54 protein-coding genes and 3 pseudogenes (1 of these 57 running past the window's edge) are annotated in these 50,611 nt (G+C 40.9%); 25 read left to right on the top strand and 32 right to left on the bottom strand.

From position 1 onward, the window contains the following. From F7734_RS04740 to tnpC, 3 genes are all read right to left on the bottom strand, one after another. Window positions 1-264: isopentenyl transferase family protein (locus F7734_RS04740; RefSeq protein WP_279239662.1), on the bottom strand; the 264-nt coding region annotated here is incomplete at its 3' end. A gap of 223 nt (window positions 265-487) precedes the next feature. Further along, window positions 488-1,375: a macrolide 2'-phosphotransferase gene (locus F7734_RS04735; RefSeq protein ID WP_207714015.1), complete on the bottom strand. Its 888-nt coding sequence runs from the start codon at window positions 1,373-1,375 to the stop codon at window positions 488-490. A gap of 378 nt (window positions 1,376-1,753) precedes the next feature. Continuing rightward, complete coding sequence (gene tnpC / locus F7734_RS04730; protein ID WP_155743601.1) at window positions 1,754-2,140, bottom strand: Tn3 family transposase post-transcriptional regulator TnpC; 387 nt, start codon at window positions 2,138-2,140, stop codon at window positions 1,754-1,756. On the opposite strand from tnpC, the gene F7734_RS04725 reads away from it, so the two are divergent. Then, window positions 2,139-2,408 carry a hypothetical protein gene (locus tag F7734_RS04725; RefSeq protein WP_155743600.1) on the top strand — a complete coding sequence of 90 codons (270 nt, stop codon included), beginning with the start codon at window positions 2,139-2,141 and terminating at the stop codon, window positions 2,406-2,408. The two genes, tnpC and F7734_RS04725, sit on opposite strands and share 2 nt — an antisense overlap. Window positions 2,409-2,449: 41 nt before the next feature. On the opposite strand, the gene F7734_RS04720 is transcribed toward F7734_RS04725, so the two are convergent. The 3 genes from F7734_RS04720 to F7734_RS04710 all read right to left on the bottom strand — a co-directional run bounded on the left by F7734_RS04720 (window position 2,450) and on the right by F7734_RS04710 (window position 6,742). Next, window positions 2,450-3,151, bottom strand: coding sequence for a DUF1963 domain-containing protein (locus F7734_RS04720; protein WP_155743599.1), 702 nt, complete (start codon window positions 3,149-3,151; stop codon window positions 2,450-2,452). Between the two features lie 116 nt (window positions 3,152-3,267). After that, on the bottom strand, window positions 3,268-6,255 hold the full coding sequence (locus F7734_RS04715; protein WP_155743598.1) for a DUF5906 domain-containing protein: 2,988 nt from the start codon (window positions 6,253-6,255) through the stop codon (window positions 3,268-3,270). A gap of 232 nt (window positions 6,256-6,487) precedes the next feature. Further along, window positions 6,488-6,742: a hypothetical protein gene (locus F7734_RS04710; RefSeq protein WP_155743597.1), complete on the bottom strand. Its 255-nt coding sequence runs from the start codon at window positions 6,740-6,742 to the stop codon at window positions 6,488-6,490. A gap of 187 nt (window positions 6,743-6,929) precedes the next feature. Here F7734_RS04710 and F7734_RS04705 point away from each other — a divergent pair, with 187 nt between their 5' ends. Then, window positions 6,930-7,334, top strand: a complete 405-nt coding sequence (locus tag F7734_RS04705; RefSeq protein ID WP_155743596.1) for a hypothetical protein — start codon at window positions 6,930-6,932, stop codon at window positions 7,332-7,334. A 131-nt stretch (window positions 7,335-7,465) separates the two neighbouring features. Here F7734_RS04705 and F7734_RS04700 read toward each other — a convergent pair whose 3' ends face one another. Next, a complete protein-coding gene (locus tag F7734_RS04700) occupies window positions 7,466-7,636 on the bottom strand; it encodes a hypothetical protein (RefSeq protein WP_155743595.1) in 171 nt (56 codons plus the stop codon). Between the two features lie 477 nt (window positions 7,637-8,113). Here F7734_RS04700 and F7734_RS04695 point away from each other — a divergent pair, with 477 nt between their 5' ends. Next, window positions 8,114-8,911, top strand: a complete 798-nt coding sequence (locus F7734_RS04695; protein ID WP_155743594.1) for a hypothetical protein — start codon at window positions 8,114-8,116, stop codon at window positions 8,909-8,911. 119 nt (window positions 8,912-9,030) lie between these two features. Then, window positions 9,031-9,924: a hypothetical protein gene (locus F7734_RS04690; protein ID WP_155743593.1), complete on the top strand. Its 894-nt coding sequence runs from the start codon at window positions 9,031-9,033 to the stop codon at window positions 9,922-9,924. A 43-nt stretch (window positions 9,925-9,967) separates the two neighbouring features. Here F7734_RS04690 and F7734_RS04685 read toward each other — a convergent pair whose 3' ends face one another. Next, the gene (locus F7734_RS04685; RefSeq protein WP_155743592.1) at window positions 9,968-10,615 is read right to left on the bottom strand and encodes a hypothetical protein; all 648 of its coding nucleotides are present in this window, start codon (window positions 10,613-10,615) and stop codon (window positions 9,968-9,970) included. 100 nt (window positions 10,616-10,715) lie between these two features. Here F7734_RS04685 and F7734_RS04680 point away from each other — a divergent pair, with 100 nt between their 5' ends. The 5 genes and pseudogenes from F7734_RS04680 to F7734_RS04660 all read left to right on the top strand — a co-directional run bounded on the left by F7734_RS04680 (window position 10,716) and on the right by F7734_RS04660 (window position 14,372). Beyond that, complete coding sequence (locus tag F7734_RS04680; protein WP_155743591.1) at window positions 10,716-11,756, top strand: hypothetical protein; 1,041 nt, start codon at window positions 10,716-10,718, stop codon at window positions 11,754-11,756. A 579-nt stretch (window positions 11,757-12,335) separates the two neighbouring features. Beyond that, window positions 12,336-12,569 carry a hypothetical protein gene (locus F7734_RS04675; RefSeq protein WP_207714014.1) on the top strand — a complete coding sequence of 78 codons (234 nt, stop codon included), beginning with the start codon at window positions 12,336-12,338 and terminating at the stop codon, window positions 12,567-12,569. A gap of 219 nt (window positions 12,570-12,788) precedes the next feature. Continuing rightward, window positions 12,789-13,025, top strand: a pseudogene (locus tag F7734_RS65075) (cold shock domain-containing protein); the annotation flags it as partial. 26 nt (window positions 13,026-13,051) lie between these two features. Then, the gene (locus F7734_RS04665) at window positions 13,052-13,423 is read left to right on the top strand and encodes a cupin domain-containing protein (RefSeq protein WP_155743590.1); all 372 of its coding nucleotides are present in this window, start codon (window positions 13,052-13,054) and stop codon (window positions 13,421-13,423) included. A gap of 403 nt (window positions 13,424-13,826) precedes the next feature. After that, the gene (locus F7734_RS04660) at window positions 13,827-14,372 is read left to right on the top strand and encodes a hypothetical protein (RefSeq protein WP_155743589.1); all 546 of its coding nucleotides are present in this window, start codon (window positions 13,827-13,829) and stop codon (window positions 14,370-14,372) included. Window positions 14,373-14,604: 232 nt separating this feature from the next. Here the strand turns inward: F7734_RS04660 and F7734_RS04655 are convergent, their stop codons facing one another. Then, a complete protein-coding gene (locus tag F7734_RS04655; RefSeq protein ID WP_155743588.1) occupies window positions 14,605-15,060 on the bottom strand; it encodes a hypothetical protein in 456 nt (151 codons plus the stop codon). A gap of 585 nt (window positions 15,061-15,645) precedes the next feature. Between F7734_RS04655 and F7734_RS04645 the strand changes: the two are divergent. Further along, window positions 15,646-20,080 (top strand): annotated as a pseudogene (locus tag F7734_RS04645) (NACHT domain-containing protein). Between the two features lie 1,026 nt (window positions 20,081-21,106). Here F7734_RS04645 and F7734_RS65070 read toward each other — a convergent pair. Then, entirely contained in the window at window positions 21,107-21,235 is a 129-nt protein-coding gene (locus F7734_RS65070; protein ID WP_279239660.1) for a hypothetical protein, read from the bottom strand. A gap of 202 nt (window positions 21,236-21,437) precedes the next feature. On the opposite strand from F7734_RS65070, the gene F7734_RS04635 reads away from it, so the two are divergent. Further along, the gene (locus tag F7734_RS04635; protein WP_207714013.1) at window positions 21,438-21,734 is read left to right on the top strand and encodes a hypothetical protein; all 297 of its coding nucleotides are present in this window, start codon (window positions 21,438-21,440) and stop codon (window positions 21,732-21,734) included. A gap of 150 nt (window positions 21,735-21,884) precedes the next feature. Here the strand turns inward: F7734_RS04635 and F7734_RS04630 are convergent, their stop codons facing one another. The 5 genes from F7734_RS04630 to F7734_RS04610 all read right to left on the bottom strand — a co-directional run bounded on the left by F7734_RS04630 (window position 21,885) and on the right by F7734_RS04610 (window position 24,719). Further along, complete coding sequence (locus F7734_RS04630; RefSeq protein WP_243146686.1) at window positions 21,885-22,466, bottom strand: FHA domain-containing protein; 582 nt, start codon at window positions 22,464-22,466, stop codon at window positions 21,885-21,887. A gap of 25 nt (window positions 22,467-22,491) precedes the next feature. Continuing rightward, entirely contained in the window at window positions 22,492-23,040 is a 549-nt protein-coding gene (locus F7734_RS04625) for a CHAT domain-containing protein (protein WP_155743585.1), read from the bottom strand. A 175-nt stretch (window positions 23,041-23,215) separates the two neighbouring features. Then, window positions 23,216-23,893, bottom strand: coding sequence for a class I SAM-dependent methyltransferase (locus tag F7734_RS04620; RefSeq protein ID WP_155743584.1), 678 nt, complete (start codon window positions 23,891-23,893; stop codon window positions 23,216-23,218). 178 nt (window positions 23,894-24,071) lie between these two features. After that, the gene (locus F7734_RS61710) at window positions 24,072-24,269 is read right to left on the bottom strand and encodes a hypothetical protein (protein ID WP_207714012.1); all 198 of its coding nucleotides are present in this window, start codon (window positions 24,267-24,269) and stop codon (window positions 24,072-24,074) included. A gap of 207 nt (window positions 24,270-24,476) precedes the next feature. Then, window positions 24,477-24,719, bottom strand: coding sequence for an ASCH domain-containing protein (locus F7734_RS04610; RefSeq protein ID WP_347566128.1), 243 nt, complete (start codon window positions 24,717-24,719; stop codon window positions 24,477-24,479). Between F7734_RS04610 and F7734_RS04605 the strand changes: the two genes are divergently transcribed. From F7734_RS04605 to F7734_RS04595, 3 genes are all read left to right on the top strand, one after another. Next, window positions 24,704-24,865 (top strand): hypothetical protein, encoded by a 162-nt coding sequence (locus F7734_RS04605; protein WP_155743583.1) that lies wholly within the window; start codon window positions 24,704-24,706, stop codon window positions 24,863-24,865. The two genes, F7734_RS04610 and F7734_RS04605, sit on opposite strands and share 16 nt — an antisense overlap. 33 nt (window positions 24,866-24,898) lie before the next feature. Further along, a complete protein-coding gene (gene bla, locus F7734_RS04600; protein WP_243146685.1) occupies window positions 24,899-25,711 on the top strand; it encodes a class A beta-lactamase, subclass A2 in 813 nt (270 codons plus the stop codon). Between the two features lie 195 nt (window positions 25,712-25,906). After that, window positions 25,907-26,338, top strand: coding sequence for an Hsp20/alpha crystallin family protein (locus tag F7734_RS04595; RefSeq protein WP_155743582.1), 432 nt, complete (start codon window positions 25,907-25,909; stop codon window positions 26,336-26,338). A 177-nt stretch (window positions 26,339-26,515) separates the two neighbouring features. Here the strand turns inward: F7734_RS04595 and F7734_RS04590 are convergent, their stop codons facing one another. Next, window positions 26,516-26,878: an aspartyl protease gene (locus F7734_RS04590; RefSeq protein ID WP_155743581.1), complete on the bottom strand. Its 363-nt coding sequence runs from the start codon at window positions 26,876-26,878 to the stop codon at window positions 26,516-26,518. Continuing rightward, window positions 26,875-27,192 (bottom strand): hypothetical protein, encoded by a 318-nt coding sequence (locus tag F7734_RS04585; protein ID WP_155743613.1) that lies wholly within the window; start codon window positions 27,190-27,192, stop codon window positions 26,875-26,877. The genes F7734_RS04590 and F7734_RS04585 overlap by 4 nt, the downstream gene beginning before the upstream one ends. A 235-nt stretch (window positions 27,193-27,427) precedes the next feature. Between F7734_RS04585 and F7734_RS04580 the strand changes: the two genes are divergently transcribed. Further along, window positions 27,428-27,847, top strand: a complete 420-nt coding sequence (locus F7734_RS04580) for a CoA-binding protein (RefSeq protein WP_155743580.1) — start codon at window positions 27,428-27,430, stop codon at window positions 27,845-27,847. A 92-nt stretch (window positions 27,848-27,939) separates the two neighbouring features. Here the strand turns inward: F7734_RS04580 and F7734_RS63090 are convergent, their stop codons facing one another. From F7734_RS63090 to F7734_RS04570, 3 genes are all read right to left on the bottom strand, one after another. Further along, the gene (locus F7734_RS63090) at window positions 27,940-28,380 is read right to left on the bottom strand and encodes a hypothetical protein (RefSeq protein WP_347566127.1); all 441 of its coding nucleotides are present in this window, start codon (window positions 28,378-28,380) and stop codon (window positions 27,940-27,942) included. A gap of 74 nt (window positions 28,381-28,454) precedes the next feature. After that, window positions 28,455-31,136: a helicase-related protein gene (locus F7734_RS04575; protein ID WP_243146684.1), complete on the bottom strand. Its 2,682-nt coding sequence runs from the start codon at window positions 31,134-31,136 to the stop codon at window positions 28,455-28,457. A gap of 36 nt (window positions 31,137-31,172) precedes the next feature. Beyond that, window positions 31,173-31,640 (bottom strand): hypothetical protein, encoded by a 468-nt coding sequence (locus F7734_RS04570; RefSeq protein ID WP_155743579.1) that lies wholly within the window; start codon window positions 31,638-31,640, stop codon window positions 31,173-31,175. 164 nt (window positions 31,641-31,804) lie between these two features. Between F7734_RS04570 and F7734_RS04565 the strand changes: the two genes are divergently transcribed. From F7734_RS04565 to F7734_RS63075, 5 genes are all read left to right on the top strand, one after another. Beyond that, window positions 31,805-32,437 (top strand): hypothetical protein, encoded by a 633-nt coding sequence (locus F7734_RS04565; RefSeq protein ID WP_155743578.1) that lies wholly within the window; start codon window positions 31,805-31,807, stop codon window positions 32,435-32,437. 93 nt (window positions 32,438-32,530) lie between these two features. Then, window positions 32,531-33,589 (top strand): ATP-binding protein, encoded by a 1,059-nt coding sequence (locus tag F7734_RS04560; protein ID WP_155743577.1) that lies wholly within the window; start codon window positions 32,531-32,533, stop codon window positions 33,587-33,589. Window positions 33,590-33,591: 2 nt separating this feature from the next. Beyond that, window positions 33,592-33,834 carry a hypothetical protein gene (locus F7734_RS63085; protein WP_243146683.1) on the top strand — a complete coding sequence of 81 codons (243 nt, stop codon included), beginning with the start codon at window positions 33,592-33,594 and terminating at the stop codon, window positions 33,832-33,834. Between the two features lie 43 nt (window positions 33,835-33,877). Then, window positions 33,878-34,108, top strand: coding sequence for a hypothetical protein (locus F7734_RS63080; RefSeq protein ID WP_243146682.1), 231 nt, complete (start codon window positions 33,878-33,880; stop codon window positions 34,106-34,108). Window positions 34,109-34,239: 131 nt separating this feature from the next. Then, a complete protein-coding gene (locus F7734_RS63075) occupies window positions 34,240-34,482 on the top strand; it encodes a hypothetical protein (RefSeq protein WP_243146681.1) in 243 nt (80 codons plus the stop codon). A gap of 434 nt (window positions 34,483-34,916) precedes the next feature. On the opposite strand, the pseudogene F7734_RS04550 reads toward F7734_RS63075, so the two are convergent. The 8 genes and pseudogenes from F7734_RS04550 to F7734_RS04515 all read right to left on the bottom strand — a co-directional run bounded on the left by F7734_RS04550 (window position 34,917) and on the right by F7734_RS04515 (window position 42,916). Further along, window positions 34,917-35,770: pseudogene (locus F7734_RS04550) on the bottom strand (IS1634 family transposase). Between the two features lie 719 nt (window positions 35,771-36,489). Further along, window positions 36,490-37,887: a cytochrome P450 gene (locus F7734_RS04545; RefSeq protein WP_243146689.1), complete on the bottom strand. Its 1,398-nt coding sequence runs from the start codon at window positions 37,885-37,887 to the stop codon at window positions 36,490-36,492. Window positions 37,888-37,980: 93 nt separating this feature from the next. Then, window positions 37,981-39,090, bottom strand: coding sequence for a terpene synthase family protein (locus F7734_RS04540; RefSeq protein ID WP_155743575.1), 1,110 nt, complete (start codon window positions 39,088-39,090; stop codon window positions 37,981-37,983). A 354-nt stretch (window positions 39,091-39,444) separates the two neighbouring features. Continuing rightward, window positions 39,445-40,983, bottom strand: coding sequence for a prenyltransferase/squalene oxidase repeat-containing protein (locus F7734_RS04535; RefSeq protein WP_155743574.1), 1,539 nt, complete (start codon window positions 40,981-40,983; stop codon window positions 39,445-39,447). After that, window positions 40,967-41,236: a hypothetical protein gene (locus F7734_RS04530; protein ID WP_155743573.1), complete on the bottom strand. Its 270-nt coding sequence runs from the start codon at window positions 41,234-41,236 to the stop codon at window positions 40,967-40,969. Before F7734_RS04530 ends, F7734_RS04535 begins: the two co-directional genes overlap by 17 nt. A gap of 764 nt (window positions 41,237-42,000) precedes the next feature. Next, window positions 42,001-42,390: a type II toxin-antitoxin system VapC family toxin gene (locus F7734_RS04525; RefSeq protein ID WP_155743572.1), complete on the bottom strand. Its 390-nt coding sequence runs from the start codon at window positions 42,388-42,390 to the stop codon at window positions 42,001-42,003. Next, the gene (locus F7734_RS04520) at window positions 42,390-42,674 is read right to left on the bottom strand and encodes a hypothetical protein (RefSeq protein WP_155743571.1); all 285 of its coding nucleotides are present in this window, start codon (window positions 42,672-42,674) and stop codon (window positions 42,390-42,392) included. Before F7734_RS04520 ends, F7734_RS04525 begins: the two co-directional genes overlap by 1 nt. A gap of 65 nt (window positions 42,675-42,739) precedes the next feature. Next, a complete protein-coding gene (locus F7734_RS04515) occupies window positions 42,740-42,916 on the bottom strand; it encodes a hypothetical protein (RefSeq protein WP_155743570.1) in 177 nt (58 codons plus the stop codon). A gap of 233 nt (window positions 42,917-43,149) precedes the next feature. Between F7734_RS04515 and F7734_RS63070 the strand changes: the two genes are divergently transcribed. From F7734_RS63070 to F7734_RS04495, 4 genes are read left to right on the top strand one after another with little or no spacing between them, the layout of a single operon-like run. Then, a complete protein-coding gene (locus tag F7734_RS63070) occupies window positions 43,150-43,791 on the top strand; it encodes a TnsA endonuclease N-terminal domain-containing protein (RefSeq protein ID WP_155743569.1) in 642 nt (213 codons plus the stop codon). 11 nt (window positions 43,792-43,802) lie between these two features. Then, window positions 43,803-46,055: a Mu transposase C-terminal domain-containing protein gene (locus F7734_RS04505; RefSeq protein WP_155743568.1), complete on the top strand. Its 2,253-nt coding sequence runs from the start codon at window positions 43,803-43,805 to the stop codon at window positions 46,053-46,055. Between the two features lies 1 nt (window position 46,056). Beyond that, window positions 46,057-47,079: a TniB family NTP-binding protein gene (locus F7734_RS04500; protein ID WP_155743567.1), complete on the top strand. Its 1,023-nt coding sequence runs from the start codon at window positions 46,057-46,059 to the stop codon at window positions 47,077-47,079. 1 nt (window position 47,080) lies between these two features. Next, window positions 47,081-47,665, top strand: a complete 585-nt coding sequence (locus tag F7734_RS04495; RefSeq protein WP_166481727.1) for a TniQ family protein — start codon at window positions 47,081-47,083, stop codon at window positions 47,663-47,665. Window positions 47,666-47,858: 193 nt separating this feature from the next. Here the strand turns inward: F7734_RS04495 and F7734_RS04490 are convergent, their stop codons facing one another. Both F7734_RS04490 and F7734_RS04485 read right to left on the bottom strand, forming a co-directional pair. Further along, window positions 47,859-48,071, bottom strand: a complete 213-nt coding sequence (locus F7734_RS04490; RefSeq protein WP_243146679.1) for a hypothetical protein — start codon at window positions 48,069-48,071, stop codon at window positions 47,859-47,861. 78 nt (window positions 48,072-48,149) lie between these two features. Continuing rightward, the gene (locus tag F7734_RS04485) at window positions 48,150-48,611 is read right to left on the bottom strand and encodes a zinc ribbon domain-containing protein (protein ID WP_155743565.1); all 462 of its coding nucleotides are present in this window, start codon (window positions 48,609-48,611) and stop codon (window positions 48,150-48,152) included. Between the two features lie 76 nt (window positions 48,612-48,687). Between F7734_RS04485 and F7734_RS04480 the strand changes: the two genes are divergently transcribed. Then, on the top strand, window positions 48,688-49,590 hold the full coding sequence (locus F7734_RS04480) for a tyrosine-type recombinase/integrase (RefSeq protein ID WP_166481726.1): 903 nt from the start codon (window positions 48,688-48,690) through the stop codon (window positions 49,588-49,590). Window positions 49,591-49,791: 201 nt separating this feature from the next. On the opposite strand, the gene F7734_RS04475 is transcribed toward F7734_RS04480, so the two are convergent. Together F7734_RS04475 and F7734_RS04470 are read right to left on the bottom strand one after the other, a co-directional pair. Further along, the gene (locus F7734_RS04475; protein WP_038073786.1) at window positions 49,792-50,007 is read right to left on the bottom strand and encodes a transcriptional regulator; all 216 of its coding nucleotides are present in this window, start codon (window positions 50,005-50,007) and stop codon (window positions 49,792-49,794) included. Window positions 50,008-50,070: 63 nt separating this feature from the next. Further along, on the bottom strand, window positions 50,071-50,611 hold the 3' portion of the coding sequence (locus F7734_RS04470; protein WP_243146678.1) for an AAA family ATPase. The gene runs 56 nt beyond the window's last position; 541 of the gene's 597 nt are visible here — the last part of the coding sequence; its start codon lies beyond the right edge, outside the window; its stop codon occupies window positions 50,071-50,073.

The following is a 50,611-nucleotide window of genomic DNA, read 5'->3' as shown; positions in this document are numbered from 1 at the left end:
CAGAAAATAGATTTCAGTTGAGAATTCGATAGCAGCTTTGATTAGCGTACTGTAGCAGCCTTCAATTACCCAAGAAAGATTATTTTCTATGAAGTCCCGTAGATCCTTCAATGAATCTTCTTGAGGGCGGCGTATGGCAATTTGGTTTGGTTCCCAAACGATAGTATCGAGATCGAGAATTGGAATACTGAAGTTTTTAGCAAGTTTATTTGCAAGAGTGCTTTTTCCAGAACCGGAATTGCCAAATATTAAAATTCGATACATAGTGGTGATTTAATTAAGGTGCAACCGAGTCATTTCTCAATTTTCCAACAGTTCAAATTATTAATTCCACATTCTTACTTAAACGTCAATCTTAATTCTGCCAGTTTAAGGTGCGTTTGCCCTGATTGACAGCCTTTATAAAGTCGCCATTTCTTCACAGATTTTCTGACTTGGGTATTGAACCAATATCATCCACTCCAAGCTAAAGAGGCTCGAGCCCCAGCTATATGTTCAACATTCCAGTTAGCAAGGCGAATAAGGCGTATTCTACGGGATTAGCATTCCAGAGTTCTATGATGTGTTCTTTCATATAAGACCATACGATCCCACCAGCAGTTTGGTAATGCTCGAGCACATCTTGGAGAACTTGCTCACCAAAAGCGGCATAGAAACAGACGAAATCCTTGGCAGGATCGCTGACTGCGGCTTCTGTCCAATCGATTAGTCCCATCAAATTTCCGTCTTTATCCACAAGCGTATGACCGGGGTGAAAGTCTCCGTGAATCAAAGCCGAATGTTGAGGCCACAAGGCATCATTGGCAATCCAGTCCTGCCAACGTGCCCAGCGTGTATCAGAAACACCAAGCAGTTCTCTGGTCTTCTCCATATTCTCTGCCATAGATTGCCGCACTCGATCCACTGTTTGAACTCGGATACTGAATTGTTTCACTACCTCAATGCGTGTTCTGTGGAGTTGCGCCAGTGTTTTTGCCACAGAAGAAATGTATACGGACGGTGGGGATTTCGGATTAATGTACCATACATAATCGCCTATATCTGGATCGATGGTTCCGGCAGGAATTCCCTTTAATAGCGGATAGGCAACTAGTTCATCCGAAACAATTTTCCACATGGGAACGCTCACATCGACTTGGCTTTTAACCAGTTCAAGAACTTCTCTTTCATAATACATGCGCTCAAGAACATCAAGTCTTCTGGGAAAACGCAATACCCATTTGGTATTATCCTCTAGGGCAGTAGCAAAGGTAGTGATGAAGTCCATTCCGGATTTGTTAATATTTAAGTTGTCTGCGTCCAAAATGAAGCCATTTTTGTCGGCGATGCTGAGTATTTTCCTGATTTGGTAGTCTTCACTAACAGATTGACTCATTTTAAATTCGCTCCTTCACGAGCATTGGCTAACATATATATCAGGCGTTCACCTCAAATTAGCCCAACGTAACATCAATAATATATCCCACGTTCCCCTAAAACGAATTGTGAAGTCGGCAAGAACTGTCACTTATTTGGACAACTATTTGGAAAAATATAATATGAACATAGGATGGCCAGCACGCAAGCGATCGCTATTCGGCTCCTTTGGGCTATCACTCCACCTCTATTTTGGCATTTTTCAGATGGTGTGGCTACTCCTTGACTCAAGAATCCTTGCGCCAGGGACTTAATCGAATTGCTCATCTGATTGTGGAACATCAATCAAATCCCAAGCCATAGCATAGTTTAGATGAACTCCAGATTTTTGTGCTAACTACTCATCAAAATCAAAATCATCCTCATCCTCATCTTCATATTCATCATCAGGAGCAAGTTCCCCAAGCTTTCCAAGTAGTGTCGCAATTGCATCTAACTTGCTGGCGAAATCATCAATTTCTAGCTCTAACTCTTGAGCGACTTCCCAAATGCACGTCCCTATAGGTGCATTCATTGTGAAATCTCCATTGATGATTGTGTGAGCCATCGAATGGAGATGTAGCAATTCAAGTCTTATCCCATCTGGCTCACAAATACGCGAGCGAATTTCATCAATGGCGTCCACCGCTGCCAAAATTTGAGTGGTATCAAAGTTTTGCTGCAATTCATCTAGCTTCTTACTGCTTACAATACCATAAACTGTCTCTTGGGTTTTCTTGCTCATGATGACACCTGTTTACATCAAACTTATTCTCCAGTCTTACGCTCAGGTTTTTCGGGAAGCATTTTTAAAATTTCACGTACACAGCCAAATGTGGAGGCGATCGCGTTCTCTAAGCGCCATCAGAATTATGTGGCTCGATCGCTTATATGTATTTAGCCCAAACTTCCCGGATACCTCTAATATGACTGGGTTCACTGGATTTCATCTGGAGCGATCGCTCCAACAAGGAGATAATGGGAAAGTCAAGTCGCTTTGCTCCAATTCGTAATTATTACCCCGTGCATAATTGTCTCTTAAAGCATCACCCGCTCAACTACAAGCCCAACCAAAGGCAACTTGAGTCTTATGCGTTTTACACTGTGTAATATGACCGCACCCGGCGTCGCCAAACATAAACGGTAAATTGTCCTCTGAGTCTAGCTGAAACACCAATCGCATTCCTTGGTTGCATATCGGGCAGTCGGGATACTCAATTCCTTGAACCCAGTACGGCCAACCTGAAAGTTTGTCGCCCGGTTGTGGATATTGTTCGGCAATTTCATCCCATTCATCATCAGTTAAATCAATCCCAAGTTCTGTGGCTTCACTAGAATTCGGGTAATCTTGTACTTCTTCCCAGCCTACTATTTGTTTTGGGGGAAAGTAATCCTCTATGTTTGGTATTTCAATATCCAGCGCTTCTGTATCAGCTTGAATAATTCGGACAAGCATACTTTTGGCAAAGGGCAACCAAGCAGCGCACTCACCTTCACAATCACTATTGGTATTTGTACAGTAAAACAACTGGAGTAGTCCGGTGCCAAACTCTCCTTGTAAAGATTCTGGCAAAGAGTCGAGATTAATTTGCACGAACAATTGCATGGGTTGACCGCAATGTTGACAATTAGGCCAGTGTTCGTTCTTGTTTAACCATGGTTTTCCTGAAAATTTAGAGGCTTTGAGCGCACCATCACCCTCAATGACCTTTGGTACAAAGGCTTTTCGCATGAATAGTTGGATGGATGCTCTCATCGAACTCGTGTAAATAGTTAATTCGACTTATATGCTATCACAGATACAACGGCGTCAAGAAATTCCAAGGAGGCGATACGGCTGTACTCCGCGATCGCTCGATGGATCGCACCCCACTACCCATCCAGTTGTGCCACCCACAAACTTATTTGTTTTTGCTTGCCCAGAGAAATCCTTCCCTCAGCCACCTTTAAAGCTTCAGCATGATAAACCTCTTTAATGAGGCGGAACATCTCAATGTCCTCACATCCTTCCAGGTCGTCGGTCATAGACTGTAGATTCTCCTCGCTCATCCACTCGGATATCAATTCCGTTGACGGTTGTAGCTCGCTACACCCAATTTCTACTTCATCCAATACCTGTGAATCATTTGTGGAGTCAGAACTTTCATCAACTTCACTCACTTGGGTAAGAATTTTATCGGTATTAACTTCGGTGTGAGATGTTAAATCGTTGCTATCTCTCAATTGGTTCGCCTCACCGCTATCAGAAAAATTGGGTGAAGTGGGTGAAGAACCTCGATCTTCCAAGGTTTTTTGGGTGCTGAACTCAGAAGTACTTGGGTGAAGTTCTTGAGTTGTTGGGTGAAGGTCTTTGTTTGTCTGTGACAAGTCACTGCTGAAAAATCCAATGCCTGAAATCGCTTGCAATGGTTTGCCCCATCCCTCCTTAGCAACAGTCACTCGTTTGGCTTTGGGGAACAGTTGTAGAAAGCGGGCAATGACTTGGTTTACGGCTTTGACGTTCTTATCTGATGGCTTCACCTGGTCCGACCAGATAGCTTTTTGTTTGCCACTGTTAGTTTGTTCGTAGCTTAATGTTCCATTGTCTTGATACCATCTTTCCAATACCGTCCAGATTTCTCCTGCCGTAACCGTACTGTTGGGGTCGTAAGCCAATCCCACTTCCTTACAAAAACCGAACAGGTGACAGTTTTCAGCTTGGATGCTTTCTAAAGTTTCTAAAGTGCATCTGTAGTCAATGCCATCTTTCATCAAATCCACCAGTGCTTGCAGTACGCGATTGAGGAAGGCAGGCACGACTCGATTTGCCAGAAATATCGGATCGTACTTAAATCGTGGGTCTGCTTCCAATTCTCCCAACTTGGGATTGGCACCAATTTTAAAGGTTTTGTTAAACTCCAATATTCCGTAACGAGAAGCGATCGCTTCCTGCGACCCTTGTAAATTGGGCGTGTCGTTGACGTTAAATATAGCAATGCCCGTTGGGAAGAACTCTTGGGCATCCACACCTTTTCGTTCGGACTCTAGCTCTTCTCCAGTAATAAAAGTTTTCAAGCATTGGATTTTATCGATTCGAGAAGTGTTGGCATTTTCACTTGCCCAATTCACCCTAGAGCGGATGAGTTTGGAGAGTGGAAACTTGCGCCCAGTGTCATAGGCGGCAAAGTCCGTTAACGTACACGCTGTCATCCCCTGGCGTCCGTACATCATACTGACCACTTCTCTTAATGAATCTTTACCATTGCTGCCATCTCCTTTTAATAGCAATGCACGGACAGCCCGACCTTTAAATTTCCGCACGGTTGTTAAATCTAGAGATGCCGCAATTGTTTTGAGGAAAATGTCTCTTTGTGCTGGTTCTAGAGCTTCAAGCAGGCGATCGCAATGTATGGGGTCGGCATCTGGTTTGTAGGTGGCGATGGGTGGATAAATGTAGTAGAAGTCGGGATTGTGGTCCACCAAAATCCAACTCGGCACGTCTCCATCCCACAGCAGCTGCAACACTCCATTCGTGCAGTTCAGCCCTGCGGGATTCACCAGTCTTGGGTCAACCGTCAGCCTCATCTTCACCCACTTAAGTACCTTTTCAACAGAAGCAGCATTGGCGTAGGGAAAATGAATTCGACCGTCCTGCCGCGCTACAGCATAGCGATCGCAGAACTCAGCAATTCTTCTAATTTCAACATCATCCGGGCTGTGCTCGTAATACGTATCTGTCCACTGGTACAATTTGTTACTAACGCAAATCCAGGGGCGATCGCTATATAAAGTGTTGAATGCCACTTGCGTAAACTCTGGAATTTTCTTAGTGTTGTTTGATTTTTCCGGTTCTTCAGACTCAAAGAATTGCGATCGTTCGGGAGACACTGGTGGGGTGGATTGCTCGCGATCTGCTTGAATTTCTGCTTCCAGTTTCTCAGTAAATTCTTGGATAGCCATATGCTCTAAAATTTGTTCCAGGTCATCGGTGTCATTCTCCAATTGAGGACAGATTTGATGGGGATTGACAAGCAGGCAAGGCAATCCCACCTTGGCACAGCATTCAGCCACTGTTTTGGCTTTCTTTAATCCAACAGTGTCAGTGTCATGAAGAAACACAATGAGAGTGCCGGGGCCGGAATCTTTAATGAGGTGTAATGATGGCTCAATGCTTTCATGTGACCAGCTGCTGCCAGAGAAGGTGATACTAGCCAAACCATTAGCACGGGCAATTTCTACAACTTTTTCCCCTTCTTGGAGCAACACTGCACTTGTTTGGTGTGTCGCCTCGATTGCGCTTAAAACTTCTTCAAGCCTGTACGCCAGCCAAGGGTCCTTACCTTTTTTCATACAAGGCGTACCATCTTCTCCTCGATGCCACTGGCGGCAAGTTTTGTCTCGTCCTTTGTCGTGGCTTGGGTCAAGCCAGTCGTAGCGCGTTACCCATTGATTTTGTGAATAATAGTAAACAATTTCAGTGGCATGAGGTGGAACACCTTTAACTGGATAAAGCAGTTGAGTTGGTTGTGGGCTGTCGCTGACTGGAGCACTTAAAGTCAGTAACTTTGCTTCTGGAATGGGTAAGGTATGAACTGCTGGTTTTTTGATAGTTACGTGATGGCGAGGAGGTGTGATGCTTTTGTCACGAGCGTAAATCGGGCGATCGTCCTTGGCATACTTAATGAACTTCCAACCCATCGGTACTGTGTCAGTTCTACCGCAAACCACAGCTTCACCATTTTCTGAAATACAACACCAATCTGATTTGCCACACAAGGGGCAGGGATTGGTTTTGGATACTTCTGACCAACTTATGTTTTTTTGCAGCAAAACCTGAGCGACATCAGCTATGTCGCTTTCTATTGGTGCGCTCGCGTTCATCTAAACCTCTATTTGCTTAAAGTGAGGACAGGATAATAAAAATCCCTGTAAAAATTTATCTTTTTATTAGTAACACAGTGTTTGTACTTGTTGCAACAAAAAGAAAAGAACTTGTTACCCCTCAATAAAAGCTAAACCCGTCAGGTATCTGACGGGTCTTTTGGAATGGAGATGGATTGAAAAGCTTGCGCTATCTTGTCATATGTTTGCCTGAGAGAACTATTCTCCTCCCTCAGGCTGCTGATTTTTTTGTCACTTCATCTTCTAAATGAGCAACTTTCCGCTTCAAAGACTCCAGATCCGCGTACATCTTGACTAAATCAGGTCTTTGCTGAGGTTCCTGAGCTAGGTAATCTATAACCCAATTGAGAATAACTTCACTAGCACTTTTCCCTTCAGCATCAACCCTTGCCATAAATGCATCTTTTGTCTGCTTATCTATCCTCACTACAAGCCGATCGTCCTTTGAAAGTTCTTGTTTTGTCATACAACGTCGTTCAAATAACTTCTAACCTATTTTGTCCTATCTTTAGTGAACTTGGTGCAACACTGTTGCCACTTGTTGCACTTTGTTGTACCATTGTGGTAACATAATCAGAGCGATCGCACCTCATCTACCGTTTGTATCTGCGAATCGCCTTCTATCAAACCCTTCATCAAAAGGATTCTTCTAAATGACTCATAAAATTGACTTAGAGCAAGCCATCACAACAGTGTACGAGTTTTACACAGCCCAGTTAAAAGCGAAAGAAGAAACTTTGAGAAAGCAGGAAGAACAATTAATTGATGAATTGATGCAAAGCTTCAAGTTGAAGTTGGATACTGCTATTCCAACCGATTATCAACAAGCGATGGAGCTATCAATTGTCCGCCCTAAGTCTTCCAATTATTATCCCCATGCTTCCATTGAGTATCGCTCTGTTACGTTTATTCTCGAATATGGTCCTTTCTCAGGCGGGGAATGGGGACTGAGAACAAACAGCGAAGCATACCTTGCCCACATTCGGAGCGAAGATTTGTTAAACGAACTGCTCGTCCGTATGTGGAAAATTCGGGATTCTCAAGTTCAGCCACTTTAAGAGCGTGGCGCTTTTCGCCAGATTGGCATCGCAACTCTTAAACAACTTACAACAGACAAAAAGCCCTGCTATCAACAGGGCGACCAAACAAAAAATAACTTACATACATCATGTCACAATCCATTTACATTTCAGTTTCCAACCAAACCTTGCTCGCTATCAACACAAACGGAGGTTTTTAAATGAGTACCAAAGATATGTATAGCGGTAGAAAATGCGGTGTTTGCAGCAAGGTTGTTAAAAGTCGTCGGCAAGTGTGCTGCGGCGACAGTAATTACTTGGTTTGCAGAAAATGCTGCCATCACAAACCCGACCCCATATTTTTAAACTCTGGTTACCTTGTTGGCAACAGATAAACACTAACAGCTTCAAAGTCAATTGGCGATCGCCTTTAACACAAGTAGAGTTTTTTTATGAGTCCCAAAAATATGTTTCGAGGTAAAAAGTGTAGCGTTTGCAGAATGATTTTTAGAAGCCGTCGGCAAGTGTGTTGTGGCGATCGCAACTCCTTAATCTGTAAAAAATGTTGCCATCACCCAGATCCAACACGCCTAAACTCCGGCTCTCTCCTTTTTAAAAAACGTTCAATAACTGAAGTTAAACAAGCTGCTTAAAGTCAATCGGCGAGCGTAACTGCTCGCCACTTGTATATAAAGGTTTTTGCAATGATTACACCAGAGATAAGAGAAGAATTGAGACGCATTCAAGCTGAATTAAAAAAGCCTTTTCCAGCCAAAGTTCATGAAGTCTGAGATCTCCCCGGTGGTGGGAAAAAGTGGGTGTTCTTACCTTGGCGGCTGTTTCGAGAACGTCTGGATGAGGTATGTCCGGAGTGGGTTATCGATTATTCGGAAATCCAATATCTGGGCAATGATGCAATTTGCAGGGCAGGCATTACGATACTTGGGGTGAGGAAAGAGGCGATGGCTTGCGTACCGATCTCGGTACTGAGCAGCAATGGCAAAGAGATGACCAGAGGCAGTGCGGCTGATAGACTAGCGGCAAAAGTTCTGAAAAATTGCGGAGAAGTATGGGGTATTGGAAGATACATTGAAAACCAGGAGTTTACGATCCGCTATCTTTGGGAACGCCGTCAAGAACTGGATGACCAAATGCTTGGGGAACTGCAACGCCTCATCCAGCAATACAAGATAAGTACGGGAGCATCCTCTAAGCCCAAACCACAACCGAAAACCGAACCAAGTCCGTTTACCAAGCCACAAACTGGCACAACGCAACAGGTTCAGCAACAACCAACAGCAGATTTATATCCTGCTAACAACGGCGTCGTTAAACGTGTCAGAACCATCACCGGACACAACCCCAACTGGATCTACGCTCAGTGCGGTCATTACGGCTATGACCGTCCTGCAATGATGCCACCAGAGGACTTGGAAAAATTGGTTTGCGATATGTGTGCTGACTTTGCTTTTTCTGTGGGGACTGCCGTCAACCGTTCTGGCGCACTAACTTCCATCCAAAGTGCTCTTAATTTTGCTAAAGAGAGCGGGCAACCGATTGTGGATGCAGCTCTGATGTGGCTGGAACGGCATCAAACAGTCTCTTCACCACGATAAAAACTGCTCTGGAGTTAGATAGTGTGCATCTCCTTTGTACAATCAGTTCAATTGTTTAGAAACAGAAACCCCGACCAACGACAGGACGGGGAATCAAATTATTTATCGTTATTTTAAGCATGACACAAAATTCCAAACGAAGGCAAACCAAAAGTGTTGCTCAAGAGTCGTTAAAAAACCAAACGCCTGGGGATGACCAACACATTGAGCCACAAAACGTAACTGTCGAGGTTGTTTATGACGAACTGACAATTGAAGAGCAACAAGAACGGCTGCGTTTAGAGCGGGTGATAGAAAGGTCGTTCTATGAAGCGGGTAAAGCGTTGAAGGAGTTGCGCGATCGCCGTTTATATCGCTCTACTCATAAGAGTTTCGAGCAGTACTGTAAGGATAGGTTTGGTTATAACACTCGCCGTCAACCTTACCTGCTCATAGAAGCTGCCGCTATTGTGGACAATCTTTCTGAAAAATGTGATCCATTGGATCGCATTTTGCCAACCAACGAACGTCAAGTCCGACCGTTGACTAAGCTAGATCCAGAAGAACAGTGGGAGGCATGGCAGCGTTCCGTAGAGGCGGCGGGTAAGAAAGTTCCATCTGCAAGAATTGTAAAAGATATTGTAGAACAGATAATGGAAAGAACAAAGGTGCCAAATCCGTATCAAATTTCAGAAGTATGCCAAATCCTACCAAAGGACAATCCCGAATTAAGGGGGAAAGGCAAATCTTGGTGTATTGTAACTGAAGTGAATAACTTCAGCTGCACGGTAAGGGCTTGGGATGGAGAGTACGTGGTAAAGATGGACCATCTCAAATCCTTCGATTACTTGGAGGAGGATTGCCAGCAGATGGGTGTGTTGTGCGATCGCCTCACAAGACTTCGCAACCAAGGTAACTTGGAGGAAGCGGCATTGAGTGTTTTGAAGCAGTTGGGGGAAATTAAACGCCCCTACCTAACTCCAGTCGAAGAAAAGCTGTTGGGAGTTTTGGAGAGGGAGTATGGGGTTGGGTAAAGAATTAAGCGAGTTCTTTTGGTGTTGTTATGACATCATTCATTTAGATTTTAGTTTGTGACTTTTGGCGGTTTTTAACGACCTTTTTTTGTGAAGAGCTAAAGATGGCATTTAGAGCCATAAGGGACAACAAAGCAAGTGTAGGCGTTGGATCGGGAATGGATTTTGAACGAATAGTTACGCTACTAATGTCTTCCCTAAGAGAGCCACCAGTATTAAATAGAATAGCACCAATTTGTGAAGATTCTATTACGTATTGGTTTGGAGATGAGGGCAGAAAGTTCGGATCGTCAGGAGAGGAAAAATTAAGAAGAAGTTGTGATACTGGTCCGCCTCCTCCTGAAGGTTCAAAAGGTCCTCCGTAAGCCGCTGAACTTATTCTAAATTGAATACCAGGATCTGGAAAACCAGTTGTAGTGACTATTAGCCCCCCACTAGAAGCTGCTGGTCTAGTCCCACTAAAAGTGAAGTTAGAAATAGCACTCGGAAATGTACCGCGTAGAATATCGGGCGATGTATCACTCACAGATGTATCTAAAACAAAAGAACCAGTTCCTCCCTGTTGTGTTGTAAAATTGAATTCAAGTAGTGCTGCATATGCAGGGCTTTGTATCAGGAGAAATCCCAAGGGAAAAAGTGTTGTGCTGCCTGCTGTGACTGCGATTCCAATTCTTCTAATGGTAGTATTCATGACCCTTTCTTCATTTAGAATCGATACTGAAGCTAGTTTACACTAAAAAAAAAATTCTCCTAAGAAAAAAATTCTCCTGAGTTAAGCAGATGAAAAGCACATGAAAGTATTGCTCGGATGGGAACTAGGTAGCGGTCAAGCACACATTCATCGCTTAGCAGCACTTGCTAAGATGCTCGTTTCAATGGGAGTGACACCCGTCTTTGCTTTGAAGTCCTATCAAGTTAAGGGCATAGACTTTCCTTGGGTAGGAATTTCCATTCCACCCCTACCATTCTCCGGACGAGTTTGCTCTTATACCTATGCAGACATTTTAGAAACATTTGGCTTTGGAAGTATTGACCGATTGCGATCGCAAATCCTGGCTTGGAAAAATATCTTCAAAGAGGTTCAGCCGAAATTGATTGTTGCTGATTATGCTCCTAGCCTAGTGCTGGCCGCTCGCAACAGTATACCAACAGTAGTCATCGGAGGGGGGTTTACAGTTCCACCGCCAGTTGAAACTTTTCCCATCCTACAATTTCCCGCACCTCCCGAATCATTTCAACGCCAAGAACAGGTAAGCGATACCGTTCGCAAAGTCGTCAACTCAGATATGACTCTCGGACAATTGTTGAATGGGGATAGCAGTTTCATCTACAGTATTCCCGAGTTAGATCCTTATAGGTACTTACGCGAGCGCAAACAGTATGTCAGTTCTCACATCACACCAATTCCCAATCACTTGCATCGTGCTGACGGTCCTTGTTGGGCTTATTTGGGTGATGATTATTCTTACCGCCAGTTGGTATTGCAAACTCTTCAACCAGAATGTGAGTTTAAACCTCTCGACAAGGCACTAGCAGGAAAATCTTTAGCAATTCATCACGGAAGCTTAACGACTTCTATTGCCTGCTTGTTGACAGGTATACCCCAGCTATTGTTACCCAGGCATTTAGAAGAACAACTTAATGCTCTGGCACTTTCTCAAATGGGTGTAGCAAAAATAGTCACTCAGGTAACATGGAAAGAGCTACTCATCACCCAAGCACAATCTTTTGGGTTAGCACACACAGCCAAGGAGCAAGCTGACAGTCTTGCTTATTGGAATCAAAACTTGACAAACACTATTTTCGATGATTTAACAGCCTTTCTCAAGTAGCGAGTAGCAAACCAACAATCTACATCGTCTACTTTAATTTCAATCTAGTCTACGCCACAGCCAATAAGATCGCGGTTGAGTTGTATGTTCGTGCTTAAGAAGGCAGAAGTACGAGGGCAGAGGGCATTTATGGAATCCCCATAGATAAATTTATTTAGGGGATTTAATAAAGTTACTACGTTTTTATTTTTATCCATAAATAAATAATGGTGCCTTTAAACCATATGGCAGAGCACAGATGACTTACCTTTGTTTAAAAAATAAAAAATCTTTCCATCTGCCATCTGCAACCAAGCCTCTGCCTTTCTTCCGGTAATAACTTCTGTTGGTGGTACTTTATATTTGGCGCAAACCAAAGAAGCTTCCGTGTCTATTTAATCAAACATTACCACAATAAAATTAGCCCTGTAACTAGACCCATCGGAATTGTGAGTCTAGTTACAATATTGTCAATGCCTGTTTCTGGATTGACTTCGCAACAATTGAAGAGCAAGCTGGTTTTTCGATGACAATACTATCCGTCTCGCACCGAAAACAAAGGTTGTAAGCAATAATAGTAGTAGCTCCACCAAATCATATATGAAACAAAACTGGTTGCAAGAAACTTATATCAAAACCTATAGATTGGCTGCCCTCGCACACTTGGGTCAAAAAGTACCGGGTACGGAAATCTCTTACATTCAACACCTAAGTTTTGTCAGCATGGAAATCATTGCTGCTCTCAATGTAGAAACAGAACGGGACGGTAATTTAGCAGTTCAATGCGCTCTTTTACACGATACCATTGAAGATACAAGTGTCATTTCTATGTGACGAGAAACGAGAACTGATGGTTCTTTCGTACATAGCGTGCTAAATTTTCATTAAAATCTACAAGTATGCTTGTATTTACAAGGCTTACAGGCACTTATAATTTCAATTTTAACAAGGAGTAACATTTTGAAACTAATAATAGCTGTAAGCCAAGCCCAGCAATAGTTTTAAGCTTATTTTTTTACAATTTTAGCACGCTAAGTACGCAAGAGCCGAAATGACGGTGGTGAGGATGTCTTCTTTAACTTCACCGCTATCCCAGGAGAGGGTTACCGCACCATATCAGCTGGTACGCCTGTCAAATTTGAGTTAGTTCAAAGCAAGGAGGGTTGGGTAGCTCGCAACGTGCGATCGACAAGCGCATCTTTTCTACAAAGAATGCTTTGCATAAGCGCCAGAAATCAGAATCCAAAGCAGGCTTGGAGGATTCAAGATACTATGAGTGAGATAAGTTAATAGCTGCAAATCTTATAGAGATGACAATGAGCGATATCATAACCGCACCCCAAAACCGCACATTTGATGTTGAACAATTGGTTCGCTTTTCACCTGAGAAAGCAACGGTTACAGAAATAGTCATCACGCCACATTCGAGCATTGCTGTCTGGGGTGTACGTCCCGGTCAAGAAGTACCTGCCCACACTCATCCAGATGGACAAGATACTTGGATTGTCATCAGGGGAGAATTAACCTACTATCTTGGCGACGGACAAAAGACAATTATTTCCGCCGGACAGATTGATATCGCCGAACCATTGCAAGTTCACGGTGCAGTTAATGAGGGAACCCAAGACGTAGTATTTCTCTCCATCTACTCTGCCTCAAGTCTCCAGGTTATCCCCGCATCCCCTTAGTTTGGTTTTGATTGTAGGACTGTTGTTACCATTCGCTACCAAGAGCTATGCGCTTTCTTCGCACTGAGGGCAGGATGGGAAGAGCGATAGCTTCGCTACAGCATAGCGGCAGATCGCTTTTCACTCTTGACAGCATAATTTAACAAGCTTTTATTAATAAATATTTGGAGTAACTTACGCTACACAATACTGAAAGCTACCTGTGGATGTCAAAGCATATACAGGTTTTCTTTTATGCAGGCGATGGAGATAGATGCCTTGTAGACTGAGGTTTAAGACACGGATAGCAAATGTTTTGCTGCAGCGTGGACAAATTTATGGAATGACGATTTATTAACTTGTAGATAGTTACCAGTTTAGCTCGGGTAATATTTATCTTGAAATCAATCCACAAACTCTAGAGATGAAAATAGGGCAAAAATTCACGTTTCTTACTTACAGTGAATATATACATATAATAGACAACCATAAAAAGTTTTCAGATTGGAACACACTGGGATTATTTCGCTCTCTTGTTGAAACCCAAAAGTTAGATATAGATCGGAAAATCGAAATTAGAGATTATGCTAATAAACAATTTCAAAAGAGTTTTGAATTTTTACAGTTGAAAGACCCTTATACATATTTTTCTCTAAAGACGCTTGGAGAAAATCTGACAGTAGCAGACGAAAAAGAAATATGGAAAGGTATCCGAGTCAATCAAGAAAAAATCCTGAAAGAGAAAAAGATAAAACATAGAAATTTCGGAGAGTATTCAAAACACAATTGTGGATATGATGAGTGTCCATATAATGGATTGATGATAAAGCAAGGCTCGTTCTTAGCAGAAAGTCATATGCACTTTAACAGCGATCGCTCCAAAATGGGAAGTTTTCTCAAATCAAAAAATTATAGAAAGCAAAGAAAGAGAATGAAAAAGTTAATTCAACAAGAGCTTGTAAATTCTTGAGTAGAGAACGTGTAAGCCTGCTTTTGAATTTTTACGCCAAGTTCTTAAAAAACACACAATTGTTAACACCTTGGATGAAGTTACGAGCTAGTAAAAATACTTATGCTCGTTTAGTAGAATCGAGCGTTCTTCTGCATATCTTACATCGGAAAGGGAGTAGTAATAAAAGACTTGGAGTAAAGCTCGTGCTAACTCAATTGACACACCTTCTCGGTTGCGATCGGGGAATTTCTTACAAGTACAAAGGGCTATCCGGCAACTGTGAAATGGCCTGTGCTAAAGCAATATAAGCCGCTCTTTGGAAAGAAGAAGCTCTTGAATCAATGGGATGGTAAGAGCCTCCTACGATCCTCACATTTGTATTTTGGTAGGGAAAGGGTACATATTGGGTGTAGCGATAATTCTCTACTTCTTCAGCAATCGCTTCGCACAAACCCCGATAAACAGACTGCAAATAATACTCTGTAATTAAGCATTTACAATTCATGTTTGGGCTTTGGTTTTGGGTAACCGACCACAGCATAAAACATCCATCTTGATGTGAATTCGGTTCTAACTGAAGAATAACGTGTCCGTAACCATTGCCATCTGCACGGATGTAGTGACCTTCACCAATAACCGAGGTTTCCACCTGTGGAAGGGTTCTAAAATCGCCTTTAGGTTTGTGAAGAAGTGGATAACGATTCATCTTATTATCAAAATGGTTTTAACAGACGTATTATGACTTATAACTCTGATAAGAGCAGGTGTTAAAGCTTACACCTTCATTGGTCGGTAATAACAAAAAAACTAGAGTTGTGTGCGTCTGGCTCTACCGTTTGCTTGCGAATTAGGTCGGCAGATTCGATGTGACTTCATCAAGTTGAAATCTGCTGTAACATTTCTACTTATCATCCTCCCATATCATTTTGATAACGAAGTACAAAACATATTGCATCTGTCCACAAGTGCGATCGCGAAGCGCAAGCCGAAAGAGCGCTTATCGCATGACAGCGCAAGCCGCACAAGCGTGCTTATCGCAAAGCTTATCGCTTGCCATGACACTGAAATATTTGCTCTTATTGCCTTATCTTGCGGCTTATCGCTCTAGTACATACGCATTAAAGTAACTTAACATAATTTTTCAAGTAAAATCCGGAATCCTACCAGACAGCAATGTAGTTACTTGGAAATTTAACTTTTGACTCCGTACAAGACAGCCTATATCTTAAGCTTTTTTTACGCCAAATTGACCGAAAAAGACGTAAATTAGAGAAACGAACGGGGCATTTCTGTGATACCACTTAACCTTGACGCTATTATTAATGCGATTTCTGGCATCGCCAGTCCACTGATTAAAGATAAGTTGCAGCGCAATGAAACTGTTATCAAATTACTCAATCAATTTAACCTCGCTCCAGAGCATCCGCCTGCTGATTTTAGTGGAGTTTACGCCTATGCCTTGGTAGAGTACGGTGTTGGCAAACCAAAACCCTTCCTGGAACTTTTCCGCCACGAGCAAATAAAACAAGCATTTCGCAAAGCCTTAGACCACAACAACCCCTCAATCCTCCTCTCTGAAGTCGATACATTTGTAGGTGCTTATGCTTTGGGGGATGAAATCAAAACCCTGGGGCTTGACATTAGACGAGAAGTTGCAGCATTTGCCACTGTTTTTATTGAAGTTGCCAAGCGCAGCCGTACCCCATCCGATACACTTATAAGCCAGCAAATTGGTTCTTTGCACAAAAGAATTGCAGCTATTACCGAACAATTAGACAGGCTGCCAACTCTCGAAGGAATTCGCACCGAGATGGCAAGGTTGGCTTCCCAAAATTACCCAGCACTGCCAGCAGGTAGCACTATACCAGAAAACAATTGTAGGGCTATAGCTCTTGCACAACAAATGCGGGGGTGGTTTGAAACCCTGGGTTACCGTTTCGAGAAGTATGAGGTTTGGGAACAAGATTATTTTGAGTGGATTATTAACATTCCCGTCAGACGCAATCGATATGACCGCATTCTCATACGCGGGATTGCCGGAGAAGCAAAGCTCAGTGATGCGATCGCGTTAAGCTCTTCAGTAGAACAACAACGCACGGATGAAGGTTGGTTGGTTACAGCCCGTCGCATTTCAAGGGCGGCTCGTAACGAAGTCCAAAAGGAAGAAAATCAACACCTGGGATGCTACACCTTTGATGAACTCATAGCGCAAGATGCCGACTTCAGCGGGTATCTTGAATGGTTAGAAGCAGAAGTGAAACGTCGGAAAATAGACCAAAAATACGTTCCTCTTGCTTGCACCAAGGAAGAGATTGACCCCGTTACCAAGCGCCAAATAGCAACCAGCCGATATGACGGGGAAGACGGTGGGATTGACGGTTATATTGACCGTTGGTTAGATGACCCTGCTAAGGAGCATATTTCCATATTAGGAGAATTCGGGACTGGTAAAACTTGGTTTGCTCTGCATTATGCTTGGGTGGCATTGCAGCGCTATCAAGATGCTCAAAAACGCGGAACTGAGCTTCCTCGCTTGCCTTTGGTCATTCCCTTGCGTGACTATGCCAAAGCAGTCAGCGTAGAGTCACTGTTTTCTGAGTTTTTCTTTCGACAGTACGAAATTCCTTTGCCCGGTTATTCGGTATTCGAGCAACTCAACCGCATGGGCAAGCTGCTACTGATTTTTGATGGATTTGATGAAATGGCAGCTCGTGTTGACCGCCAGGAGATGATTAACAACTTTTGGGAGTTAGCAAAGGTCGTTGTTCCTGGTTCTAAAGTTATCTTGACTTGCCGTACCGAACACTTTCCAGAAGCGAAGGAAGGGAGAGCACTGCTTAATGCCGAACTTCAAGCATCAACTGCCAATTTAACAGGAGAGACACCACAGTTTGAAGTTTTAGAACTAGAGAAATTTAACGACCACCAAATCAAACAAGTCCTATCATTCCAAGCTTCCCCCGATACAGTAGAGCAAGTGGTGGGCAATCCCCAACTGTTAGATTTAGCCCGTCGTCCGGTGATGACGGAGTTAATCCTAGAAGCACTGCCAGATATCGAAGCCGGGTTACCTGTAGATATCTCGCGAGTTTACTTGTATGCCGTGCGTCACAAGATGGAACGGGATATTAAAGCAGAACGCACTTTTACCTCTTTGGCAGACAAGCTTTACTTCTTGTGCGAACTCTCTTGGGAAATGCTCTCAACTAACCAGATGAGCCTCAATTATAAGTTTTTCCCTGACCGGATTAGGCGTTTATTTGGCTGTCAAGAAAAAGATTTAGACCACTGGCATTATGACATGATGGGGCAGACGATGCTTATCCGCAATGCTGATGGCGATTACACTCCAGCCCATCGTTCTTTGTTAGAGTTCTTTGTGGCTTACAAATTTGCAGCAGAATTGGGAGCATTAGCTGAAGATTTTACTGAGTTAGCGCGTGAACAGGTAAATTTAGTTTGGGAGGCACCGCTTTCTTATACATGGTCTGAGTATTTTCAAAGAAATGTGGGTGTTACTAGGGCACCCTTAAAGAGTTTTATTAGTGAGTCTTTGGAGAAGTTGCGAGAGACTTTTGGTAAGACACCTTTGACAAAAGCGGTGATGGATTTAATGAAGCCGATGATTAATGCGGAGGCTTTTGAGTCTATCGTTGGTATCATTAAGGCGACGCATGGGAAAAGTGAGAGTGAAGTGAGGTATGTTGGGGGGAATGCGGCAACATTAGTAGTGAATGTTGATAAGACGGCTTTAAAAGGTAAAAATCTTTCTCATACGGTAATTGCGGCTGCTGATTTTTCTAATGCAGCCCTGAATCTGACTAATTTTACTGAAGTAACTTTTACTGATTGCATTTTTACTCAAACTTTTGGCAGGATTAATTCAGTCGCATTTAGCTCCGACCGCAAGCTATTAGCAGCTTTAGACGATAAAGGTCAAATTCGTGCGTGGAGGTTGGCAGACGGGCAAGAAATTTTGAGTATTAAGGGACATAACCCTTGGGCATCGTCAATTACTTTTCATCCAGACTGCACTACTTTTGCTACAGGCGGCAAAGATAAAATAATATATTTATGGAATGTCAAAACATCTTCATTCCGAAAAACTCTACAGGGACATATAGGTGGGGTACGGTCATTAGCATTTAGTCCTGATGGATGTATTCTTGCTAGTGGCAGCTCTGATAAAACAGTGCGTGTATGGGATGTTAAAACTGGCAAGTGCTTACAGATTTTTCAAGAACACACTGACCGTGTAATGTCAGTAGCTTTTAGTCATGATGGATGTATTCTTGCTACTGGTAGTTCTGATAAAACAGTACGCCTTTGGAATATAAGCACTGGTAAATGTATTAACATTTTACAAGGACATACTGATTTGGTATGTTCTGTAGCTTGGAGTATGGATGGCGATATTATTGCTAGCGGTTCTGCTGACTCAACTGTGCGTTTATGGTCAGTTAAGACGGGCAAATGCTTGAGAATTCTACACGAGCATACTGCTAGGGTGTCATCTGTTGCCTTTAGTTACAACGGACAACTGCTTGCTAGCGCAGGTTACGATAAATTAATTAAATTATGGAATATTAGCACAGGTAAATGCACAACTACTCTGGAAGAACATACTAGTCTGGTTCGTTCAGTCGCTTTTAGTCATGATAGTCAAATCCTAGAAGAGTGGAAGTGAAGACAAAACAGTTAAATTATGGAATCTTAGAAATGGTAATTGTCTGAAAACTTTGCAAGGGTATACTTACAGTGCGTGGTCAGTAGCTTTTAGTCCTGATGGTCAAAAACTAGCTAGCGGTAGCGAGGATAAAACGATCGGGTTATGGGATGTAGTAAACGGTCAGTGTCTGCAAACTTTTTTTGGGCATACCAATAATATATGGTCGGTTGCTTTTTGTCCTACTGGTAAAAACCTTGCGAGTGCTAGTAAGGATAAAACAATTAGGGTATGGGATACAGCTACAGGTGTATGTTTAAAAGTTTTAAAGGGGCATAGTAGCGATGTTAGGTCAATTTGCTTTAGTTCTAATGGGGAAATTTTAGCTAGCGGCAGTTTCGATAACACGGTCAAACTATGGGATACCCGTAATGGGAATTGTCTGAAAACACTCACTGGACATACTGACATAGTACAATCGGTTGTGTTCAATCCTTCAGGTACAATAGTTGTCAGTGGTAGTTTAGATTCTACGTTCAGGTTATGGAATGTTAGTGATGGCAAATGCATTCAAATTGTACAAGCACATTCGGATAAACTATATTCGATAGCATTAAGTATTGATGGAAAAATGCTTGCAAGTTCCAGTTCTGACTGTACGATAAAACTTTGGAATTTTTCTACTGGAGAATATATCAAAACTTTTCGAGGGCATACAGATACAGTTGAATTTCTAACTTTTAATCCTGATTGCCAAACTTTGATAAGTAGCAGTTACGACCAAACTATCAAATTATGGAATATTGACACAGGCGAATGTGTGAGAACTCTAAAGGACCATTTTGGTTCTGTTTGGTCTATTGCAGTTAATTCTTACGGCACAACTATAGCAAGTACTAGTCATGATGATACAATAAGGCTTTGGGATTTTAAAACAGGTTCGTGCTTGAAAACACTTAAGCACGAAAGACCTTACGAACACATGAATATTACAGGTGTTAAAGGACTGACAGAGGCAGAAATTAATACCCTCAAAGCATTGGGCGCAGTTTCTGATTAGTTCAGAAGGCATCTATGCGATGACAAATGATACGGGTGCCATCAAATATTCTGTTTTAAGAGCGATCGTGCCTTACCAAATAGAGGTGGGTTAAATTAAGCACTGATGGACGGCATCCGATGCTTCATCATCCCAGTACTAAGCCACCAGCATTTCTGCCGATCGCAACAAAGGATATTTCTGAAAGTTCATAATCTCAAACAACTCGTGCATAAAGCTCTGTATTCTTCATCTTCATAAAATGTAACATATAAACCGTTGTACCTTAACATGAAACGAGTTGCCTTAATTTTTCTGACTGTCCGTATTTGTGATTTGAACTAAAAAATGAGACTTTAACTCATGATATGCTTCAGAAATGAGTATTCCAGTTTATACTTCACTTTTAATATTCGAGTTTTTTACTAATAATTATTATCGTTTAGAAGATGAAAGGAGGGCTACGAGCGTCGCTCGTATCTCTCCTTTTGGTTTTATTATCATTATTATTCAGCTACGATTTAAGTAGGCGATTCGGCTTTAGCCGTTACGCTTCGCGTATCGCCCAACAACAAAGCGTTCGCTTGTCCAATGAAATATTTTATTTTTACTCAAATATCTACTAAAACAAAAGTTTTGAACCATAACATGGGCATTTGAACCATATTTTGAATTGAAAGTTTAAGTTAGGGCAATTTTTTCAGAGATTTTTTGTACAAGTTTTGTCCAATTGTGTTTTTTCAACTCATTCTCTAATTATGCTTCAAAATTTCAACTCTCTCTCATATATAAATGCAAAGTTTGATTTTGTGATTGGTGAGAAAGCCCGAAATTGCGTTAACTCATTCTCGATTTATGGTTCATAATTTTTCTCACATTATGATTCAAAGCATAGTATTTCTTAAACGTAAAAGAACTCGCTTAACTGAGCGAGCGCATGAAATAACAAGTTGGTTTTGCTTCCTAGAAAATCAACTCTCGCTTGGCTCTTCTTAGTTATCCCGTTCCGGCTCCACTCCTTCATCAATCCAAACATCAATGGCTGTTTTAACTTCTGATTGGTGTGATAGCAGACCACTCTTTTTCATTGATAATTGTTCTAAATACGGCTCTTTTACCATGACCGACTTTTTCTATTGCGTGTCCGCGATCTACTACATTTTTAGGCTTAATCATTTTATGCTTCAATTTTACTGACCATTCTAACCTACATTCCATGTCGTTTTGAACTATTAACACTCATCCGGTGATTATTAAGCGCTTATACCATTTCACTAAAAATATGATACTTTTAATAGATGGTGCATTACTAGTTAATATCAATTAACTTAACAGAGGATTAATGAATAATTTGTTAACAACGATTTGAGGTATATAAATGTCTATGAATAATCGTAGAAGCTTTGAGCTTAGACGCCTTCTTGACGATGTTGTGTATCGCTACAGTTCTTGCGAACCATTCCAAGGTCAATTAGCATGGAAACGTGAAGACCTCGACATTTGGGTAACTCTAGTTAATGGACGCGGTTGGGTATGCGTTGACGCAGAGCTTGAAATTGTTGGAATTCCTTGGGAAGTTACCGTGGAGCAGCAAGAAAGTTCTTTTCCACCTGCTGGTATCTGGGTCAGTCGAAAGGGAGATAAGTCCTATGTTTATGAACTTGTCTATACGTAGCTAGCGCCGACAAGTAGCGAATTTTTCTTTAAGGCACTGAACAAGGTTCGGCTGCAGCAACGAATTGTCGAGCATAGAAAATCAGCTGCTTCTTTGGCATCATCAGGAGCGGTGATAATAATACGAACATTTCTCACTCCCTTTTTCAAACTAGTCCTCCATATCCTCGGTCATGCCAGCATTTATAAGTGTAATATTGTACTCAGCATTATCGGTTTGTCCTGTAGCCCTCATGGTATCCCGGACTAGGTAGTAGATAGCACGAACCTGCGGACCAAAAACAACTTCATCTTCATTTTTGAGATCGTGGGCTGGAATTTTGCGACCGTTAATCATCAAACCGTTGGAACTAGTTTTGCCCTTTGCATCGCCATCGACGATTCGGTAATAATAGCCCCGTTTTTTATCATCATGCGGTAGCCTAACGAGAGTGGCATGACGGCGCGAAACAAATTGTGACACAAGGCGAATATCGCACTCCCGATCTCTACCAATAGAGTAAGTAGGACGATCCAAAGTAAACTCTTTACGCCCTTGGTCATCTTCTATTATCAGTAAATGGCTTTCATTCGATTCTGCTGTTACTGATGGTATTTCTTCAGCAACAACAGCAATTTCTTCTTCAACGGCAAGTGCTGCAGCTTGACCTTGTTGTTTAGCTAACAATTGTTCGCGATACAACGCTGCCATTTCCTCTGCCCGCTCGTAAACAAGTTGACGATTTCTAATCATGTCACCCGGTTCGGGTTCCAACTTTTTAGTAGATAAGGAGATATGCCATTTGAATTGCGTTACAACCAAATTCGTAGGCAGTCTCAACGGAATACCCAGACCCCAAAGCATCATAAAAACCTACGGCAAATTCAATGGCAGCGCGATCGCCAATTTCTCTATTCATTCCAATGACAAAATTAATATGTTGAGCAATAGCTTGAGCTTGGATTTCTGAGTAGCAAGCATTCAACAGTACGCACTCTACAGACTCTGAAAAAAGTTTGAACAACCCAGCTAGTGCTTCTGGAGACACTAATTGTATATTTCCCAGTTCGTTCTCAAATGCTAAACCACCATCCTCTGCTCCATGCCCAGAAAAATGAACGATATGGGGCAAAAAGTTTAAAAGTGCTCGTCGGACATCTCTCGGTCGAACTGCCCATTCAGAGTGAAGGACGAATCGGTCTCGCTCGCTTGCTTGTCGCAAACCTTCTTTAATATCGCGGGCTTCTTCATCCAAACGCAGTTTATCCGTACCTAAAGGATGTGCAGCTAGAATCAGAATTTTTCTAATTGAATTATCATCACTCATTACTGCCAACAAGCTGAATATTGCTTCAATCTTAGCTTATGCTCGTTGCACGCGATAAGCCTTTATGCTTAACGGCACCCATCCGTATCGCCAGTCGCCATCGCGTGGAGTTTTTCACTTAATATTGCTGCAATGTTGTTAGCCCAGAAACAACTGAATTGCAGACCGAAGTACTTTACTGTTGTTCAAAAACAAAAATGATTGAGACAGGTTTGTTGGTTACCGGATGGTACATTTCTCGTAAATTCAGCAATCGGTAATTGCGATTGCAAAATCCTTCAATCCACGATTCCATAGTACGATAGTACCAAGGAGCGGGATGAAATGGTTCATTGCCAATTTCTTGCCACAAAGTTTCCCGCCAACCATCTGCTGTTTCAGTTCCACCGCCAGCGGTTAATGGGTGGAGTGTTTGAACGATGATGTGACCGCTCGGCTCTAAACGATGATGACCGACATCAGCGATATCAGTTAAGTCTCGTTGTCCGAGAATTGAGAAGTTACAAATAAAGCAAGAAAAACGTTCAATGTTACCGAATTTTTGTACTCCCAATTCGGAGTATGAACTCACAAGAAAGCGAGAATCGCCATATTCCCGTGCTGCTTCAATCAGAGCGCAAGAAGCATCGACTCCCCACCCATTAATTCCCTTGGCAAAAAGTTCGCGACACAACCATCCTTCACCACATCCAACGTCTAAAAAAGTTGTTGGATTTAGCTCAGTAACAGTTTCTAGTATTGCTGAATTGGTAACTTGAACACGGCTTTCAATTTGATGGGAACGAATCACCCGCGTCCAAGACAAAGCATTCTTGTTCCAAGAATTCAAGATTCGTTCTTCATTCTCATGCATATTTTTTCTATTTCTCTGCTACTGGAAAAGCACTAATTCTTAATATACAAGCTCGATAGTATTCATATCGTCACTGTTAGAGGTTGAGCCTCTAACAGTGACGATTACATACACTGTCTTTACGTTATCTGTACCTCAACTCATACATATTTAGTAAGGTGGTTGATGTCTGTATTACTTACTCATCAAAGTCAAAGTTCTCTTCATCTTCCTCATCCGGTGTAAGTTCTCCAAGCCTTCCAAGCATTGTCGAAATTCCATTTAACTTTGTGGCGAAATCATCGATTTGTAGCTCTAAGTCTTGAGCGACTTCCCAAATACACGTCCCCGTAGGTGCATTAATTGTTGAATCCCCATTGATAATTGTGTGAGCCATTGAATGGAGATGCACGCAATTCAAGTCTTATCCCATCTAGATCGCAAATGCTTGAGCAAATCTCATCAATGGTGTCCACAGCTGCCAAAATTTTGGTGGTATCAAAGTTGTGTTGCAATTCATCCAGCTTTTTGCTATTAACAGTCCCGTAAATCGTCTCGTGGTTCTTCCTGCTCATGGTGACAAATACCTGTTGATATATCAAACTTATTCTCCATGAAACACGAGCATTAACGTACACAATATGAAACCGCTCGCAAACCAATGGCATATCGAGTGCTGGGACTTGCCTATCTTTGGTAGTACACGGGAAAAGTACCGCCAGTGCGCTTCTCTACAATATGAAAGCGAACAATCTCCTTCATCTACAGCGAACCGTGCATCAACTTTGTCATACGGGCAGATTGTGACTTCTGTTGAAACAATAATGCATAATGGCTCGAATTCCACTATCGTTAGTGAATGATGAAAAAAACGTTGTCTTACAGCTTGTGCTTATCGTTGTTGGCAATCGGTTGCTCGATCGCGCTCACCCAACAATGTTAGCGATCGCTCATCTGACTCACCCAGCAGCACTGATGGAAAACAATCGGTGACGAATCATGTGACAAGTTCCCTGCAAGACCAAATTGAACAAATCTCTCGTGATGCCTTCATGTCGTGTGGGAGTTGCAGTGGAGGCGATCGAGACAGGGGAATCAGTTGCTCTCAACGGAAAACAACAGTTTCCCATGCAGAGCGTTTACAAGTTTCCTATCGGCATGGCTGTACTGTATCAAGTGGATCGAGGAGTGCTCTCTTTGGAGCAAAAAGTTCGAGTTACAAAAAACGATTTCGTGACAGCACGTCAGCATAGCCCAATTCGGGATAACCATCCCCAGGGAGTAGAATTGAGCGTTTTGGACTTGCTGCAATTTATGGTATCTGAAAGCGACGGTACGGCTTGCGACGTGCTGTTAAGACTTATTGGTGGACCGGAGTTCGTCACCAAGTATTTACGTAACCTTGGAGTCAATGGTATAGTCGTTGCTAATACAGAGAAGGAACTAGGACAAGACCCAAGAGCGCAATATCGTAACTGGGCAACACCAGAGGCGATGGTAACTTTATTACGCGCACTTCACTCCGGGCGCGGGCTAGAAAAACCAAGTCTTGCATTGCTGCTACGATTGATGACCCAGACACCTACGGGTCCACGACGCATCAAGGGACTGTTGCCAAAGGGAACAGTTGTGGCACATAAAACTGGTAGTTCGCGGACTGTCAACGGGTTGACGAGTGCGACAAATGATGTGGGACTTGTTACGCTGCCAAATGGACGGCACTTAGCCATAGCGGTGTTTGTTTCAGATTCAAAGGCTGACGATTCTACACGCGAAAAAGTCATAGCAAGGGTGGCGCGAGCAGCATGGGATAGCTGGAGCGGACAAACAAATAAGTAAAATTGAAGGTTTTTAAGTCTTGTTTACCGAACTCAAATATTCGGTTATTTCCACAGATTTACAGTTAGAAATTCTTATGCGGTTATTATCAATTCCGAGGTAGTTAAAGCCGAATCACTCAATATTATGCAACCCATATCATAAGAATATAAAGCCAACAAACAAGAACGCAATTTCTACTTATTCATAATACCTATGACACTCATTCGTTACAATCCATGTCTTGAACTAAACGCTATCCAACGCCTGTTTGAAGAAACAAGAGTTCCCTTTGAAAGAGACTTCGTGAAAGTTCCTGCCGCTGAACTGACTCAAACAGATGATGCAGTGTACCTCAAGCTAGAACTTCCTGGTATGGATGCCAAAGATTTAGATATTCAAGTCACAGAAAACGCTGTTTCTATTAGTGGAGAGCGCAAATCTGAAACTAAGACCGAAGAAAAAGGCATAACTCGGACTGAGTTTCACTATGGTAAGTTTCAGCGCGTCATTCCCTTAGAAGTCAAAGTTCAGAATACTAATGTCAAGGCTGAATACAAAGATGGTATTTTGAATCTGACTTTGCCTAAAAAAGAGGAAGAAAAGAACAAAGTTGTCAAAGTGAATTTAGAACAGCTTGCTGCATAGTTGACTGTTTGAGAGATAAATTTCCTTGCACACAAATAATTATCGAACAACCCCGGTAACTCTGACGAGACTGGGGTTTTTTCTTAGGATTGCGAGCTTGCTAGGGATAACGGCTATACTACTGTATCGCAACAACCTACAGATTAGCTCTTCTTATGGATACTATTTATTAAATTATTATCCTAGTGTCAATACACCTGATGGCATATCAATAACAAGTCGTCTAGTTGTAAGCCATTGGCGACCAAGTAAAACTTCTGTTAAATAAGAGCCAACATGCACGGGAATCTGAAATTCTTGACCATCAATTCGTACTTCACCTAAATATAAGTCAAACTCGGTTTCTCCTCTGGCTGTAAACATTGGCTGCTGTTTTATATATGTCCAGCCAAATCCATCTATGTCTTGACCGTTTATAGCCAAGTAGCCAGAAAAGCCTGTATCGAACATTGCATTAACTGGCAAATCAAAACCAGATGAGACTATCAAGTCAATTTCAAAAAACAAAGCATCCTCAACACCAAAAAAGCCGGATATCATACAGTTCCGCACACCCCAGTTTCGTTGATACGGAAAGTATACAACTTTGCACCTGGATATTTTTCATGTGCTAAGAAAGCGCCTTCCATCTCATCCTGATTAACAAAATATTCTCCACTATCAGGTTCAATTGTGATGTACCAGTTATAATGGGTTTGCATTAATTCTGGTTTGACACGGTTAAAAATTACTTGACTGCGCTTGCGAAATTCCTGGCGTTCAGCTTCCCATTGTGCGTGCTGTTCTGGAGTCCATTGAATTTCGGGGAATATCCGTCCCCGTCTAGCTGTAGGATTTGGTTTAGTTTCTGTCATATTTCCCACTGGTAAGTAATATCTATATTTTACTTGGTAGTTTACACGCTTGGTGATACTCGAAAGCTGTTGTCTTATAAAAAATTCTTGTGCTGCATCAGGAGTAAGTATCATTTCTCCCGAACCGTTCGTTTCTATAAATCTGATTTTTCTATAGATGGGCGAGCACTGGGTATTGTTATTGCTTTGACGATACTATTGAATCTAAAAAAACATTTTAAAAGGAGACTCGACAATGCCGTTTAATAAACCAAATGACAGTGCAATACGCGACGTGTTGACCAGTGCAAAAGTCATTGCTGTTGTCGGACACTCCGATAAACCAAATCGTACTAGTTACCAAATTGCCCAATTTTTACGGAAGGTTGGTTATATTGTTTACCCCGTCAACCCACAAGTTCAAGAAATTGATGGTCAACCCAGTTATCCTTCTTTGAAAGAAGTGCCATCACATATAGATATTGTTAACGTCTTTCGCCGCTCTGAGTACTTAAGTGAAATTGTAACCGAGGCAATCGCTATTAATGCCAACACAATCTGGGCGCAACTGGGTATATCGGATGAAGCAGCCGCACAAAAAGCATTGGATGCGGGAATGAACGTAGTGATGGATGCTTGTATTAAAGTTGAATATTTACGCTTGGGAAGTGTATGATTTTATGCAAGCGATACGGCAGTATAGCCGTAATCGCTCGCTTATCGCTTCGGCGATTGCAGCTCTTAGCTCTTTCAGAACATGGAATTAACCTAAGCTACCTCGTCACTAAGGCTCTTCATTTTTGCAGAACTCCTGTTACAGTTCAATAATTCTTCAAACAAAGGATCGCCAAAATTCATGAATCGTAATGAAGGCATTTCATCAAAAACACTAGGGGAAAAAGTAACCGTGTAATTCTGGCTTTTGTAATTCAGTTGCCAAATCCCCTCACTTTCTCTTTCAAACTTTACGCCATTGGCTTTTAAAATTGTTGAGGATGTGAAAAACTGCTCGATGGTTTCTGGTGTAAAGGGAGAGGGAACGAGCGGTTTTTGAATTTCTGCTAAGTCAGTGTCTAAATCTATTGCGATGGTGTCTTCAATTGCTAGGCGAAGTGGTGGGGCGTCTAATACCAAATCAAATTCAGACATTAAAACATCCTCTTCTTCTGGATCGGCGCTCATGGCAGCTTGCTCAATGAATGTAGGCACTTGTGCTAAAATTGGTTGGAGGTTACCAACAACTGTTGCAAAAGCGTTGATGCGTTCGGCGCTTCGCCGCAGCGCTAGCTATCGCGCAATTTCCGATAAACCTTTGCTTCGACAGTGCCGTCATAGTAGAAGTTGTGGATTCGTACAGTAGAATATCTTTGTCCGATGCGGTCAATTCTTCCAATGCGCTGTTCAACCCGCATGGGATTCCAAGGCATATCATAATTAATCAGGACACCGCAGTTTTGTAAGTTCAACCCCTCTGACGCAGATTCAGTGCAGAGAAGAATTTTAATTTCGTCTTGGCGGAATCGGCGTTTAATTTGTTCTTTGGAAACGAGACACCACTCCCCATTCTGGTACAATTCTCCGCCGCGCCCGGAGTAGCAAGCAACTTGGCTGCCGTACAAATAAACTAAAGTATCCCGCAGATAGTCCATTGTATCCGTGTATTGGGTGAAAATAATCGCGCTTTCTCGTTCGGTCAACTCTTGGCGTAGAATCTGAATAAAGCGGGAAAGCTTAGTATCTTCTCCGGTATTGTCAAATTGTTGTAATAATTCTTCAAGATATTGAATTTCTTGAGGGTCTACTGGTTCAAAAAAAGATTCCAACCCAGCAATAACGACATCTTCTGCATCGTCTATATCTGCTAAATCGTCTTCACTTAAAATGCTTCCCTGTTGCGTTAACAGATAATCCAAACGGCGTTGCAGAGATGATTTAATTGCATAGAATGAACTGGTCAAACGCTTGCGGTAAAGAGTCATCAAGAAACCCAAGCAGGAACGCTTATCTTTTTGCGCTAACCGATAAAAATGGCGTACATAATCGCTAACAGCTACGTAAAGGGGTACTTCCCGTTGTTGTTCGAGGGTAATGGCGTTATCTTGCACAACTCTAGTCGGAATATCCCGTTCTAGCAGTCCCAAGCGGTAGTATTGTCGTAAGGTGTCGCGGGTGTGGCGAAACATTAAGTCTTTGAGAGGGGTGTTGAGAGTTAAGTATTGGCGTGAGGTATTGATGAATTTTTCATCCGCTAAGAGTTGTTTGTGATTGACGATTTTTCTACCCTGTTGCCAAATGTCTTGAATTTTGTAAGCGAGATTGCGGTCTTTCTTGGTGAGGAACTGTGATAGTCTGGGGCAAGGTTGTCCGCCACGCTGGAAATAATCGCTGGACATGACTTGCCAAAAATGAATGACTTCCTGTTTGACAGCCGCTTGCAGGGAGGCGAAATAATGGCAAAAGTTATCGCCGTAACTCCAATGTCCCTGCAATCCCAACAGGTTTAACAAATCGAAGACTTCTATCGGGTCAATTTGCATGGGAGTTGCTGAAAGAAGAATTAAGGATTTGGTCTTCTCTTTCAGTTGTGTCATTAACTCTAGTAAGCGGTTGGGTGTTTCTTTGCGGTCTTGGGGGCTTTTACGGCGTGCATGGTGTGCTTCATCTAGTACGACTAAATCCCAAGGTTCTGCTTCTAGCAACTGGTGCATTCTCTCAGTTCTTCGCACTAAATGGGACGAAGCCAGGATTAAGTCTTGGGTATTCCAAGGGTTGGCAGCAGCTGGGATGGTACGCTTGTAGGGGTCTTTAAATTCAGTTGATGTGTAACTCCAAAAATGGAGGTTGAATTTTTCTCGTAATTCTTCAAGCCATTGTGGTTGAACGCTAGCTGGTGCTAATATGAGGACTCGTTTCACTTGTTTAGACAACAGCAGATAGCGTAAAATTAAACCTGTTTCAATAGTCTTGCCCAAACCAACTTCATCTGCTATGAGAAAACTTTGGGGAAAATTTTGAGCAACACGCTTGACTATTTTAATTTGGTGCGGCCAAGGTTGAATGGGTATTGATTTTAGACAAAAATCTAAACAGCCTTTATGCTCGTGAATATTGGCAAGTTGGGTAAATACTAGCTGTTCTTTTTCTCTTTCTTCTCTGGAGAGTGTGGGGAGTTCTGGTTGTGGTTCTGGTTGAGGGAATTCTTCTGTCAGGGGTCTAGAATCAAATTCAGCTTGGATATTCCAGTTGGGTTTTGTAGCAGGGGCGTAACGCAACAGCTTTTTCTGTACCGCTTCGGGAACTTCAAAGACTCGCACGTTGGGAGATAAGTTGTACCAAAGTTGCTCAAATCTCGCGACTTCTTCTTCTACTCTATCGAGTTCCCTTCCTCCTTCCCATGAACAATAAACGTGAAAGGATTCTACGTTGCTTTCCCAGCCGCCAATGGATTCGTTGTTGGAACCGTTAAATGCTAGTTTATCGCCATTTGTATCAGTAAAAATGCCAACTTTTTCATGGAATATATGCTGTGGGTCTAGTTGCTGTGTACTTTCTTCTGGAAGTCCATTTTCTTTGAGGGGAATGGCAATTTTGATATCAAGATAGTTATTCTGAATTAACCAGCTCAGAATTTCAAAGTGTTTGAGTTGGGCAAAGCTTTCTGGGGGTTTTAAGTCTGCGTCGAGACGAGTTAATAATGCATCTCGGAGTTCATACCCCTGTTGAATCGCTTGTAAATCTTCTGGGCTAAACTGACAGCCCATGATTAACCGCATTCGCCCTCGATTGTGTAGCATTGCACCTAAGCCACGGGCGACTTTACTTAAAATGGCACTGCTGAAGAAACCAGCTTTGCGATCGTATTGGATGGTACACTCTAAAGCAGGGATGTAGAAATCAGCGATCGTGTTGTGGGTGTTGCTGGAGTAGCTGATTTTCCAAGGGTATTCGCGGAAAAATTTCGGCATATCTTGGGGTTATCCAAAAATCATATAAAATCTTTTCTATCTCCTCTTGTTTCGTCCTTCGTTGATTGTGCGTTCGTAAATTGTGGCAATCCCTTCTAGTAAATCCTGTGGAATTTCTCCAATCAACGGTAATTGTAGGGGATATTGCCTGTGCAGAATATATTTATTTCTGATTCTACATAGCACCCGCACGACTCCTATTAATTCGTAAAAACATTCTGGAGTTGTCCAATCATAAGTTAAAAAGATGCTTTCCGGGACTCTCAAAAACTCAAAAAATTCTATATAGCGTTCTGATTCCAAGCATTTTAGGTAAATAGTCTTATATTCATTGACAAGGACTTGCCAATACTTTAAATTCTCTAGAAATTTTAATTCGTTGGTTATGTTAGCGGAAAATCCATCAGATGGCACGTCGCTACAATCGGGGTTGAATTTCTCCATCTTTTTTTCTCTCAGTTCTCTATCAGTTTGACACCTATCCCCCGCTAGTTTAGCAGCCATTCATATGGGTTTTCCTCCGTGCTTTTCGCTACCCCACAACACTGTCATTATTTTTATGTTAAGGTTTGCCAGCGCGATACGACTGTACTCCGTTAATCATAAAGGCTTATCGCCCACTGGTTTCGATAGAATGGGCTTATTGTTTTAGTAAGGAGATCGACACCATGCCTAAGGTTTTAGATCCAAACGAGTCCTATACCTTTAGCAAGTATTTTGATTTGCCTTACTCACCTGAAGATATTTTGGCAGATTTGGGCTGTACCTTTGAGCGCACGGATCTCGAAGATCTCCCCTACTCGCAATGTGAATTAGATTGGTTGGCTGAACTCGCACACAGTATGCGGCGCAGACTGAAACGGGTGAATACAACTACCGAACAAGCCCGCCGTGAGGCATTGATTTTTCCGTTGATCGACCGGATTTGCGATCTCTTAGATTATTCAATCAATATTGAGTATACTCTTAATGTGAGCAATTGGTTGAAAGGCTCTTTGGATTACTATATTCCCAGTCCAAGTCATCTTCTGATTATTGAAGCAAAACAATCGGACTTGACTAAAGGCTTTACTCAGCTTGCTGTTGAATTGATTGCGCTCGATCGCTGGATAGAAAGTGAGAGTCCGATTTTGTACGGTGCAGTTTCGACTGGGGAAATTTGGCGATTTGGTTTTTACGATCGCAACTCGCATCATGTGGTGGAATGTTTACCACTGCATCCTGTTCCTCAGGATTTGGAGTTTGTAACGCGGACAATTATTGGGATTTTGCAGGGAGAACCAAAGAAGATGCAGTCTTGAGGCGAAATTACAGATGGCTTCGAGTCAAATAACTTTTTCATTCATCTAAAAACAACTGGCGATCGCTGTTTTTCTCTAAAATGAGATTTTAAAATGAAAGTTCAATCCGTTCAGCTAAAGTATTTTAAGAAATTTCGGGATTATGTATTTGATTTCACTGAGCCAGAAACCGGGTTAGCACGAGATACGATTGTCCTGGTTGGAATGAATGGTTCTGGGAAAACAAGTTTGTTGCAAGCTATTGCAGCAACTTTAGGTACGGCGACTGGACGGTTAGAAAACATCTCCGATTTGGAATGGGCGGGATTTAATTATGAATTGCTCGCGAATAACTGGGGAGGTATGACACCTGAGGTAGCCGTACAAGTACAATTCTCGTCTGGCGAACTGCAAGCTATGCGAGATTTTCAGCAGAAATTGCTCCAGATGGGGCGAGATTTGCAACCTCCTGGTGAAGAGCACAATGTAACTCTTAGATGGAACAAGGAAGGTGTTATTGCTGGGAGTGCTGCTCAATTGTTTCAATTTAAAGGACGAGAATATGCCAAACAATTGCGCCGAAATGAAGGATGGAAAGTGTTTGAGCAAGTCGGTACAGTTCTTTGGTATACAGAACAGAGAACTTCAACAAGTCTCACGAGCGAAGAACCCAATCGCCAGTTGGAAATTACAGAAGATTTGTTGCGCGATCGGTTATCTAAATGGCGACAATTTCATCAAGATATTGAATTGGGTAAAATTCATCAACGACCTCATGGACAAAAGGATTTGTATGCAGAAATCGAACGAGCTTATCAAACCGTCTTTCCAGAACGTAGTTTTCTTGGTCCCATTCCGCGAGAGAATTTAGATGATATTTTGAGCGAACCTTGGTTTTATCTATATGATGGCAGAAATCAGTATGAAATTTCTGAAATGTCTGGGGGCGAACGTGCTGTCTTTCCAATGTTAATGGACTTTGCGAGTTGGAATATCCACAATTCTGTGATTCTTATTGATGAGATTGAGTTGCACTTACATCCACCCATGCAACAGGCTTTGTTAAGAGCCTTACCCAAGTTAGGGAAAAACAATCAGTTTATCATTACAACCCATTCTGATTATGTGGAGCAATTAGTACCTGATGCATATATTATTCGGTTAGAGGTGTAGGTGTGAGTGTTGTTAGTGGCAAAGTTATTTTCTGTGAGGGTAAGCAAACAAGTTTAGATTTTAGACTGCTCAACCGAGTCATTGAGAATATTTTAATGGATAAACCTACAATTGTTCCCTCTGGTAGTAAATTTACTTTCTCCGTTTTTACTCAAGGTTACTTTTCTAGAGATAAACCTACAAATCAAAGATATATTATTTTTCGCGATAGCTTCGCTGCTGCCAAGGGCAGGACGCGATTTTGATGCTAAACCGACTGCTAATATTGCATTAATTCAGAGCAACTCAATGTTTCTCACTCACCGTGCTTGTGTTGAGAATTATTTACTGAATGCTGAATTAATCCATAATTATTGGGTAGCAAAATATACAGAAAAGCAGAACAATCCCAGTTCTCGCTGGGGACATGGCGATTCTCCAGGGATGGAGGCGATTTCAGCATGGATTGAAGAATCTGCAATGAGCTTGCAGGACTATCAAGCGGTAAGATGGGCACAATCGTTGATTTGTTACTCTTAAGCGCAGCGCGAGTGCAATTGAAGACGACATGGACGGGTGGTAGCGGTAAACTCCCAAACTCACTGTTATTGCAAGATTGTCGAATTCAAGCTGTGGAATTAATTAACTAGTTTCAAGAAGTGGTCAGAACAGTGACACGGGACAGATTTGAAGCAAGTCTTGCTGTGTACCAGCAACAGTTTGCTCGAGAGGAGTTTTGGACACAGAAGCAATATTTAATTTGGTTTCATGGCAAAGATATTCAAAAAGCTATGCAGCAACGAGAATCTCGTTATATTTCTCTGAATGCTTTTTTTGATTGGGGGCTGAATCAATTAAATATTAATCAATATCCCGATCTTGTTGAGTTACAAAGTAGGATTGAGCAACTATAGCGTTTCTCACTTGAATCCAACACAGTGATATCAAAACAATGTAGGGGCGAACGGTTGTTCGCCCTCCTATGTGTATTGCACGCAACTGAGAACTGCTATAGCCCACATTCCGCACCCTTAAGTGTCACACAGGGAAATTACGGTAACAAGAAAGAAAACTGAGGCTAAAAAATCACATATTAGTGAAAAATAAATTAGCGAAAAAGAAAAACACCAAAAACGGGGTCAAAACCCATTCTCAATAAGGAGCAATAAGAATGAACAGCACTCAGAGGAGTCAACAGATAAATAAATGAAGATATTCAATATATAGATTATAAGTCAGACTAATAAGTTGAAGTAAAAAACGAAATTATAGACATCGTAAAATAGAGCGGTAAATCAAACAGATTAGCTCCTAAATCTGATATAAATTAAATTAGCTCTTTTAAGAATTAAGTGGATAATTGATAGTAACGAAAACAATCATCTGGTAAAAGATTCAGAATAAACTTCCTATCTGGAGTCCAATAGAGACGTGTTTTTCATCGTTATATTTAACTAAATGAATACCCTGAAAGCATTGAAAAATCCAGCGTAAAGTAGGGCGGTCAGTTGCTTTACCTAATTGATTTTGAATTGTTGATTTAGAATCTTTAAGAGCATTTCTAATTTGACGTTGAGCCAAGGTATAAACCAACAAACATAAGCCCATAATCATTGCCAAAGACTCTATTCTCTCAGGACTTTTGAGGAAAATACTGTCTGCAAAAAATAATGGGTCTTTGAGAAAAGCGAACCCCCGCTCACATGACTGCTGGGCTTTATATTCACTGAGCATGGAATCATTGCTCAGTGCGAGTGAATCTAAAACATTCGTAATTACTGATGGTAATCTTGAATTATATTGCCCATGCACGTGCATAGATGATGAGTCTAGATGTGATGTTGATAGGGATAATCCGAATTTTTTGGCTGCTTTTAATGCAATCATAAAAAATATTGTATCTAATCCTTTTATAAATAGTTTATCCATCACTCTCCCCAGTTTATCGTCGTTCAGATATTCTGGTTTTACTCCTGCTCCTACCAGATGCTCACAGGCTATTGTTTCAAAATATTGGGGAAACATATATAAGGGTTTCGATATAAATCCTAACCCGTTTAATATCATGGCTTTTACTACTTGACCCAGACTTACTTTCTCCCCCTTTTCTTGCCCTATTAATTCGTTGATTATTTCTACTATTCCTATCGCATCTACTATTCCTGCTACTATACCTAAATGGTCTATATTTTGAATTTCCATGTTTTGAAGCTTTGATTTCACAACATAATTATCCACAACTCCTGTTGTGATTAAATCATTTCTTCTTCTGTTCTAAATTAATTTTAAAATCATTAAATTTTCTTTTATTTTATCTTATTTACAAAACTTTATTCTCTGACTTGCTTCCCAGTTTAATAATATTGATTATCATTAAGTGTCTTCTTCCTTGCATGATATTTAGTTCTTGTGTACTACTTTACCAGCTTTTTTTGATGTGTGCCAGTTAGGGTGCGGAATGTGGGATTACAGGGTTAAGGTCTTTAATTAATGCCGCTTGGGGCGAAGACCTGTGTTTTGTGATGATTCTTCCAATCTCCCGTTGATGAACCTTACTCGCCTTCGTGGACGGGGTGATGAGGGTGTTGAAACCGAATGGCACGCTCGTTAAGCGCAAATCCTTAAGGTATAGGGCTTTTGGGGTATAGGGGTTGCACGGTCAAGAATTAGTAATTAAATCAAAATGCTTAATAAATATTGTTCTTCTTCTAACACCCTACACCCCTACCCCCCCTAACACCCGGACGATCGCGAGAGTTTCACGTTATCAAGCGTGCCATTCAACCATAAACCAACTGTCTAAAGTCTAAGTTGCCGAACTCAAATTAAAGTAAAAGCTTGCGGCAAATAATTCCTTTAAGTCACAGTCACAAGAATCCCCAACTATAGGCGCAGGCTTAGTTGGTGGTGCGTTCAAATAACTAAACTGGCTCCAAAATCATTGGTAGACCATTACGTGGGCAGAGAACAAACGCCTTAACTTGGGGTTTGACAGTATGGCTACGAATGCGTCGCGGTCGCCACTTCTGTGCTATTATGACGACGGCTAATTGTGCCTGCATGAGGGCAAAGTGGTTACCGATACAATGACGCGATCCGGCACCAAACGGAAAGTATGCGTAGCTATGGCGCTGCTCCGATTGCTCCGCAGTAAATCTCTCAGGATTAAAGACATCTGGCTGATTCCAAAAATCCGGAAGGTGATGGGTCATGTAAGGACTCAATATGATTGTTGCGCCAGCCTTAACAGGATAGCCGTCAATCTCGTCATTTTGCCGCACGACTCGTGGAAAAACACAGCCAGGCGGATAAAGCCGTAAGGTTTCCTGGATGACCATCCGGGTATACCGGAGGTTGGCGAGGTCAGCGAAGGTTGGCTGGCGTCCGCCCAAAACGCTATCGATCTCCGCCCGGAGCTTGCGATCTACTTCAGGATGCTCGTCGAGCAAATACCAGAGCCAAGTTAGCGCAGTAGCAGTAGTCTCGTGACCAGCAACAAATAATGTGACGCACTCATCTCGCAGTTGCTGATCGTTCATCCCTGTTTTGGTTTCCTCATCGCGAGCCTGCAGTAACAGGGAAAGCAAGTCATCGCGATTCTCTCTACTCTGGCGCCGCTCACGAATTATCGAAAGAAGTATGTCGTCGATTGTCTGGAGAGCGTGACGCAGGGTACGCTCTCCAGGTAAGGGGAGTTGTTCGGGGAGGAAGTATAGAAAAGAGCGAAGGTGTATTGCTCTGAGCGCAACCTGAATTGCATCTGCCGTTGCTTCTATCTTATGACGCTCAAGACTAGTGCCAAAAATCGTCTCAAGCATAGTACTTTGCATAATCTGCTGCAACTCCTTATGCATATCGATTGGCGAGTCGGACACCACTTGCTCGAAACGCTCTACTGCTTTAAGAGTAGCTGTAATCATACAGTTTGCTAAGGAGGAGATATGCTTGTGCGTGAAAAATGGTTGCATCAGACGCCGATTGCGGAACCAAGTTTCGCCTTCACTTATAGCTAAACCGTTGGCTGCTATCAATCGGTAACCTTTCCACATGGTATGACCCTTGCCGAAATTATGCTCGTTGGTGGTAAGCACATATTGAACATGGTCTGGATGGCTAGTCAAATAGATATGTATTGGTCCAATCTTTAGTGCTACTAACTCACCAGGATGCTCTTTAACAATACGTTGGAGTAGTTGAGGAAGATCAAAAACAAACTCGGAAGTAACGCCAATGAGCGGATATCCCTTGATGACGGGGCAGGTTTTTCGGGTAGTGGAAGGACTTTGTGTAGATGGAAGGTTAATTTTTTTCGGAATCATAAATCCTCTCAATAATTTTTGCAACAATGAAATTAGTTGTTTCATCTAGACCTGTTGCAGTTGGTCTAAGTAGAACTAGATAAGTAGATAAACTCAATCAGGCTTTACGTAATTACCTTTTTCATACATTGCCAGCACAAAAGCTAGTTGAACTTGCAACCAGTGAAGTAGCGGAGTATTAGGTATTTCTATTACCTGTTTTGCAAAACGTTCAAGCTCAACTTCTAACTTAGCTTTAACTATTTCTGCTGCTTGTTTAACTTCCAAACTATTCTTTTGATATGCTCCCATTGGAGCAAAACCTAGCTGGGCGAGTGCTATAGTAATGCTGTTTACTTTACATTCTTCAAGTTCTAACCAATAATTACCTAAGTCATTTGCTAAACGAACTATTTCAGCACCAATATCTATTGCCGTATTGCAAAGCTGCCAAGTAGTTTCTGGATCAATCTCGTAGCCAGCTACAATTGCTCCTGCAGGATGTAAACCAATAGAAAAGCTTGAGCGATTGAGGTATTCTTCCATATTTGGAAGTTGGTGACAATCCAATATTTTTTGATAATTGAAGTTCTGAATTAACTCCCAACGCATAGCCTCAATCATTTGAGCAAGATAGTGTGTGAAATTAGTTAGGCTAAAATTTAATCTTTGTATGTTGTTAGGCTCTTGTTGAGGAGCAGACAGCCAGCTCGCCCGAAGATCGCAGTATAAGCTTTGCAACGCAGCTTCGAGATTGAGACTTGTATTCTCAATTCCTTGAAACTCATTAAGTTGATCAAAACTAAATTTAAAACAGTAGTTATGACCATGCTCAGTGGTTAAACCACCTAATTTATAAAGGGGTTTAACGATATAGCTCAGCTGGCTATCTAAATAATCTAGCCATGTATTAGATCTAGTCGGGTTAAACTGAGAATAATCAAAGTTATCAATGTAAGCATCAAAGCTGACAATCCATAGGCAGTATTTAGCAAATAATAGAGCCTTTTGATAAGAAAACGGTACTAGTGTTGTTACACAACCAGTGTAAGCAAAAACTTCAACACGCTGATTAGGCAGATTATATTGATTAGCCCACTTGTCAAGGTCTATGGTTAGTTGAGGTAGGGCCTCTAATCTTGCAATCTGGATATCTGAAGCTTGACTTGGTTTATTGTTAGCTACTAGGTTGCGCCAGTCAAAAACAGTTGATGTCACGCTCATATTGATAATAAAACTTTAACTTAGATCAATACCTTTGCCAAAATAAAAGCCTACAAAAATTTTGGCAAAAACTGACAAAATTTTCCATATGTAAGTGTTTAGCTGACAAGAGAGCTTGGACTGTCAAAACCTTTATACTGCGGTCGATACGTTAAAAATACCTTGTGAGAAACCTAAAAGGAATTTTTTTAGGACTTATTGTTTTTGCCAACTCTCAGAGAACAGCGAGTTGATATTGAAAGCGTCATCAACTCACCCTCGTAAATTGGCAAAGGTATTGTTAGATAAGACAGACATTTGAGATATTATTCAAGAACTTTTTGAAGCTTAGACTCGATCCGTAAACTATGGAGACTATTGTTCTAATGTCAATGCCATTGCCAGCATAGCACTCAATTCAAAAGCGCGGTCGATTCGATAAGCACCATACAAATCTTTAGCAATCCACTGCCTTTCTTCATTCCATTTAGAGGGACAGTAATTACGCACTAATCGGTGATAACCTTGTAGCTGAGCTTCTAGCCCTTTTTCATCTAAGAGTCTATGAGATTTGAGTGCTTGCAGTGTCAGAACGGCGTAAGCTGTCTCTAGAGTTGTTGACTGATAGCCTGTTCCCCACCCTCCATCTATATGCTGGTGAGCTAACAAAGTCTTAATAGTAGACTTCAGCGGACTGTAATGCCCGGACTGCAAAAGCGCAAGCGCAACATGTAAGGTTACGTACAGCCAGGAACTATGCCACTTGTCACCAGTCCAACGCCCGTCAGGAGACTGACGCTCAAGCAAGAGTTCTATTGGTCGAGCCACTTTCTCCCCAACAATCGCTAATGCATGAACGGCACGTGCTGTGACCGAAATAGATGGATGGAGTTCGCCAGGAAAAGTTGTGAAGTAACCATCATCATTCTCAAATTGTCTCAAACCTGCCAGATCGGCTTTCCATCCAGCACCATAAAGCACTGATACAGCAGCAGCTGTATCATCTCCATCAGGAATAAAGAATGTGCTAGCACCAATCCCATTAGGAATCAACATACTGGCAAACTCGTGCAGGTGTTGTCGTACCAAATCTTGTAGTGCCGGATGCTCCAAAAGCCCTGTAATTAGAAGGCTGTATAACGAAAAAGCTTGTTCAAATCGCTCTAGCGGCCACTGTGTCGGTACAATGCCTGGTATATTCAAACCAGTTGCTGCTGCTGCTTGAGCCAAATAGCGCTCAGCAGCTAAACGGACATCTATCAAGTCTGAGCGACCTGCCGCCGCTTGTAACCAAGCAGCTGTTGCCGATGGGCTGTGACCAACACCTCCTGACCCATCAATTAGGGAAGGATAAGGCTCCGTTCCCCATACCTCCCAAGAACAAGCCAGAGAATTGCCACCAGTTCGATTATTTAACCGTGCAAGCCGCTGGCGGCGCTGATTTCCTATCTTGACGATTTCTGCATAATGCTGTTGCGGTACTTCTAGATTTACTGCTGTTGCCTCTTCAAGCAAGTAGGGTATTGTCAATTCTGCAGCAGCAGGTACATTATCGAGTTGCAACTCCCGCCAGTAATGTGCCTGCCGTTGAAGAAAATCCAGACCAGCTTGCAGGGCTGCACAGGCTCCCTTAAAGTTTTGGTATGAGTGCAGAGTTAGTACTGACGCTAGCGTAGGAACGTCACGCATGAGTGGCAAAGCGCGATCGCCCCATCCCCCGTCAGCCTGTTGTTGTGTCAGCAACCATCCTAAAGCTGCATCAACTCCTTCCACAGGTGGGTAGAGACGTAACAGATGAGCAGTATCATAAACAGACGGACTAAAAATTCCACCATCCTTTCCAAGGTCTGCTAGCACGCAGCGCAGGTCGCTCAGTAATAAATGTGCAATTGTGATTTTAGGCTTCAGTTTCATTCAAACTTCTAGTGTGCTTTAGTTGAGTCGCTTTCCCAACCAGTAGGTTATAGATGCGATAACTAGGTGAATCTTGGTACAGATGCTCAGATGTTGTCACAGAACCTTCAGGAAAAATCAATTGCAGAGGATCGACCTCTCCAGTCAATACTGAAGCTAGTTTCTGACCGCACCGCCCCAACAAGCTTAGTTCTGCTTGATAAGCAGGAAATTTCGCTAAAAGTGCTTTCCAAACCTTAATAGGTTGCTCCATTTCTGGTAGGTGGTAAACCTCTCAAATGCATTTGTAGACCTCATAATTATGAATGCCTCCCAATCAATCAATTAGTTTATTTATTATTCACTGTATATCTCAGACATCAACTTACAATATATCGTCTAGCTAGTCAACGTCTTTTGACAACTACTTTTCTTACTTTTCCTACTTATTGTGTCCATTCCCTCATAAAAGGTGCTGTAAATAAATATCATTTAAATCAGTTAACTGATATCTTGCACCTTCTCAATAAGTAAATGGCGATGCACTCCGCACCCTACGAAATAACAAGTTTTCCAGCCTATTATTTTGTCAATAAGCATTTGCCACAAGTTAGAAATAAATTAATTTTGTCAATACATCTTTGTACCCCACATTCCGCACCCTAACTGGCACACATCAAAAAAAGCTGGTAAAGTTACCGTAATTTCCCTGTGTGACACTTAAGGGTGCGGAATGGGGGATATAAGATACTTCCACATCTTTGTCCATTGAAACCTGCATCTACCTCAGTATTAATACTGAAATCATCACATTTAGAGCACTATTATCCCAGTGTTGAGTATTTTAATAAAGGAACTTTAGTTACCAGTAATGAAATTATCCCAGCATTAACAATGTTTTTTGTCTACTCTAATCTGCTATAATGTTTATTCTATGGTTGTAAAATGCATTAACTTTCAACTAAGCGATAAACTTCCAAACGTTGAGGCTTATGCTGTAGGCGAGTTAATGCATAAATGGCAAAGTTATTTTCCAGGCTATAACCAGTTTTCTAATTGTAAGTTAGGTATATTTTCAAAATCTTTAACATTGTTGGTAACAACAATATCTTGACGGGAACGAGCAACAGATGCAATGAGAGCATCAATTTCTCCAGTAGGTTTACCAATCTGTCTCAGTGTACGCTGAATTTTACCAAACTCTATAGCAGCATTTAAATCAAACGGTTCTACAGGAAGTAACTCAGTCAATTCTGTGAGACTTTCTAAGTTTTTTTCAACCTGTTGAGAGCAATAAATCCCCTTATAAAGCTCTGATAAGACAATTGTAGAACGGTAGGATTGACTAAAAAAGCGATTGAATGTAGAAACTGCTTTTGGATTACCATTCAATAGTGTAATGCAAATGTTAGTATCTAGTAGGTACATTAGCTATTATCCTGAGTATCAATAATGTCTATTTGTCTTCCCCTATAAGCATGACGTTCTTTATCAATTTCATCAAAAATGTCTGTTAACTCAGGTTGATTTTTCCAAACTCCAAACAATTGATTGAGTCTTGCTAATCTCTCCTCTTCTGTCAGTGGTGTTTTTGTTTCAGTAGATTCAGGAGGAGGTTCTAAATCAACGACAATTTCTACTCCATCTGGAATATTATCAACTGGTTCTAGGAGTTCAATAATTTGACCGCGTTTTATTCCTTTGATTTTCATGGTTAGGCTCCTTTGGTTGATGGCTCTTAACTTGACGGGTTACTACTAGCTGTTGAGGAGAACTTTTACTCATCAATCACTTGCGAATTCTCAGCAAATAAAGGTAAATCCATTTGTCCATAACTGAGAGGTAATTCGGGTTGTTTATAAGAAACTTTGGCTTTGATTTCATCCATTACCAACCACAAATCTAACAACGCTTTTTCTTCGGGGATGCGTTTCTTTTCTGTGGGTTCGCGCATAAAGTGAAATTTTGAGAACGAATTTATAGGGGTTTCAGCCAATGGGTGTCGCGCATAAAGTGAAATTTTTAGTATATGTAGACCAAAGTCGCGCATAAATTGAAACAGATTCGCGCATAAAGTGAAATTCTATGATTCGCGCATAAAGTGACATTCTATGTCTAATGGCAGAAGTTAACTGCCAGACAATTAGCTAGGATAAATGGCCAATAGCGGTCAGGGGGTAAAAATGCTTGATAACTCCCGCACGAAAAATTACCAACACAGGAACGAAGAAGAACATAGGCAAGTTCTTCAGTGTCAAGATGCAATCTCTGATTTGGTACGAATCTCTTACAGAAAGGGACTATATGTATCTACTGGAGATAGACCCTGATGTCTTGGCATATAGTAGCCAACCTCTAAAAATTTCTTATAAAGAGGATGGAAAACATAGACGATATACACCAGATTTTTTCGTTGAGCGAAGTCAGAAGAAACAAATTGTTGAAGTTAAGCCCAAAACACAGATTCATTCTGAAAAAAATGTGAGATTATTTCAATGCATTAGTTATATTTGTCAGTGTAAAGGTTGGGATTTTCTAGTCATTACAGATGAAATGATTAGGAAAGAACCTATACTTAGCAATATTAAGCTTTTATATCGATACGCATTGATTCCTTTAAATCCTCAAGTTACTATTACTTGCCATCAATATTTTAAAAATCAACTCAATGTTACCCTGAAAACTGCTGAAAATGATTTAAGTTCTCAAGGAATTTTCCGAGGAACTTTGCTGAAATTAGTATTTGTAGGCTTTTTGACATTTGACTTAATGACTCCAATAGGCAGTAATAGTTTAATTAGCTTATCGGAGACCTCTTATTACATATAGGAATTGTTTACATGAGTAGAGTAATATTCAAACAGGGACTTCACTTTTGGTTGGATAAACGTGAGTATGTAATCCAAGCCAAGATCTCCGATGGAAATTTAAAAATTATTGATGTTGTCACCGATAAAATTTCTTTTTTATCTGAAAAGGAATTAGTACATTACTTTGTGTCGGGAGAGTTAGAATTTGAAAGTGATTCAGATTTAAGAGACTCGAAAATTTCTCAAGCAGATTTATCACAAATTCCCGAACATTTAAAGCTGGAAGCATTCCGAAAGGAAAAGTATGTAAAAGCAGTGATAGAGCAAAAAATAGAAACATACACATCTTCATCGTTGATGCCCATTATTAAGCAAGTAGCTCAAAACATCTCAGATAGTAGACCACCTTCAAACATAACCCTTTATCGTTGGTTAAAAGATTATACTAGAAGCGGCGGTGATCTTCGCGCATTAATTCCTAGATATCAAGCAAGAGGAAACTACGATTCTAAAATTCATTCAGAAACGCTGAGATTAATTGATGAGGTGATTTCTGAAATTTATCTGACTCTTGAAAGACCATCAATTGCCAGAGTTTATGACATCTTAATTTGCCGCATACTCCACGAGAACCACTATCGAAAATCTTCGGGATTAGTTCCCCTTAATATCCCCCACCGTTCTAGCATTTATCGCCTAATTAAGACTTTAGACCCAATTGACAAAGCTGTTAGTCGTTATGGCATAAGAACTGCCAATTTAATCTATGAACCAGTACAAGAGGGATTTCAAGCAACTCGCCCTCTTGAACGAGTCGAAATTGACCATACTAAACTACCATTTTTTGTTGTTGATATTGAAACTCGAATTCCAATAGGTACACCATCTTTAACTAGTGCAGTTGATAAATATTCGGGAGTTATTGTTGGTTACTATCTCAGTTTTGAGCCTTTTAGTTATCTCTCAGTTATGCAGTGTCTTCTTCATTCCATCCAATCAAAAGATTATCTAAAAACAACATTTAACAGTGTGAAAAATAGCTGGAATGTGTCGGGAATTATGGAAATTTTAGTGGTTGATAATGGGAAAGAGTTTTACAGTGAGCATTTACATTCAGCTTGTCAACAATTAGGTATTACAATTCAATATACACCTCCCAAAATGCCTTGGTATAAAAGTACGGTTGAAAGAACTTTTGGCACTTATAATACGAAATTATTAACAGGTCAACCAGGTACTTTATTTCAGGAGTTATCAAATCAGTATGATTATGACCCTCAAAGTAATGCAGTAGTTTCTCTATCAGCGTTGCAAGAAATGATTCATATCTTTATTGTTGATGTTCATAATCAAAGTTCTCACCCGCAGTTTAAATGTCCTCGCTCTCAGGTCTGGACAAAAGGAATAACTGAATTTCCAGTTAGGTTGCCTATAAATAATCAAGATTTAAAAGTTTTAATTGGGGCAACTGATAAACGGATAATTTCGAGAAGAGGAATAGAATTTAATGGTCTTTATTATAATAGCCCAGAACTAGCTCGACTCCGTTCAAATTATGAAAAAGAAGATTTAAGGAGGAAAACAGGTAAACGACAAAGTGAAAAAGCAACCATTAAGTATGACCCTACTGATTTATCAAAAATCTATGTATTTGACCCTATTAGTCATCAGTTTATTGTTGTGTCGGCAGTTAACCAAGAATATACCCAAGGTTTGACGATTTGGCAACATAGAGTGATTAAAAATTTGGCGGCTATTGAAGCAGATAAAGTTGATATTGTAGCTTTGGCTTTAGCAAAGCAAAGAATCCAAGAAATTGTTGAGAAGGAGTGGCAAAAATCTCATAAAGGTAAAACTCGTAAGTCAATGGCAAGGTGGTTAGGAATTGGAATCGATGGATTTGGAGTGAGCGATGTCTCTATTTCAACGAACGAGTCAATTGATTCAAATCATGACCAGAGTTTAGAAACTCACCAAAATTTTGAAAGTTTGTTTAATCAAACTAGTTCAATCATGGGAATATCAGACTTAAATAATGCCATTCCAGTTGAGCAAAATCCCCAAGCTAATATCTATAAAAATTCTCAAAATCAGAGAGAATCAATCACTAATTCCAACACAAATCAGCCTTTAAGTCTCAAAGATAAGCAGCATAAGAAAACTGTTACAAATCAATCTTTAGAACAACTGAATTCCGCCGCTCCGATTAATAAGACTGATGATTGGTCGCCTGATTTATTAGGTTGGGATGCAAGCTACGGTTTACCAAGAGGAGGGGGATAAAATGCAATTTACTCAAGAATCTTTACAAGAAATGCCATTGGATACTAAGTTAAACATGGTTAATAACCTCTACATTTCCTACCCTAGATTTCAGGAAATATTGTTGAGTATCGAGTATTGTCATCATTTCTCCTATTGTAAAGATGAGCCAGAGTGCATGTTTCTTGCTGGACAAACAGGAGTAGGAAAAACCACAATTTATAAAACTTATGCTAACAGATATCCAAGGTTTGTAAATACAGAAGGAGTAAATATTCCTATTCTGCCTGTAACAATTCCTGCACCAGCGACTGTAAAAACAGTTGTGACCAAAATGTTATGGGAACTTGGCGACCCTGCTTATGATAAAGGGTCAACAGGTAATCAAACAATTCGCTTATTTGGCTTGCTCAAAGATTGTCAGGTTGAAATGATAATTTTAGATGAATTTCAACATTTTATTGACCGCGACTCAGATAAAGTTTTAAGAACTGTATCAGATTGGTTAAAAACTTTAATTTTGGAAACTAACTTGCCAATTATTTTAATTGGTTTACCAGAAGCAGAGCAAGTTTTGAAATTACAGTCGCAGTCCCAACTCAGCCGAAGATTAGCGAATCGTTGTTATTTACATCCTTTTTTATGGCGACAAGATGATGGTCAAGAATTTCGGACTTTTTTACATATATTAGAATCTCATCTACCTCTTGGCGAAACTTCTAACTTATCAGATGAGTATTTAGCGAGAAAAATTTATTACGCATCAGATGGAACTGTCGCTTATGTCATGAAGTTAATTCGCTATGGGACTTACTTAGCTCTCCAGCACCATCAAGAAAAATTAGATTCAAAGATTTTATCTATTGCTTTTAAAACATATGTCCACGCAGATAAACCAGATAAAGTGAATCCTTTCACTGTTGATAATTTTGAAATAAGTTCGGTAGATAAACCACCGTTAAGTTTAGAAGTAGGGGCTACTAATAACCGGATAAAATCTAAATCAAAAAAAACTTCTGCTTCAGACATTCTTAGGAGTAAGTAAATTGATAAATTCCCATCAAACACTGCTGCTTACTCCTACTCCCTATCCAAGTGAAAGTTTAGCTGGTTATCTTCTTCGTTTGACTGAAAAAAATTATTATGAATCACCTAACTGGATTTTACAACTAGCTGGATTAAAAGCGCAGAAAGGAATTTATATTTATGAAAAACCAAGAGAGCCATCTTGCCTTAGCCAGTTGATTCGAGTAGAAGATAAGCAATTATTTTTCATGGCATCATTACCTTATGAGACAGTTTACGAATCAAATATTCGACACTATACTATTTATAAGCATGGAAGAAAACTTTGTCCTCAGTGTCTAAAAGAATCCGCTTATTGTCAGATGATTTGGGATTGTCAGATAGTTAAAGCTTGTCCAAAACATCAATGTCTACTTATTCAAAAATGTCCTGCATGTCAAAAAGATATCAAGTGGTCAAGACCTGGGGTTACTCAATGTAAATGTGGTTTTGACTTTCGGACAACTTTGCCTTCGTTAGCTGACTCATATCAAGTTAATCAGTCTTTATATTTGTATAAACTAAATAGTGATGCACGCTTGTTATCAAAATCTAACTATCAGTAAATATTAAGACTTTCCCTAACTGGCACGCGGCGGGGTGCTGTTCGGAAACTTTTACTTTTAACGTAGAGGTAGTCAGGAAAATTTCAATTTATGCGCGAATTTCAAAATTGCGCTTAAGCCTTGAGAAATAAGCGTTTTCACTTTATGCGCGACACCCATTGGCTGAAACCCCTATAAATTCGTTCTCAAAATTTCACTTTATGTGCGAACCCACATGTTTGAGCTGGCTTTCCGATAAATCTTGCAAGCGATTGGGAGAATTCAAAATGTTCTGAATCGCACGAAACTCCCTAGCATTGTCAATTGCGCGTTCTAATTCTTGCTTGTTAGCGACTAAGAATAACAAGCGATTTCTAAACGTGCGAAACTTACCCGACTCTCCTGTTTCATTGAAAATTTTCTCCACAATAGATGGCGGACCTTCCGGAGGTTGAGCCGAGATCCGCGCGAAAACGGAAATAGAGGCTCAAAACCCTTACCAAATCTAAGTTTTAGCAATTGGCTCTTTATAAGAATATCCGCACATTGGACAGTACCTGTATTTCAACGACACGACCAACTCACCACAATTTGCACAGTTAGCGCGTAACTGTGTACCGCACAGGTAACAGAATTTAGCTCTAATATTACCCCACATTGGGTCAGCAGCACTTCCGGGTTTCCAACACACTGGACAAAATTTAATGCTCTGTGGTGCCTCTATAACCTCGGAGCCTAGCACAGTTGCTTCCAAGTACTCAACTGACACTCCTAACCCGACCGCAAGACCTTGCAGTGTTTTTCGGTTTAGTCTTGTTGTTAATCCCCGTTCAATCTTCCCCACCGACCGAGAGTGTATACCAGCAGCCGACGCTAACTCAAACTGAGTCAACTTGAGTATCTTTCTAATTCGCAATACGTAGGCAGCAAGGGATTCTCCTTGTTTGGGCTTTTTAAGAGTGTCCATGAAACGCTACCAATATTTTTCTTAAAAAGATATATGATTTAAGAATAAAAAACCTTGCTATAAGCACATAAATATTGTGTATATTGCTGTAACTTTAGCCACTGTGGCAACACAATTTTTAGAACGTCCTGAACTCTCAAAAACTACCAGGACTACTTACGAATTATCACTTTTACCTTTACTCAAAGAGTACGGAAGTTGGTCAATAGAAATTATCAGTCGCCAAACTTTAATTGAGTACCTTTTAAGCTTAAGCCATTTAAAATATACAACCCACCATAAGCATCAAGCGATACTTCAAAGCTTACTTAACTTTGCAGTAGAACAAGGGTATTTAAAGTCTAATCCCATACGTGGATTAAAACAACGCCAGCCAGATAAAGAAAAAGGCGAACATTCTACAGATGAAGTAGTACGTTTTTTAACTTCAGAGCAATTAAGTCTACTGTATAAAACAGTAGCTTGCGATGCTCGTATGAATGCCGTTGTACATCTCTTACATCGCACAGGATGCCGTATTTCCGAGCTTTTGGCGCTCAATTTAGAAGATGTAGACTTAGACAAAAATAAATTTCAAGTAATTGGTAAAGGCAATAAACAGCGTTGGTGTTTTTACAGTCAAGACGCATCGACCGCACTTACAAGATATCTACAACTTGGGAGACATCAGAGCCATCCAGCTTTATTTACAGCACAACACCCAGTCACAGGGCGTATAAGTAGAATTAGCTATCGCACTGTACATGATTATTGGCAACAATTTACTAGTTCATATCCGCAATTGCTCAGTGTTCGTATTCACGATTTGAGACACACTTTTGCAACGGAAAGAGTTGGTCTGATGGGAATTGAGGAATTAAGAGCCTTGATGGGGCACGAGAGTATACAAACAACTTTACGTTACCAAAAAGTAACATCATCAAAAGCGGAAGAAGTTGCTCAACGTGCATTAAATGCGTTAATAGATACTGGTAGATAAGCTGTCAAGAGCGAATATAATTGTGTGCATTACTGTTTGATAAATGGGTATAGTAGAAGCGAGTAATAAAAAAATATTTTAATGTCTAGCGCAAAGTTGATACAATACTATTTACTGTCAAAATATGGATTGACGCTACGAAAATCCCAATATTTAGTCATAAATTACACGCTTTTACTGGGATTCTTACCAAGAAAACCCTTAGTACAACTCCCCACCGCGAGTGAATATCTCTATCACCTCACTTCGAGTTATATGGTTTTTCTCTGCTATTTGATAAAGTTTTTCCCAAGCCTCGTCCGTCAAGCGGATAGACCTTAACCGTTTTTGAGAATCGGAGTAATCTGTTTCAAATTTACCATCTGGTGTACGAGGTCGCCTTTGAGATTTTTGTCTTGTTCCGGAGTACTGATCCATATCTCTATGTATATACATGGCAAGTTCATTCTATCATGTATATACATGGTAGGGGTCAATTTTTCACGACTTTTTTCTTATCCCGGTTTTCTGTTCCATTGATACTCGCGCCCCAGCTACAGCTAATAAATGATGAGCTTCATCAATAAAGAAAATTTTAGGTCTTCGATGATGTAAAGCTTGCTCTAATGCCCACCCTAACTCAGTTTCCAAAATTGTTGGTTTAACAATTAATTCTCCATCAAGATTATGATAAACACTTGAAGTTCCGTAATTTATTTTATTTTTAACTAACCCAGGTGGTTCTGCTAGCGCATATAAACAACGTTTGAGGTGGTCTTTGAAATTAAATAAACCTCCTCCTAACAGACGTGCTTCAATACTCGCAACTGGAATACAACCTCTGTCAACATCTAATAAAGATAATGATGACTCAATTATCCATTTTTCAATTAGTAAACGTAATTTTGTTTTACCTACTCCTGTTGGTCCAACAATAAAAATGATTCGTGATTCTCCACAATTAGTTATGATTGGCTTGAGAGTTTCAAAAGCTATATCTAAATAAGGATGCGCCATTGTATATGAATCATAGTCAGCCAGT

The sequence above is a fragment of the Scytonema sp. UIC 10036 genome, assembly GCF_009725235.1.
The sequence above is the reverse complement of the archived record's forward strand: the minus strand, read 5'-3'. Positions and strand labels throughout refer to the sequence as shown.

Excerpts from the sequence above, each read along its gene's own strand:
- F7734_RS04735 (WP_207714015.1), bottom strand. The coding sequence starts at position 1,375 with ATGAGTCAATCTGTTAGTGAAGACTACCAAATCAGGAAAATACTCAGC.
- F7734_RS04725 (WP_155743600.1), top strand. The coding sequence starts at position 2,139 with ATGATGACACCTGTTTACATCAAACTTATTCTCCAGTCTTACGCTCAG.
- tnpC (WP_155743601.1), bottom strand. The coding sequence starts at position 2,140 with ATGAGCAAGAAAACCCAAGAGACAGTTTATGGTATTGTAAGCAGTAAG.
- F7734_RS04720 (WP_155743599.1), bottom strand. The coding sequence starts at position 3,151 with ATGAGAGCATCCATCCAACTATTCATGCGAAAAGCCTTTGTACCAAAG.
- F7734_RS04715 (WP_155743598.1), bottom strand. The coding sequence starts at position 6,255 with ATGAACGCGAGCGCACCAATAGAAAGCGACATAGCTGATGTCGCTCAG.
- F7734_RS04710 (WP_155743597.1), bottom strand. The coding sequence starts at position 6,742 with ATGACAAAACAAGAACTTTCAAAGGACGATCGGCTTGTAGTGAGGATA.
- F7734_RS04705 (WP_155743596.1), top strand. The coding sequence starts at position 6,930 with ATGACTCATAAAATTGACTTAGAGCAAGCCATCACAACAGTGTACGAG.
- F7734_RS04700 (WP_155743595.1), bottom strand. The coding sequence starts at position 7,636 with ATGGCAGCATTTTCTGCAAACCAAGTAATTACTGTCGCCGCAGCACAC.
- F7734_RS04690 (WP_155743593.1), top strand. The coding sequence starts at position 9,031 with ATGACACAAAATTCCAAACGAAGGCAAACCAAAAGTGTTGCTCAAGAG.
- F7734_RS04685 (WP_155743592.1), bottom strand. The coding sequence starts at position 10,615 with ATGAATACTACCATTAGAAGAATTGGAATCGCAGTCACAGCAGGCAGC.
- F7734_RS04680 (WP_155743591.1), top strand. The coding sequence starts at position 10,716 with ATGAAAGTATTGCTCGGATGGGAACTAGGTAGCGGTCAAGCACACATT.
- F7734_RS04675 (WP_207714014.1), top strand. The coding sequence starts at position 12,336 with ATGAAACAAAACTGGTTGCAAGAAACTTATATCAAAACCTATAGATTG.
- F7734_RS04665 (WP_155743590.1), top strand. The coding sequence starts at position 13,052 with ATGAGCGATATCATAACCGCACCCCAAAACCGCACATTTGATGTTGAA.
- F7734_RS04660 (WP_155743589.1), top strand. The coding sequence starts at position 13,827 with ATGAAAATAGGGCAAAAATTCACGTTTCTTACTTACAGTGAATATATA.
- F7734_RS04655 (WP_155743588.1), bottom strand. The coding sequence starts at position 15,060 with ATGAATCGTTATCCACTTCTTCACAAACCTAAAGGCGATTTTAGAACC.
- F7734_RS65070 (WP_279239660.1), bottom strand. The coding sequence starts at position 21,235 with ATGATTAAGCCTAAAAATGTAGTAGATCGCGGACACGCAATAGAAAAA.
- F7734_RS04635 (WP_207714013.1), top strand. The coding sequence starts at position 21,438 with ATGTCTATGAATAATCGTAGAAGCTTTGAGCTTAGACGCCTTCTTGAC.
- F7734_RS04630 (WP_243146686.1), bottom strand. The coding sequence starts at position 22,466 with ATGATTAGAAATCGTCAACTTGTTTACGAGCGGGCAGAGGAAATGGCA.
- F7734_RS04625 (WP_155743585.1), bottom strand. The coding sequence starts at position 23,040 with ATGAGTGATGATAATTCAATTAGAAAAATTCTGATTCTAGCTGCACAT.
- F7734_RS04620 (WP_155743584.1), bottom strand. The coding sequence starts at position 23,893 with ATGCATGAGAATGAAGAACGAATCTTGAATTCTTGGAACAAGAATGCT.
- F7734_RS61710 (WP_207714012.1), bottom strand. The coding sequence starts at position 24,269 with ATGGCTCACACAATTATCAATGGGGATTCAACAATTAATGCACCTACG.
- F7734_RS04605 (WP_155743583.1), top strand. The coding sequence starts at position 24,704 with ATGGCTCGAATTCCACTATCGTTAGTGAATGATGAAAAAAACGTTGTC.
- F7734_RS04595 (WP_155743582.1), top strand. The coding sequence starts at position 25,907 with ATGACACTCATTCGTTACAATCCATGTCTTGAACTAAACGCTATCCAA.
- F7734_RS04590 (WP_155743581.1), bottom strand. The coding sequence starts at position 26,878 with ATGATATCCGGCTTTTTTGGTGTTGAGGATGCTTTGTTTTTTGAAATT.
- F7734_RS04585 (WP_155743613.1), bottom strand. The coding sequence starts at position 27,192 with ATGACAGAAACTAAACCAAATCCTACAGCTAGACGGGGACGGATATTC.
- F7734_RS04580 (WP_155743580.1), top strand. The coding sequence starts at position 27,428 with ATGCCGTTTAATAAACCAAATGACAGTGCAATACGCGACGTGTTGACC.
- F7734_RS04575 (WP_243146684.1), bottom strand. The coding sequence starts at position 31,136 with ATGCCGAAATTTTTCCGCGAATACCCTTGGAAAATCAGCTACTCCAGC.
- F7734_RS04570 (WP_155743579.1), bottom strand. The coding sequence starts at position 31,640 with ATGGCTGCTAAACTAGCGGGGGATAGGTGTCAAACTGATAGAGAACTG.
- F7734_RS04565 (WP_155743578.1), top strand. The coding sequence starts at position 31,805 with ATGCCTAAGGTTTTAGATCCAAACGAGTCCTATACCTTTAGCAAGTAT.
- F7734_RS04560 (WP_155743577.1), top strand. The coding sequence starts at position 32,531 with ATGAAAGTTCAATCCGTTCAGCTAAAGTATTTTAAGAAATTTCGGGAT.
- F7734_RS63080 (WP_243146682.1), top strand. The coding sequence starts at position 33,878 with ATGTTTCTCACTCACCGTGCTTGTGTTGAGAATTATTTACTGAATGCT.
- F7734_RS04545 (WP_243146689.1), bottom strand. The coding sequence starts at position 37,887 with ATGATTCCGAAAAAAATTAACCTTCCATCTACACAAAGTCCTTCCACT.
- F7734_RS04540 (WP_155743575.1), bottom strand. The coding sequence starts at position 39,090 with ATGAGCGTGACATCAACTGTTTTTGACTGGCGCAACCTAGTAGCTAAC.
- F7734_RS04535 (WP_155743574.1), bottom strand. The coding sequence starts at position 40,983 with ATGAAACTGAAGCCTAAAATCACAATTGCACATTTATTACTGAGCGAC.
- F7734_RS04530 (WP_155743573.1), bottom strand. The coding sequence starts at position 41,236 with ATGGAGCAACCTATTAAGGTTTGGAAAGCACTTTTAGCGAAATTTCCT.
- F7734_RS04525 (WP_155743572.1), bottom strand. The coding sequence starts at position 42,390 with ATGTACCTACTAGATACTAACATTTGCATTACACTATTGAATGGTAAT.
- F7734_RS04520 (WP_155743571.1), bottom strand. The coding sequence starts at position 42,674 with ATGAAAATCAAAGGAATAAAACGCGGTCAAATTATTGAACTCCTAGAA.
- F7734_RS04515 (WP_155743570.1), bottom strand. The coding sequence starts at position 42,916 with ATGCGCGAACCCACAGAAAAGAAACGCATCCCCGAAGAAAAAGCGTTG.
- F7734_RS04505 (WP_155743568.1), top strand. The coding sequence starts at position 43,803 with ATGAGTAGAGTAATATTCAAACAGGGACTTCACTTTTGGTTGGATAAA.
- F7734_RS04500 (WP_155743567.1), top strand. The coding sequence starts at position 46,057 with ATGCAATTTACTCAAGAATCTTTACAAGAAATGCCATTGGATACTAAG.
- F7734_RS04485 (WP_155743565.1), bottom strand. The coding sequence starts at position 48,611 with ATGGACACTCTTAAAAAGCCCAAACAAGGAGAATCCCTTGCTGCCTAC.
- F7734_RS04475 (WP_038073786.1), bottom strand. The coding sequence starts at position 50,007 with ATGGATCAGTACTCCGGAACAAGACAAAAATCTCAAAGGCGACCTCGT.